The 56,276-nt window shown below is 66.5% G+C and carries 52 protein-coding genes and 1 tRNA gene (2 of these 53 only partly in view); 24 read left to right on the top strand and 29 right to left on the bottom strand.

Annotated elements, in window-relative coordinates:
- Positions 1-154 carry the start of a helix-turn-helix transcriptional regulator gene (locus ABRP34_RS10100; protein WP_003797893.1) on the bottom strand. Its footprint begins 1,109 nt before the window's first position, so the window shows 154 of its 1,263 coding nt (coding positions 1-154); it begins with the start codon at positions 152-154; the stop codon falls past the left edge of the window.
- 133 nt (positions 155-287) lie between these two features.
- Here ABRP34_RS10100 and ABRP34_RS10095 point away from each other — a divergent pair, with 133 nt between their 5' ends.
- Both ABRP34_RS10095 and ABRP34_RS10090 read left to right on the top strand, forming a co-directional pair.
- Positions 288-521, top strand: coding sequence for a hypothetical protein (locus ABRP34_RS10095; RefSeq protein WP_003797891.1), 234 nt, complete (start codon positions 288-290; stop codon positions 519-521).
- 100 nt (positions 522-621) lie between these two features.
- Complete coding sequence (locus tag ABRP34_RS10090) at positions 622-975, top strand: hypothetical protein (RefSeq protein WP_353713115.1); 354 nt, start codon at positions 622-624, stop codon at positions 973-975.
- A 141-nt stretch (positions 976-1,116) separates the two neighbouring features.
- On the opposite strand, the gene ABRP34_RS10085 is transcribed toward ABRP34_RS10090, so the two are convergent.
- The 5 genes from ABRP34_RS10085 to ABRP34_RS10065 all read right to left on the bottom strand — a co-directional run bounded on the left by ABRP34_RS10085 (position 1,117) and on the right by ABRP34_RS10065 (position 8,419).
- Positions 1,117-1,193, bottom strand: a tRNA-Pro gene (locus ABRP34_RS10085).
- Positions 1,194-1,274: 81 nt separating this feature from the next.
- Entirely contained in the window at positions 1,275-3,164 is a 1,890-nt protein-coding gene (locus ABRP34_RS10080; RefSeq protein WP_353713114.1) for an ABC transporter ATP-binding protein, read from the bottom strand.
- Complete coding sequence (locus ABRP34_RS10075) at positions 3,161-4,978, bottom strand: ABC transporter ATP-binding protein (RefSeq protein WP_353713113.1); 1,818 nt, start codon at positions 4,976-4,978, stop codon at positions 3,161-3,163. The genes ABRP34_RS10080 and ABRP34_RS10075 overlap by 4 nt, the downstream gene beginning before the upstream one ends.
- A 142-nt stretch (positions 4,979-5,120) precedes the next feature.
- Positions 5,121-6,068 carry a metallophosphoesterase gene (locus ABRP34_RS10070; protein WP_353713112.1) on the bottom strand — a complete coding sequence of 316 codons (948 nt, stop codon included), beginning with the start codon at positions 6,066-6,068 and terminating at the stop codon, positions 5,121-5,123.
- Between the two features lie 2 nt (positions 6,069-6,070).
- Positions 6,071-8,419 carry a transglycosylase domain-containing protein gene (locus tag ABRP34_RS10065; protein WP_353713111.1) on the bottom strand — a complete coding sequence of 783 codons (2,349 nt, stop codon included), beginning with the start codon at positions 8,417-8,419 and terminating at the stop codon, positions 6,071-6,073.
- Between the two features lie 37 nt (positions 8,420-8,456).
- Between ABRP34_RS10065 and ABRP34_RS10060 the strand changes: the two genes are divergently transcribed.
- The 3 genes from ABRP34_RS10060 to ABRP34_RS10050 are packed head-to-tail and all read left to right on the top strand — an operon-like array spanning position 8,457 to position 10,075.
- Positions 8,457-8,612 carry a DUF4177 domain-containing protein gene (locus tag ABRP34_RS10060; RefSeq protein WP_003797879.1) on the top strand — a complete coding sequence of 52 codons (156 nt, stop codon included), beginning with the start codon at positions 8,457-8,459 and terminating at the stop codon, positions 8,610-8,612.
- A gap of 1 nt (position 8,613) precedes the next feature.
- The gene (locus tag ABRP34_RS10055) at positions 8,614-9,147 is read left to right on the top strand and encodes a RidA family protein (protein WP_353713110.1); all 534 of its coding nucleotides are present in this window, start codon (positions 8,614-8,616) and stop codon (positions 9,145-9,147) included.
- 16 nt (positions 9,148-9,163) lie between these two features.
- Positions 9,164-10,075, top strand: coding sequence for an NUDIX hydrolase (locus ABRP34_RS10050; RefSeq protein WP_314194172.1), 912 nt, complete (start codon positions 9,164-9,166; stop codon positions 10,073-10,075).
- A gap of 231 nt (positions 10,076-10,306) precedes the next feature.
- Here ABRP34_RS10050 and ABRP34_RS10045 read toward each other — a convergent pair whose 3' ends face one another.
- The gene (locus ABRP34_RS10045; protein WP_003797871.1) at positions 10,307-10,984 is read right to left on the bottom strand and encodes a cyclic nucleotide-binding domain-containing protein; all 678 of its coding nucleotides are present in this window, start codon (positions 10,982-10,984) and stop codon (positions 10,307-10,309) included.
- Between the two features lie 191 nt (positions 10,985-11,175).
- Here ABRP34_RS10045 and ABRP34_RS10040 point away from each other — a divergent pair, with 191 nt between their 5' ends.
- The gene (locus ABRP34_RS10040; RefSeq protein ID WP_353713109.1) at positions 11,176-12,360 is read left to right on the top strand and encodes a MarP family serine protease; all 1,185 of its coding nucleotides are present in this window, start codon (positions 11,176-11,178) and stop codon (positions 12,358-12,360) included.
- Positions 12,361-12,429: 69 nt separating this feature from the next.
- Here ABRP34_RS10040 and ABRP34_RS10035 read toward each other — a convergent pair whose 3' ends face one another.
- From ABRP34_RS10035 to ABRP34_RS09980, 12 genes are all read right to left on the bottom strand, one after another.
- The gene (locus tag ABRP34_RS10035) at positions 12,430-12,921 is read right to left on the bottom strand and encodes a DUF2332 family protein (protein ID WP_353713108.1); all 492 of its coding nucleotides are present in this window, start codon (positions 12,919-12,921) and stop codon (positions 12,430-12,432) included.
- The gene (locus tag ABRP34_RS10030; protein WP_353713107.1) at positions 12,914-13,456 is read right to left on the bottom strand and encodes a DUF2332 family protein; all 543 of its coding nucleotides are present in this window, start codon (positions 13,454-13,456) and stop codon (positions 12,914-12,916) included. The genes ABRP34_RS10035 and ABRP34_RS10030 overlap by 8 nt, the downstream gene beginning before the upstream one ends.
- Positions 13,457-13,458: 2 nt before the next feature.
- The gene (gene aroQ / locus ABRP34_RS10025; RefSeq protein ID WP_353713106.1) at positions 13,459-13,935 is read right to left on the bottom strand and encodes a type II 3-dehydroquinate dehydratase; all 477 of its coding nucleotides are present in this window, start codon (positions 13,933-13,935) and stop codon (positions 13,459-13,461) included.
- A 75-nt stretch (positions 13,936-14,010) separates the two neighbouring features.
- Positions 14,011-14,904, bottom strand: coding sequence for a carbohydrate ABC transporter permease (locus ABRP34_RS10020; protein WP_353713105.1), 894 nt, complete (start codon positions 14,902-14,904; stop codon positions 14,011-14,013).
- Positions 14,904-15,767: a sugar ABC transporter permease gene (locus tag ABRP34_RS10015; RefSeq protein ID WP_003797862.1), complete on the bottom strand. Its 864-nt coding sequence runs from the start codon at positions 15,765-15,767 to the stop codon at positions 14,904-14,906. Before ABRP34_RS10015 ends, ABRP34_RS10020 begins: the two co-directional genes overlap by 1 nt.
- Positions 15,764-17,047: an extracellular solute-binding protein gene (locus ABRP34_RS10010; RefSeq protein WP_353713104.1), complete on the bottom strand. Its 1,284-nt coding sequence runs from the start codon at positions 17,045-17,047 to the stop codon at positions 15,764-15,766. The genes ABRP34_RS10015 and ABRP34_RS10010 overlap by 4 nt, the downstream gene beginning before the upstream one ends.
- Before the next feature lie 2 nt (positions 17,048-17,049).
- Positions 17,050-19,221 (bottom strand): alpha-galactosidase, encoded by a 2,172-nt coding sequence (locus tag ABRP34_RS10005; RefSeq protein WP_353713103.1) that lies wholly within the window; start codon positions 19,219-19,221, stop codon positions 17,050-17,052.
- A 135-nt stretch (positions 19,222-19,356) separates the two neighbouring features.
- Positions 19,357-20,370: a UDP-glucose 4-epimerase GalE gene (gene galE, locus ABRP34_RS10000; protein WP_353713102.1), complete on the bottom strand. Its 1,014-nt coding sequence runs from the start codon at positions 20,368-20,370 to the stop codon at positions 19,357-19,359.
- Positions 20,371-20,468: 98 nt separating this feature from the next.
- Positions 20,469-22,670 carry an alpha-galactosidase gene (locus tag ABRP34_RS09995; RefSeq protein ID WP_353713101.1) on the bottom strand — a complete coding sequence of 734 codons (2,202 nt, stop codon included), beginning with the start codon at positions 22,668-22,670 and terminating at the stop codon, positions 20,469-20,471.
- Between the two features lie 133 nt (positions 22,671-22,803).
- Positions 22,804-24,150, bottom strand: coding sequence for a sugar ABC transporter substrate-binding protein (locus ABRP34_RS09990; RefSeq protein ID WP_353713100.1), 1,347 nt, complete (start codon positions 24,148-24,150; stop codon positions 22,804-22,806).
- Positions 24,151-24,214: 64 nt separating this feature from the next.
- Positions 24,215-25,120: a carbohydrate ABC transporter permease gene (locus ABRP34_RS09985; RefSeq protein ID WP_353713099.1), complete on the bottom strand. Its 906-nt coding sequence runs from the start codon at positions 25,118-25,120 to the stop codon at positions 24,215-24,217.
- A 12-nt stretch (positions 25,121-25,132) separates the two neighbouring features.
- On the bottom strand, positions 25,133-26,083 hold the full coding sequence (locus ABRP34_RS09980; protein ID WP_353713343.1) for a sugar ABC transporter permease: 951 nt from the start codon (positions 26,081-26,083) through the stop codon (positions 25,133-25,135).
- Positions 26,084-26,298: 215 nt separating this feature from the next.
- Here ABRP34_RS09980 and ABRP34_RS09975 point away from each other — a divergent pair, with 215 nt between their 5' ends.
- On the top strand, positions 26,299-27,513 hold the full coding sequence (locus ABRP34_RS09975; protein ID WP_353713098.1) for a Gfo/Idh/MocA family oxidoreductase: 1,215 nt from the start codon (positions 26,299-26,301) through the stop codon (positions 27,511-27,513).
- Between the two features lie 5 nt (positions 27,514-27,518).
- Positions 27,519-28,547 (top strand): LacI family DNA-binding transcriptional regulator, encoded by a 1,029-nt coding sequence (locus ABRP34_RS09970; RefSeq protein ID WP_003797846.1) that lies wholly within the window; start codon positions 27,519-27,521, stop codon positions 28,545-28,547.
- Positions 28,548-28,578: 31 nt separating this feature from the next.
- Here ABRP34_RS09970 and ABRP34_RS09965 read toward each other — a convergent pair whose 3' ends face one another.
- Both ABRP34_RS09965 and acs read right to left on the bottom strand, forming a co-directional pair.
- The gene (locus tag ABRP34_RS09965) at positions 28,579-29,361 is read right to left on the bottom strand and encodes a DeoR/GlpR family DNA-binding transcription regulator (RefSeq protein ID WP_353713097.1); all 783 of its coding nucleotides are present in this window, start codon (positions 29,359-29,361) and stop codon (positions 28,579-28,581) included.
- 171 nt (positions 29,362-29,532) lie between these two features.
- Entirely contained in the window at positions 29,533-31,530 is a 1,998-nt protein-coding gene (gene acs, locus ABRP34_RS09960; RefSeq protein WP_353713342.1) for an acetate--CoA ligase, read from the bottom strand.
- Between the two features lie 399 nt (positions 31,531-31,929).
- Here acs and ABRP34_RS09955 point away from each other — a divergent pair, with 399 nt between their 5' ends.
- The 3 genes from ABRP34_RS09955 (at position 31,930) to ABRP34_RS09945 (ending at position 35,135) form a co-directional block, all read left to right on the top strand.
- Entirely contained in the window at positions 31,930-33,531 is a 1,602-nt protein-coding gene (locus ABRP34_RS09955) for a hypothetical protein (RefSeq protein WP_353713096.1), read from the top strand.
- Positions 33,532-33,693: 162 nt separating this feature from the next.
- Positions 33,694-34,461 (top strand): endonuclease III, encoded by a 768-nt coding sequence (gene nth, locus ABRP34_RS09950; protein ID WP_353713341.1) that lies wholly within the window; start codon positions 33,694-33,696, stop codon positions 34,459-34,461.
- Entirely contained in the window at positions 34,458-35,135 is a 678-nt protein-coding gene (locus tag ABRP34_RS09945) for a CoA pyrophosphatase (RefSeq protein WP_003797835.1), read from the top strand. The genes nth and ABRP34_RS09945 overlap by 4 nt, the downstream gene beginning before the upstream one ends.
- Before the next feature lie 31 nt (positions 35,136-35,166).
- Here the strand turns inward: ABRP34_RS09945 and ABRP34_RS09940 are convergent, their stop codons facing one another.
- Both ABRP34_RS09940 and ABRP34_RS09935 read right to left on the bottom strand, forming a co-directional pair.
- Positions 35,167-35,358: a DUF1508 domain-containing protein gene (locus ABRP34_RS09940; RefSeq protein ID WP_043417572.1), complete on the bottom strand. Its 192-nt coding sequence runs from the start codon at positions 35,356-35,358 to the stop codon at positions 35,167-35,169.
- 332 nt (positions 35,359-35,690) lie between these two features.
- Entirely contained in the window at positions 35,691-37,487 is a 1,797-nt protein-coding gene (locus ABRP34_RS09935) for a bifunctional 3'-5' exonuclease/DNA polymerase (protein WP_353713095.1), read from the bottom strand.
- A gap of 321 nt (positions 37,488-37,808) precedes the next feature.
- On the opposite strand from ABRP34_RS09935, the gene ssd reads away from it, so the two are divergent.
- From ssd to ABRP34_RS09900, 7 genes are all read left to right on the top strand, one after another.
- The gene (ssd, locus tag ABRP34_RS09930) at positions 37,809-38,903 is read left to right on the top strand and encodes a septum site-determining protein Ssd (RefSeq protein ID WP_353713094.1); all 1,095 of its coding nucleotides are present in this window, start codon (positions 37,809-37,811) and stop codon (positions 38,901-38,903) included.
- Positions 38,900-40,300 carry a TadA family conjugal transfer-associated ATPase gene (locus ABRP34_RS09925; RefSeq protein ID WP_353713093.1) on the top strand — a complete coding sequence of 467 codons (1,401 nt, stop codon included), beginning with the start codon at positions 38,900-38,902 and terminating at the stop codon, positions 40,298-40,300. The genes ssd and ABRP34_RS09925 overlap by 4 nt, the downstream gene beginning before the upstream one ends.
- A complete protein-coding gene (locus ABRP34_RS09920; protein WP_353713092.1) occupies positions 40,297-41,100 on the top strand; it encodes a hypothetical protein in 804 nt (267 codons plus the stop codon). Before ABRP34_RS09925 ends, ABRP34_RS09920 begins: the two co-directional genes overlap by 4 nt.
- Before the next feature lie 43 nt (positions 41,101-41,143).
- Positions 41,144-41,758 carry a type II secretion system F family protein gene (locus ABRP34_RS09915; RefSeq protein WP_353713091.1) on the top strand — a complete coding sequence of 205 codons (615 nt, stop codon included), beginning with the start codon at positions 41,144-41,146 and terminating at the stop codon, positions 41,756-41,758.
- Between the two features lie 328 nt (positions 41,759-42,086).
- Positions 42,087-42,374 (top strand): DUF4244 domain-containing protein, encoded by a 288-nt coding sequence (locus tag ABRP34_RS09910; protein ID WP_353713090.1) that lies wholly within the window; start codon positions 42,087-42,089, stop codon positions 42,372-42,374.
- Positions 42,375-42,514: 140 nt separating this feature from the next.
- Entirely contained in the window at positions 42,515-42,913 is a 399-nt protein-coding gene (locus tag ABRP34_RS09905; protein WP_306302309.1) for a TadE family type IV pilus minor pilin, read from the top strand.
- Complete coding sequence (locus tag ABRP34_RS09900; protein ID WP_003797819.1) at positions 42,910-43,305, top strand: Rv3654c family TadE-like protein; 396 nt, start codon at positions 42,910-42,912, stop codon at positions 43,303-43,305. The genes ABRP34_RS09905 and ABRP34_RS09900 overlap by 4 nt, the downstream gene beginning before the upstream one ends.
- Positions 43,306-43,329: 24 nt before the next feature.
- Here ABRP34_RS09900 and ABRP34_RS09895 read toward each other — a convergent pair whose 3' ends face one another.
- Together ABRP34_RS09895 and ABRP34_RS09890 are read right to left on the bottom strand one after the other, a co-directional pair.
- On the bottom strand, positions 43,330-45,726 hold the full coding sequence (locus ABRP34_RS09895; protein ID WP_353713089.1) for a DEAD/DEAH box helicase: 2,397 nt from the start codon (positions 45,724-45,726) through the stop codon (positions 43,330-43,332).
- Between the two features lie 157 nt (positions 45,727-45,883).
- Entirely contained in the window at positions 45,884-46,576 is a 693-nt protein-coding gene (locus ABRP34_RS09890) for a GNAT family N-acetyltransferase (RefSeq protein ID WP_043417569.1), read from the bottom strand.
- A gap of 124 nt (positions 46,577-46,700) precedes the next feature.
- On the opposite strand from ABRP34_RS09890, the gene ABRP34_RS09885 reads away from it, so the two are divergent.
- Positions 46,701-47,597 carry a rhodanese-related sulfurtransferase gene (locus ABRP34_RS09885; RefSeq protein WP_043417567.1) on the top strand — a complete coding sequence of 299 codons (897 nt, stop codon included), beginning with the start codon at positions 46,701-46,703 and terminating at the stop codon, positions 47,595-47,597.
- Positions 47,598-47,652: 55 nt separating this feature from the next.
- On the opposite strand, the gene ABRP34_RS09880 is transcribed toward ABRP34_RS09885, so the two are convergent.
- The 3 genes from ABRP34_RS09880 to ABRP34_RS09870 form a co-directional block, all read right to left on the bottom strand.
- Positions 47,653-48,213, bottom strand: coding sequence for a hypothetical protein (locus ABRP34_RS09880; protein ID WP_353713088.1), 561 nt, complete (start codon positions 48,211-48,213; stop codon positions 47,653-47,655).
- Positions 48,214-48,315: 102 nt separating this feature from the next.
- Positions 48,316-48,759 (bottom strand): hypothetical protein, encoded by a 444-nt coding sequence (locus tag ABRP34_RS09875; RefSeq protein WP_003797814.1) that lies wholly within the window; start codon positions 48,757-48,759, stop codon positions 48,316-48,318.
- Between the two features lie 10 nt (positions 48,760-48,769).
- Positions 48,770-49,378 (bottom strand): hypothetical protein, encoded by a 609-nt coding sequence (locus ABRP34_RS09870; RefSeq protein WP_353713087.1) that lies wholly within the window; start codon positions 49,376-49,378, stop codon positions 48,770-48,772.
- 72 nt (positions 49,379-49,450) lie between these two features.
- Here ABRP34_RS09870 and ABRP34_RS09865 point away from each other — a divergent pair, with 72 nt between their 5' ends.
- A complete protein-coding gene (locus ABRP34_RS09865) occupies positions 49,451-51,076 on the top strand; it encodes a methyltransferase (protein ID WP_353713086.1) in 1,626 nt (541 codons plus the stop codon).
- 114 nt (positions 51,077-51,190) lie between these two features.
- Here the strand turns inward: ABRP34_RS09865 and ABRP34_RS09860 are convergent, their stop codons facing one another.
- Complete coding sequence (locus tag ABRP34_RS09860; protein WP_353713085.1) at positions 51,191-51,511, bottom strand: hypothetical protein; 321 nt, start codon at positions 51,509-51,511, stop codon at positions 51,191-51,193.
- Positions 51,512-51,690: 179 nt separating this feature from the next.
- Between ABRP34_RS09860 and ABRP34_RS09855 the strand changes: the two genes are divergently transcribed.
- The 4 genes from ABRP34_RS09855 to ABRP34_RS09840 all read left to right on the top strand — a co-directional run.
- Positions 51,691-52,398 (top strand): winged helix-turn-helix domain-containing protein, encoded by a 708-nt coding sequence (locus tag ABRP34_RS09855; RefSeq protein WP_353713084.1) that lies wholly within the window; start codon positions 51,691-51,693, stop codon positions 52,396-52,398.
- Between the two features lie 174 nt (positions 52,399-52,572).
- A complete protein-coding gene (gene topA / locus ABRP34_RS09850) occupies positions 52,573-55,296 on the top strand; it encodes a type I DNA topoisomerase (protein ID WP_353713083.1) in 2,724 nt (907 codons plus the stop codon).
- Between the two features lie 96 nt (positions 55,297-55,392).
- A complete protein-coding gene (locus ABRP34_RS09845; RefSeq protein WP_003797808.1) occupies positions 55,393-55,842 on the top strand; it encodes an SseB family protein in 450 nt (149 codons plus the stop codon).
- 82 nt (positions 55,843-55,924) lie between these two features.
- Positions 55,925-56,276, top strand: partial view of a Ppx/GppA phosphatase family protein gene (locus ABRP34_RS09840; protein WP_003797807.1) — the 5' portion only. The gene runs 641 nt beyond the window's last position; 352 of the gene's 993 nt are visible here — the first part of the coding sequence; the start codon lies at positions 55,925-55,927; the stop codon falls past the right edge of the window.

Genomic DNA, 56,276 nt, shown 5'->3' with positions numbered 1-56,276 from the left:
CGAGTTCTTCGATGACGTCGGCTGTGGGTTCCCGCCGGCCCGTCTCCAGCAAAGAAATGTAGCTGGGGGAGTACAGGTCCTTGCCCAGTTCGGCCTGAGTCAGTCCGCGCTCCAGCCGCTCAGCGCGGAGCTTCTCCCCGAATCCGTTACCCACTGGGGTTCCTCCTATTCCGGACAGCCTTTGTACAGAATGCTTGACACCCTCTGTGGAAAACATTTTACAATGTATGTCAACAAGGACTGTGCTGACTTGGTAACGAATCCGACTCGTATTGAGGAACTCTCACATGTTGAAGAAGATAGCAGCCGCCGCCGTTCTGGCGGGGGCCCTCGCATTTTCTGCTGCGGCTCCCGCCGTTCTGTCTGCAGGCTCGATTGCGGACAACGCGGGCACCTCGGTTGCCATTGGCAACTGGCCGGATCCGATGCGCGTCCAGGACGTGAACAAGACCACTATCGGCAATTGGCCCGACCCCATGGTGTCTGAAACCACCATCGGCAACTGGCCTGATCCCATGTAAACAGCTTCCATGAGGAGAACGGTCCCGGAACATGCGCACATCATGTTCCGGGGCCGTTTTTCTTTCCGCACACAGCGGCCGTAACCAAGGAGTGGGGACCATGACACGGAGAGTGACCGACGGCCTGCAGCGGGCCTTTTTCCTCTGGACCATTGCCGGCACGTCTCTGATTGTGGCGGCCGCTGCCGGTGCCGCAATCGTTGAGGTGTTCAGGGGAACGGCCGACGCCGGGACTTTTGTCTGGGGGATGATCGGCATCGCGGCGCTGCTGGAGTCGGTGGTGCTTTTCGCCGTCGGCCTCCGTGTGCGCCACGGCTACCTGAACCAGGTCCAAAGCTACGACAGCCGGGGCGACTACCTGGCCGACGACGGATCCGGAAAGCCCAGGGTGCCCCTGCTCGGCGACGGGCAGGCGACGCAGAACATCCACAACCAGAGCCTCGGCGGAAACTGAGCCCGCACGGACCCAGCCAGGTAGCACTTCTGGGGGTTCCCAGCGCTGAGAAGGCCCTGTGCTGCTACCTAGTTGGGCGGGGCCGGACATAATTGCAGAAACAGGAAGAGGGTCTCCCCATGGGGGAGACCCTCTTCCTTTTGGTCGGGATGACAGGATTTGAACCTGCGACCTCTTCGTCCCGAACGAAGCGCGCTACCAAGCTGCGCTACATCCCGATCCGTTGCTGCGAAAGCAACTAAACAAGGATATCCGATACCGGGGCTACATGCGAAATCGAGGTCGGGACGGGCCCCGGTTCAGACCAGCGAGTCCTTCCAGGCGCTGTGCAGCCGGGCGAAACGGCCGTTCCCGCCGATCAGCTCGTCCGGGGTTCCGTCCTCCACCACCCGGCCGTCGTGGACCACGAGCACCCTGTCCGCCGTCTCCACTGTAGACAGCCGGTGGGCGATGATCAGTGCCGTACGGGCGGTTCCCCCGGACGGCCCGTCGCCAGTAGGCCCGTCGCCGACTGGCCTGTCACCTGCCGGTCCGGTGCCGTCCATTCCGCGCAGCAGCCCGGCGAGGCCGCTCTGCACGAGCCGCTCGGAGGGGATGTCCAGCGAGGACGTGGCCTCGTCCAGGATCAGCACCGCCGGCCGGGCGAGGAAGGCACGCGCGAAGCTGATGAGCTGGCGCTGGCCGGCGGATACGCGGCCGCCCCGTTTGTTGACGTCGGTGTCGTATCCCTCGGGGAGTTCCATGATGAACTCGTGTGCGCCCACGGCCTTCGCCGCCGCCTCGATCTCCTCGCGCGATGCGTCCGGCCTGCCCAGGGCGATGTTGTCCGCCACAGAGCCACTGAACAGGAAGGCCTCCTGGGTGACCATCACGATGTTCCGCCGCAGGTCCGCGGTGGCCAGTTGGCGGACGTCCACGCCGTCGAGCATCACCGAACCGGCGGACACGTCATAGAAACGCGCAATCAGCTTGGCCAGCGTGGACTTGCCTGCCCCGGTCTGGCCCACCAGCGCTACGGTCTGGCCGGCCGGAATGCTGACGTTCAGCTTGGGGATGATGAGCGGCCCGTTGCGGTAGCGGAACTCAACGTCCCGGAATTCGACGGCGCCCCGTGCGTCTCGGAGCTCCACCGCGTTCCGCGGCGGGCGCACCGTGGGCACCTCCTCAAGCAGCCCCGAGACCTTCTCCAGCGCGGCCTGCGCGCTTTGGAAGGAGTTGTAGAACATGGCCATCTGGTCCACGGGCTGGAAGAAACGCTTCGTGGAAAGCATGAGGGCCAGCAGCACGCCCACGGCGAGGTCACCGGTCAGTACCCGGAAGCCGCCGAACAGCAGCACGGCAGCCACGCAGACGTTGCCGATCAGCACGAGGCCGGGCTGGAAGACGCCGTTCAGATTGATGGACCGGACGGTCGCCTGCCGGTAGTCCTCGGCGAGTTCGCCGTAGCGTGCGGCGTTTTCGCGCTCCTTACGGAAGGCTTTGACCGCGCGGATGCCGGTCATTGTCTCGATAAAGTGCACGATGAGCCGGGCCGAGACCACCCGGGACTGGCGGAACGCTATCTGCGAATGCTTCTGGTACCAGCGGGCCAGTAAGAACATTGGCACGGCCGCGGCCAGCACCACCAGTCCGCTGGGCCAGTCGAGGGCGAAGACGGTGACGGCGGTGAACACCATGAACAGCGCACCCGAGGCGAGCGAGCTGACTCCCGAGTCCAGCAGTTCGCGCAGCGACTCAAGGTCGGAGGTCTGCCGGGCGATGATCCGTCCCGAGGTGTACCTTTCGTGGAATTCAAGGCTGAGCCGCTGCGTGTGGCGGAACACCCACAGCCGCAGGTCCAGCAGCATGGCCTGGCTGAGTCTCGCCGTCGACGTCACATACAGGGCCGTGAGCCCGGCCGCCGCGAGTGCTGTAGCCAGGTAGGCGACGCCGGTCAGCACGAGCGGGATGTTGTTGCCGGCGCGGAGGGAAGGCAGCGCGTGGTCGATGCCGAAGGCGATAAGCGCGGGGCCGGCCGCCCGGGCTGCCTGGGACAGGACCACTGTGGCAATGGTGAGCCAGAACCTCAGCCGCACGGGACGGATCAGCGACCCCAGCAAGGCGAGCGACCGGCGTCGTACGGCTTTGCTGTCGCTCCTGCTCAGGTTGGCATTGTCCTCGTTGGCAGTTCCGAAGGCTGCGGCGCTCATTGGCTGACCTCCTCTGTGTCGTCGAGGGCCGACAGTTCGGAGTCCAGATCGCGGGGCTCCGTCTCCAGGCTCGCGATGACGTACCGGTAATGGCTGTTCCCGGCCAGCAGTTCGGTATGGGTTCCGACGGCGGCGATGCGGCCGTCCTCCAGCAGCGCCACCCGGTCGGCCAGCGCCACGGTGGATGGGCGGTGGGCGACGATGAGCGTGGTGGTGCCGGCCAGCACCTCCCGCAGCCGGTTTTCCACGAGCTCCTCGGTGTTCACATCCAGTGCGGAGAGGGGATCGTCCAGGACCAGCACGGAGGGCCGTGCCGCAATGGCCCGCGCCAGGGCGAGGCGCTGTCGCTGGCCGCCGGACAGGCTGAGGCCCTCCTCGCCGATGAGGGTGTCCAGCCCCTCGGGCAGCGAATAGGCGAAGTGCGCCTGTGCGGTGTCCAGGGCCTCCGCGAGAATTTTCTCCCGGGTGTCGGCGTCCCCGGCCCTGACGCCGAGCAGCACATTGTCGCGCACCGAGCTGGAGAACAGGGTGGTGTCCTCGAAGGCGACGGCCACAAGGGCACGGAGCTCCTGAACGCTGAATTCCCGCAGGTCGACGCCGTCGAGCGTGATGGAACCCGCGGTGACATCGTAGAGCCGGGGTACGAGCTGCAGCAGGGCACTCTTGCCGCTGCCGGTGATGCCCACCAGGGCCATGGTCTCGCCCGGACAGATGTCCAGCCGGACGTCCTTCAGGACCGGTTTGTCCGGGGTGTCGTCGAACGCGAACGTCACGTTGTGGAAGCTCAGCGCGCCCTTGACGTCGGCCGGGCGGCGGGGCTCCGCCGGACTGGTGATGGTGTTTTGGGAATCCATAACCTCGAAGTGCCGGTCCAGCGCCGTTTTCGCCGTCAGCGCCATGGCCAGCAGCATGCCGGAGAACTCCACGGGCGCCGCGATAACGGCGGCGGTGGCGAAGAAGGCCACAAGGGAGCCGATGCTGAGCTGGCCGCCGGCTGCGAGCAGTATGCCCGTGACCAAGCCTGTGCCCAGCGCCAGCTCGGGCAGGAGCGTCACCACCATGCTGAAGACGGCCTGGTGCCTGGCCTTGGCGATCTCCGTCTGGCGCAGTTCCTCGGCCTGGCCGTTGAATGTCTCCAATGCCTCGCGGCTGCGGCCGAAGGCCTTCAGCACGCGGATGCCGTGGACGGATTCCTCAACGGTGGTGGCGAGGTCGCCCGCCTGGTCCTGGCTGCGACGGGTGACCTTGCTGAAACGGGTGCGGAAACGGAAGCCATAGACCATCACCGGGCCCGCGGCGGCGAGGAAGATCAGGGCCAGCTGCCAGCTCATGGTGAACATGACGACGACGCCGATCACCACGGTCAGGGTGGTCACCACGAGCATGATGGCCCCGAACGCCATCCAGCGCCGGATGAAGTTGAGGTCGGTCATGGCGCGGGAGAGCAGCTGGCCGGAGCCCCAGCGGTCATGGAAGGCGACGGGGAGGTCCTGCAGGTGGCCGTAAAGCGAGACCCTCATCCGGGTCTCCACGGTGGTTGCCGGGTTGATCACGAAGGTGCGGCGCAGGGCAACCAGTACCGCTTCGGCGACGCCCAGCGCCAGGATGAGGCCGGCCGAGCCCCACACGGCCCCGGCGGTGGCCCCGGGTCGGAGGGAGTCGTTGATGAGCACCCGCAGTACCTGCGGGATGGTCAGGGCAACCACACTGGCCAGGAGTGCCGACAGCAGGCCCATGATCAGCCGCGGCAGGACCGGCTTAATATGCGGATAGAGACGGCTGACGGATCGAAAAAATGAACTCTGCTTGGCCATGCCCGCTTCTTGAACTCAGCTGTTTAAATCAACTGTGATGTAGTTTCCCGTAGCAACTACCCTATGCCATGGATGGCACGCTTCACAGGTGATCAGTCACCGGAGGGCCAACAACTCACCCGGCGGAAGACAGGGTGAGCGGTCAGGCGCGCGGGGTGAGCGTCAGCAGGACGGCCTCGGGCTTGCAGGCGATGCGGACCGGCGCAAAGCGCGAGGTGCCGATCCCGCCCGAGACGTTGACCGGCGTCGTACTTCCGTTGCTGGTCCAGTCGTTGAGGCCCTTGGCCCGCCAGGTGGGGATGTCGCAATTGGCGACGACTGCGCCGTACCCCGGGATGCACAGCTGGCCGCCGTGCGTGTGGCCAGCCAGGAGCAGGTCCGCGCCGTCCTCGGTGAAGTGGTCCAGGACCCGCTGGTACGGGGCGTGGATGACGGCGACCCGCAGGTGGTCCTTGGCGTTCTGGCCCCTGGTGCCGCGCGGCCAGCCGGCATACCGTTCGCGGTTGAGGTGCGGATCATCCACGCCTGAGAAATCGAACCGCATGCCGTTCAGGACGATGGACTGGTGCCGGTTGGTGAGGTCGATCCAGCCGCCCATGCCGAAGCCGGACCTGAGGCGCGGCCAGTCGAGTTCCTGCCGGTTTGGCGCGGCCTTCGAAGGGCCCATGAGGTAGGCGGCGGGGTTCTTCAGCTTGGGCGCGTAGTAGTCATTGGAACCCGGGACGAACACGCCCGGGAACTCCATGAGCGGTGCCAGCGCGTTGAGAAGGGGGTCTACGGCTTTGGGGTGGCTGAGGTTGTCGCCAGTGTTCACCACAAGGTCCGGCCTGAGCGCCGCCAGCGACCGCAGCCAGTCCGCCTTGGCCTTCTGGCCCGGAACGAAGTGGATGTCGCTCAGGTGCAGGATCCGGAACGGTGCCCGGCCCGCAGGAAGGATCGGGACGGTCTCCTCGCGAAGGACGAACTGGTTCTTTTCCCACAATCCGTAGGCTGTGGCGGCCAAGGCGGCCGCGGTTCCGGCACCGGCGGTGACGGCAAAGCCGCGCCCGATGCTACGGACGCGGCTTGCCACGCGTGAAAGGTCAGCCACGGTCAGCCGTTCCCCTTGATGCTGTTGCCGTTTCCATTGCTGCTGTTGTCGCCGTTGTCGCTGTTGCCCCCGGTGCCGCCGGTGTTGCCACCCGTGTTCCCGCCGGTGTTGCCGGTGTCATTGTTTTCACCGGTGGAGGGATTATTCGGAACCGTGGGCTCATACTGCGGCGTGCCGTAAAGCAGGTTCGACGGCGGTTCCGGGAAGGGGTCCGTGCCGTAGCCGGGCGCGATCTGGGACATGAAATTGGAGAACATCGGGCCGGCGATCATGTAGCCGTCGATGCCCGTGTAGAACTTGCCGTTGACCGTTACGTTCTGGCCGGCCCGGTCCTGGGCGCCGAGCGCGTCACCGAACCAGGCAGCCGTTGCCAGGCCCATGGTGTGTCCGACAACCCAGGTGGAGCCATTGTTGTTGGACGTACCGGTCTTGGCCGCGATCGGGAAGTTGGTCTCGGTGGATATCCTGGGCTGGATGAGTGAACCGGATCCCTCGTTAAGCACCTTCTGAAGCGCATAGTTCACGCCGCGCGCCACCTCGGGCTTGAGGGCGTCCCGGCAGGCAGGGGACTGTGCCGGCAGCTGCGCGCCGGTCTGGTCGGTCACCGAGGTGATCGCGATCGGGGCACAGTACTTGCCGTCGTTCGCGAACGTGGCAAAGGCGCTGGCCATGGTCAGCGGCGCAGTCTGGGTGGAGCCCAGAAGGTTGCCCAGCGTGGTCATGGTGATGCTCGGATTCGCATCGACTATCGCGTTGGTGTCCTTGTCGCGGGTCGGCAGGCCGCCGTGCAGCCCGACGGCGTCCACCACTTTCTGGATGCCGCACAGGTCAACCTGTGAAGCCGAGGCGAACGTTGCCGTGTTGATGGAGTTCTTCAGGCCGTCCAGCACGCTCATGGGCCGGTAGTAGCCCTCCTCCGCGTTCTGGAGGTCCGTGGTGCCGTTCGTGCTGTCATACCAGCCCACAGTCGGCGTGGGGCAGGTGTTCTGCCACGGGAAATTCTGCGGGTACCGTCGCTGGGCGGCATTGACGATGGTGTTCATCGACTTGCCCTCATTCAGCCACTCGGCAAACGTGAACGGCTTCATGGTGGAGCCGGGCTGCGCACCGCCGAGGCCGTTCAGGTCATTGCCTTGGTCGTCGTACTGGTCAACGCTGAAGTTGATCTGGGAGTCGAATTTGCCCTTGCCCGCAAACCATGAGGTGTTCTGGGCCATGTTGGTGATCTTGCCGGTGCCCGGTTCAACGGACACCAGGGCAGCGCCCCACTTGTCCGGATTTGCGCCCGCAGCGGCGTTCACTTGGTCCTGCGCGGTCTTCTGCGCCTTCGGGTCCAGGGTGGTCTTGATGGTCAGGCCGCCACGGAATACCTTCTTCTCGCGTTCGGTGGCGTCCGCTCCGTAGGCCGGGTTGTTCAGCAGGAGGTGCAGGACGTAGTCACAGAAGTACGGGGCGGTGGGCGAGTAGGCACAGCCCTGCCGTGCCGGCGTCACCTTCGGCGTCACAGGGGTTGCCACTGCGGCGGTGTACTGGGCCTTGGTGATCTTGCCGTGGGTGAGCATCGCACTCAGAACCAGGTCCCGGCGCTTCTTCGCGTTGTCCGGGTTGGTGATCGGGTCAAAGGCCGACGGGCTGTTCACGAGGCCGGCAAGCAGCGCAGCCTGGGGGAGTGTGAGGCTCTTCGCGGTGGTGCTGAAGAAGAACTTGGAGGCGGCCTCAATGCCGTATGCATCACGGTTGAAGAAGACGATGTTCAGGTAGCCCTCAAGGATCTGCTCCTTGGTGAACTTCTTCTCCAGGGCGATCGCTAGCTTCATTTCGCGGAGCTTGTCGCCGACACCCTTGTTGACACCGTTGAGCTTGATTTCGTCGGAATTGCCTTCCGCTTCAAGGTTGGCGTTGAGGACGTTGTTGACGTACTGCTGCGTGATGGTGGAGGCACCCTGCTTGTTGCCGCGCGCCGTGGCGACCAGGGCGCGGAGGATGCCGGTGGTGTCCACACCGCCGTGCTCGTAGAACCGGCTGTCTTCAATGGCGATCACCGCGTCCTTCATGAACGGGGAGATCTGGTCCAGCGGAACGCGGGTGCGGTTCTCCGCGTACAGGTTGGCGATCACGCTCCCGTCCGCGGCCAGGACCTTGGTGGACTGGCTGGGCGGGTCCACCTGGAGTTCAGCGGGCAGGGTGTCAAAGAATTCGATCGAGCCGCTGGCTGTGCTGCCCGAAACGGCGGCTGCAGGAACCAGCAGACCGGCCACGAGGACACCACAAATAGCGCTCACGCCAAGGAAACCAAAAATTTTGCCGAGGGTGGTGGCCGTGTCGAATATGGGGTTCTTACGAGTCGCCATGTTCTCCAGTTTACCGGCAACGATTAGGCTTTATTTCATGACCAAATGGGAGTACGCCACGATTCCGCTCATCATCCACGCCACGAAGCAGATTCTGGACCAGTGGGGAGACGACGGCTGGGAGCTTGTCCAGGTAGTCCCCGGACCCGACGGCAACGGCCTTGTCGCCTACCTTAAGAGGGAGAAGCAGTAGTATGACCACCCCCCAGGAAACCGCATCCAGCGCTGATCTGACGCCATCGTCCGCCGTCGAGCAGCGTCTCGCCGAGCTGGGACTGACCCTCCCGGAAGTTGCCGCGCCTGTCGCCGCCTACGTGCCGGCCGTCGTCTCCGGCAACCACGTTTACACGTCCGGGCAGCTGCCGTTTATTAACGGCAAACTCGAAGCTACCGGCAAGGTGTCCGCCGGCACCGAGGGGACCGCGGACGAGCCGACTGTGTCGCCGGAAGACGCGAAGGCATACGCCGCCGTCTGTGCCGTGAACGCCCTGGCCGCCGTCAAGAGTGTCATTGGTGACCTCGATCGCATCACGCGCATTGTCAAGGTTGTGGGCTTCGTCTCCTCCGAGACTTCCTTTACCGGCCAGCCCGGCGTCATCAACGGCGCGTCCGAGCTCCTGGGCCGGGTCTTCGGTGACGCGGGCCAGCACGCCCGTTCCGCCGTCGGCGTTTCCGTCCTCCCGCTCGACTCTCCGGTGGAAGTCGAACTGATCGCCGAATTCAGCTAGGGAGCAGTAGGTTCCTTTGCCCCATCTAGCACGCCGGCTCTTCGTTCTTCCTCCCGATCTTGAAGGGGCGGCACGAAGCTGGCTCGAACACGGTGAGCGGACTCCCCGCAAACCCCGTTTCGCTTCCTCCGTGGTGCTCCTCCGGGATTCGCCCACCGGCCTGGAAACCTGGCTCGGCTACCGGCCGGGGGAATCGCCGCTGGGTGTCGTCGCGTTCCCGGGCGGTTCCCTGGATGCGTCCGACGACGACGCCGTCGGCTGGCTGGGGCCCTCGCCCCAGCACTGGGCCGAGCAGATGGGAACGGACGACGTCGGCCTGGCCCGCCGCCACGTGGTGGGAGCCGTCCGTGAACTGTTCGAGGAAACCGGCGTGCTGCTGGCCGGCCCGGACCTGTCCTCCACCGTGGAAGCGACGTCCACTGCCGAGTGGATGAAGGCCCGGGAAGCCGTGGCGTCACAGGAAAAGTCGTTCACCGAGGAGCTGGCCAAGCGCGGCCTGTCCCTGCGCACGGACCTGCTCAAGCCGCTCGTGAACTGGCTCAGCCCGGACTTCGCGCACCGGCGCTTCAACACGCGGTACTTCGCCGCCACCGTCCCCATGAACCAGCAGCCCTCCATCCTGGAGAGCAAGGGCGTCTGGGGGCGGTGGGTGTGCGCCACCAAGGCGATCGCCGAACGCGACACTACTGTCCTGGGCGACGAGGTGGGCCAGGAGAACACTGTTGGCCTCACGCTCGGGCAGCTCATGGTCCCCGGCACCGAGATCATGCTGGAGAAGATGGCGAAAGCCAACGGCTGCATCGCGTACCTCAGCTACAAGCGCACCCCCCACGTCTACCAGCCCAGGCTGGTCGACGAGAACGGGACGCTCATGCTCGAAGTCGAGGCGGCAAAGACGGTTGCCGGAGAGCCCCAGCGCGAACGCTAAGCCTCCGCTTCTGGCTCCGCCCGCGGATCGAGCTCCTACCCGCTGATCGAGCCTAAGGAACCAACGCGTCCTCAGGTTTCGTCGCCTTTTTCCTGACGCTTCCTCAGGTCCCGTCGCTTTAGGGTCCGAACACTTGGTTTCCACAGGCGCAACCAGAGGGGTTTCCCGTCCGCCCGTGGTGAGTTAGACAGCAAAAGGCCGCCCCGATCGGGGCGGCCTTTGCTCGTTTAGCTAGCGGGAGCGCTGGCGGAGGCGCTGCATGTCCAAGATCACGACGGCGCGTGCCTCGAGGCGCAGCCAGCCGCGCTGGACGAACTCGGCCAGTGCCTTGTTGACGGTTTCGCGGGAGGCGCCCACGAGCTGGGCCAGCTCTTCCTGGGTGAGCTCGTGTGCCACGAGAACGCCGTCGGTGGCCGGACGGCCGAAGCGGTCGGCGAGGTCCAGGAGGGCCTTGGCCACACGGCCGGGCACGTCGGAGAAGACCAGGTCCGAGAGGGAGTCATTGGTGCGGCGGAGGCGGCGGGCCAGTGCCTGCAGCAGCTGGGCCGAGACCTCCGGACGGGTCCGGAGCAGGGAGTTCAGGCTCTCGTTCTTGAGGCCGGCCAGGCGGGTCTCCGAGACGGCGGTGGCCGTGGCGGTGCGCGGGCTCGGGTCGAACAGGGCCATCTCGCCGAAGAGCTCACCCGGGCCGAGGATGGCCAGGAGGGATTCGCGGCCGTCGGGGGAGGTGCGGCCGAGCTTCACCTTGCCGGAGACAATGAAGTAGAGCTGGTCACCCTGGTCGCCCTCGCGGAAAACGGATGCACCGCGGGACAGATCGACCTCGGTCAGTTCGTCCGTCAGCAGGCGGAACGCGTCGTCGTCCAGCGTGGCGAAAAGGGGTGCGCGGCGCAATACCTCGATGTCCATAAATTCTCCTGAGTAAAAGTGTCGTCTGGGGCGCTTGTGCCATTGTTTCAGAATTTTCAACGTTCTGTGACGTACTTGGCAGCTGAAACGCCCTAAAAGACGCCGCAAGACCAGCGCAGGCTCCGCGCATCCACGGCAAATTGTCAGACTTCGCCAGTAGAATCGGGGCTTAGCTGCTTTGAGGAGACCTGGTGTTTGGCCTGACCGTTCTGGACCTTGCGTTGATTCTCACGCTTTTGTCCTATCTGATCTACGGCCTGCGCAACGGCTTCCTGGTGACCGTCGGCGGCCTTGCCGGCTTTGCGGCCGGCGCTGTGGCCGCTTTCCTCTCCGTTCCGCTGGTCAGCGACTTCGTGGAGGACAGCGGGTGGCGCCTGACCGCCATCATTGGAACTGCCGTCCTGCTGGTGGTCCTGGGCAATGCGCTCGGCACCATGATCGGGCGCAGCATCCGCAGCGCCGTCCGCATGCAGCCGCTCCGGGCTGTGGACAGAGTCATCGGCGGGGCACTGAACCTGATCGTGTCCGCGCTGGTCATGTCCATGCTGGCCTTCAGCATCAGCGCCCTTGGCGTTCCCTTCGTCTCGCAGCAGCTGGCCGAGTCAAAGGTGATCCGTTTCATAGACGGACTGACGCCCAACCCGGTCAAATCCGCCATGGCTCAGCTGCGCTCTGCGGTCATCGGCGACGGCATCCCCACGCTCATCGAGGGCATAGGCCAGGACCAGCAGGTCCCGGTTCCAAACGCCAGCACGGATACTCCGGCGCTGAACAGGGCAGCCGGTTCGGTGCTGAAGATCGCAGGGACCGCGTTCCAGTGCGGGCAGAACCAGACAGGCACAGGCTTTGTTGTATCGCCCGGACGCGTGGTGACCAACGCACACGTCGTGGCGGGTGTGTCGCAACCCGTGGTGGAAATCCCCGGCGGAGGAGCCATGCCCGGCAGGGTGGTGTATTTCGACAGCAAACGCGACCTCGCCGTCCTGGCCGTGGACGGCCTGACCACCGCGGCACTGCCACTGAGCCCCGACCTGCCTGCGGGAACCGCTGCCGCCTTCGCCGGCTACCCGCACGGCGGCCCGTACACGTCCAAGCCGGCCACTGTGCAGGGCATTTCCACGGTGCTGGTGCCGGACATCTACGGAAACAACCCCGTTCCCGACGAGGTGTACAAGCTTGCCGGCGACGTCCAGCCCGGCAATTCCGGCGGCCCGTTGCTCACCACCAACGGGGCGGTGGCAGGCGTTATCTTCGCGAAGACAACCACCGACGCGGCCATGGGCTTCGCGATCCCGATGATCGACCTTCGGCCGGTGGCGGCAGAGGCGCCGAGCCTGTCCAGCCCCGTGTCGTCCGGACAGTGCATCCAGCAGTAGGGGCATCCAGCAGCAGTGCAGCCAGCAGTAGGCGTCCGCTATTGGCATTCCGGCAGCAGGTTCAGCGGGTTACAGCCAGTCCAGGCTCTGGCCGTGCGGGCCAGTGATGGCGACGGGACGGCCGTTGTGCTGCAGCAGGAAGTTTCCCCCGATCCGGCTGGGCTCCATGTCCGGGAGAACCGCCGAGCCGTCCTCCTGGATGATCACTGTCTCGCCCTCGTTGGACAGCCAGTGGCAACCACGGTCATGTGCCAGGCCCTGCATGGTGGCCCGGAACCTGGCGCGCCCGTCAGCGCCGAGATAACCCATGACGGCGCTGTGGAACACCACCAGTGCGGCATCGGCGGGCACTTGGCCGGCCAGTGACAGCAGTTGGTCGTTCAGGTCGCCGGCCACGAGCAAAGGCGGTTGTTCGCGCGCAATGGCTATGGCCCGGCGCAGCCGCTCGCGCCGGAACTCCTGCTCCGGCCAGATCAGCGCCTCAAGCCAGGCGACGTCGTCGGGATTCCGCACGTCCAGCGGGTTCAGGTCGATCCCGGCCCGCCACACCACCTCAGGCAAGGCGTCGGGCAGGGGAACCGGGCCCGCTGTCCGGCAGGGCAGGAGCGGGGGGCTCCGGCAGCCCGCCGGACCCGCCGGGACCCAGCCGCGTAACGGTCACGCCGTCGTCGAACTCGTAGCTGTAGCGGTCCGGAAACAGGGCGAGCCCAGCGGAGGCCCCCACCTCGATCAGGGCAAGGGGCCTGCCCTCGGTAGCGGCGATGGCCCCGAAGGAGGGCAGCAGGGTGGCGCAGCGGCCCACCTCGTTGGTCTGCGTGGCGCGGGACATGACGGTGCGCGAGACCTCGGCCCAGTGCTCGTCCAGGAATCTCCGGAACTCGGGGTACGGGGAGACGTTGGCGCCGAGGAAGCGGGTGGCGGCGAGCATGAGCAGGGGCTGGCGCTTCTTGTACGGCCACTGGTCGATCCGGGCAATGAGCTCGGGATCGTCGGCGATGTGCAGCGACCAGTCGGCGTAGCAGGGTGAGGAACCGGGGGCATCAACCGTGCCGAAGTGCCGGTACCACTCTGCGGTGCCGAGGGCCGCCGCCGGCATGGTCAGGCCTTGCCGGCATTCAGGTCGGCGAGGTACTCCACGGCGAAGCGGTAGCCCAGAATCCCGGCACCGGCGATCACGGCCTTGCTGATGTCGGAGAGGTAGGAGTGGTGGCGGAATTCCTCGCGGGCGTGCACGTTGGTGATGTGGACTTCCACCGCGGGGACCTGAACCGCGGAGATGGCGTCGCGGATGGCCACCGAGGTGTGGGTGTACGCCCCGGCGTTCAGCACGATGCCGATTGCCTTGCCCCTGGCGGCGTGGATGGCGTCCACCAGGGCGCCCTCATGGTTCGACTGGAAGCACTCGACGTCGAGCCCGCGGGCGGCGGCGGCGTCCTTGGCGAGCTGCTCGACGTCGGCCAGTGTGGCCGTTCCGTACTTTTCCGGCTCGCGGGTGCCGAGGAGGTTCAGGTTGGGGCCGTTCAGGACAAGGATGGTGCCGCGGCCGGCTTCGGTGGCGGAGGGGGCTTCAGTCATGACTGCAAATCTATCGCGTCGGCTTGCCGGTCTTACGCGGGCTGGGCTTTCGTTACGGAACGCCAGAGCGCTGACTCACTTGATGGAGCCGCGCATGACGCCAGAGATCACCCAGCGCTGTGCGAACAGGTAGACCAGCAGCAGGGGCGCCAGGGCCATCAGGTACGAGGCAAAAGCCACCGTGTAGTTGGTGTTGAACTGGCTCTGGAACACATACTGCGCAAGTGGCAGTGTGCGCGTCGCGGGGTCCGACAGGATGACGAGAGGCAGCAGGAAGTCGTTCCAGGCCCAGAGGCACGTCAGGATGCCCACGGTTGCATTCATCGGAGTGAGCAACGGGAAGATGATGCGGCGGAATATGCCCCAGGTGGAGGCGCCATCCATGGTTGCCGCTTCCTCCAGTTCACGCGGGATGGAGCGGATGAAAGCGGTGTAGACGAAGACGTTGAAACTGAGCCCGTAGACCGTGTAGAGCAGGAACAGTCCCACCGGGTTGTCCAGCCCCAACAAAGCGGTCTCCTTGGTGGCCGGCAGCATGATGATCGGAAACGGCACGAAGAGCGCAGCGACGAAGAAATAGTAAAGGAATTTGAAGAAGCGCTTGTGCAGGTTCCGTGCGATGGCGTAGGCCACCAGGGAATTGGACAGGATGGTGAGAACCACCGCCCCCACCGTGACGATGGCTGAGTTCAGCAGGGCCCGGGGGAAGTTGGTCAGGGACCAGGCGTCGGAAAAGTTTTCCAGCCGGACCCGGCTCGGCCATTCGAACCCGGAACCGCCAAGCTGGTCCGGTGTCTTGAGGGCGGTGATGACCGTTAGGTACAGCGGGATGAGCACGGTCAGTGCCAGGACCGCCGCCAGGGCTGTGAGCGGCCAGTTCACGCGGTCGCTCAGCCGGCCGCGCCGCCGCAGGCCGCGGGCCGGCGTTACGCTCCGGGCTGATGACGCCGTCTCGGTTGTGGTGGTCACTAGAAGTCCGCCTCTTTGCGCTGGAGTGTCCGGAGCTGGATCACGGACACCGCCACGATCACCAGCAGATAAACAACAGAGTTGGCCATCTGGTAGCCGAATTCCCCGCCCTGGAAGCCGCCGCGGAAGATCACCATGGCGACGGACTCGGTGGAGGTGCCGGGACCGCCGTTGGTCAGGGCAACAATCTGGTCGAAGGCCTGCAGGAAGCCCTTAAGCGCCAGCACCATGTTGATGGTAAAGAACGCGCCGATCATCGGAAAGGTGATGGAACTGAACTGCCGCCAGTAGCTGGCCCCGTCCAGGCCAGCCGCCTCGTACAGCTCCGCGGGGATGGTCTGCAGCCCGGCGAGGTACAGGATGACGCTGAACGCGATGGACTGCCATGCCGACACGGCCACGATGCCGAGCCAGGCGAGGTCTTTGTTGGCCAGGATCGAGGTCGAGAGCCAGTCGAGCCCCAGCGATTGGCCCAGCAGCGGAAGCGAGTTGGAAAAGATGAAGTTGAAGACATAGCCGATGATGAGGACGGCCAGTACGTTCGGGATGAAGAAGATGCCGCGGAACGCGGTGCGGAATTTGATCCTCGCGTTGAGCAGCATGGCGATTCCGAGCGCCAACACGTTGACGATCACCGTCGCCGTGATGGCGAAAAGGAAAGTGAAACCGTAGGAGGCCAGGACCCGGTCGTCCTTGAAAAGGCTGACGTAGTTCTGAAGACCAACGAAGTTCCATTTTCCGTAGCCGGCGTAATCCGTGAGGCTGAAGAACATGCCCGTGACCACCGGAATGGTGTGCAGGACAACGAAGAGCAGCAGCGCGGGAACGGCCATCCAGTAGAAGGCTTTGGTGGAATGCGTCATTGCTGGTCACCTCGGTTGGGCATGCGGGCTGCGACCTTAAACCATTCGTTGTCCAGGGTGTTCAGGTAGCGGGACTTGTCGCCGTCCAGGACGAACTGCTGTGTGATGTTGACCAGCGGGATGCTGGGCGGCAGCCGGTGGTCCATGTAGCCATCGACCTTGCCGGAGGTGAAGTAGGAGGCCAGGCCCCGCAGGGCCGTGTCCTGTTGCGGTGCAGCTGACCTGATGGGGGCGAGGGCGCTCTGGTTTTTGGCGTACTTGTCGATCACGTCCTTGGACATGAGGAAGTTGATGAATTTTTGCGCTTCAGCCCGGTGGGGAGTGTCACGCCCCATAGCGAGTACCACGTCGACGCCGGACACCACCGTGACATTGCCGGGATTGTTCGTGACCGGGTAGGGAAATGAGGCGATTCTGGCGTCAGGGTTAGCGGCTCTGATGGCCGGCACCGCGAAGCTGCCATTGAGGTACATCGCGGACTTGCCGTCAGCAAAGGCCTTATTTCCGGTCGCGTAGTCGACGCCGGCAGCGCCCGGCTGGGCGTAGTGAAAGAGCTGGAGCAACTTGTCGGCTACTTCCTGGTAATCCTTGCTGAACGATACCGGGCTGTTGTTCCGGTCCGCACCGGCCGCGGTCAGCCGGTCAAAGAAGCCTTCCGGCTGCAGCTGTGCAGCGAGATTCACCAGGGCCGGGGACGTGGTCCACGCGTCCTTGAGGGTCATGTAAAACGGTGCAACCCCATTGGCCTTGAAGGTCTCGGCCGCCGCAATCAGCTCGTCCCAGGTTCGTGGAACGGAGACACCGTACTTTGCGAAGAGCTCCGGGTTGTACAGGACGCCGCTGGCATTGTTCGCCATGGGAAGCCCGTTGATCTCCGAGCCGCTGCACCGCCCGTTGGCGTTGAGGATGTCCTGCACAGCGGGAAGAACATCTCTTGCTGCGGGTTCCTGGCTCAGGTCGGCGAACACGCAGGCCCTCGCTAGGAGGCCGAAGCTGGCGTTTCCGTTCAGGGTCAGCACATCCGGTGTCTTGTTTTTGACAAGAAGTGTCCGGATGGCGGTGTCCGGGTCCGGAACGTTGTTCTGTAGCACCCTAATGCCGGGGTTCGCGGCTTCGAACTCGTCGATAAGACCGGCAAATTCCTTTACGGCCTCCGGCTTGAACTGGAAGAAGCTCAGCGTGACTTCATCCTCTGCCGGTGGGGCGGCACAGCTGGTCAGCAGCGCGGCGGCAAGTGCGGCGCTGAGGGCCTTTGCCCGAACCTGCTTGAGGTGGAACATGACTATTCCTTGAGGCTGACGGATGCTGGGGGGAGCGGCGCTGACGGACCGCCCACGGATTCGGCCATGATCACGATGGCCGTTTCCGGGAAGAGCACGGGTGCCTGCAGCCCAACGGTCTCGAGTATGCGGCCGCTGAGGAGCACCGGTTTCTGGGCCCATTCAAGGGCCGATTGCCCCGGGCTTGCCGCGTCGGTCAGCGGGGCGGCCAGGGCAACTGAGTAGGCGCTGTCCGGATCGAGGCCCGGCAGCGTGAATGGGCCTGGCGGGTAGGTGGTGCTGGCAGTGCGTTGCGTGTAGATGAAGATGGCCCGCTGCCGGTCTTTGGCCACCACGCCGCGGACGTCCATGGAGGTGTCCGGATGGTCGGAATGCACGCTGCTGCCGGTGTGGAAGAGGGACCGGTTGGCCTTGTGGAAATCCACCCAGCCGCGCAGCGCCCCCAGTTCCGCCTGAGGGAGGTCTGAAATGTCCCATTCGATGCCGTAATGGCCGAAGAGGGCGGTCGCCGCGCGGAAGTCGAGACTGTGGCTGCGCCGGGTGGAATGGGAGCTGGGCCCGCCGACGTGGGCTCCCATCAGCTCGTAGGGGACCAGAAGTCCGGTATAGGCCTGGTTGTCCAGCCGTTCCAGCGGATCAATGCAGTCGCTCGTCCAGATCCTGTCGGTCCGGTCCAGCACAGCAAGGTCCACGCGTGCCCCGCCGGACGCGCAGGACTCGATTTCCAGGCCGGGATGGTGTTCCTTGAGGGCTTCCATGAGCCGGTAAACGGCTTTCGTGTTTGCGTGCACCGCGGCCTGGCCTGAGGCCGCGCTACCCGGGTCAAGCAGGTCGCGGTTGTGATCCCACTTGATGTAGCTGATCGGGTATTCATCCAAAATGCTGTGCACGGCATTGAAAATGTACTCCCAGGCGGCGGGAAGGGCCAGGTTAAGGACCTGCTGTTGGCGAGCCGAGACCGGCATCCGGCCATTCACCTGCAGCATCCATTCGGGGTGACTCCGGGCCAGTTCGCTGTCCGGATTGACCATTTCCGGCTCGAACCAGAGCCCGAACTCCATTCCGAGGCCTCGGACGTGGTCAATGATCGGGCCGAGGCCATCGGGCCAGACGGATTTGTCCACTATCCAGTCGCCAAGGCCGGCGGTGTCGTCGCGGCGCCCGAGGAACCAACCGTCGTCGAGGACGAAGCGTTCGACTCCCGCCGCAGCCGCGGCGCTGGCGATCGCTTTCAGCCGGGGAAGGTCGTGGTCGAAGTACACGGCTTCCCAGCTATTCATGGTGACGGGACGCGGGGACCGCGGGTGGTGGGGGCGTGCGCGAAGGTGCTCGTGGAAGCGCCCGGCCAGTTCATCCAGCCCGTTTCCCCAGGAGCCGATCGCCCAGGGGGTGCTGTAGCTGTCACCTGGCTGCAGGCGAACCTCACCCGGCAGCAGGAGTTCGGAAGCTGTGAGGAAGTTCTGTGCATTGATGCTTCGCTCGGCGCTGAGGCGGTGATTTCCGCTCCAGGCCAGATGCACAGCGTGGACCCTGCCCGAGCGGAAGCCGAAGCCTCTGCGGCCAGCCGCCATGAGCAGCGATGCGTCGGCACCAGGGCGCCCGCGCCGGCTTTCCCGCACGTGCGCGCCGACCGTGAGATCGCGCCGTTGCGGCGAGCGTTCCTTAAGGTGCCGGCCTGTGGTGTCCAGCACTTCGGTAGCGTCGGCGGGCAGCGGGAAAAACAGTTGGAGGGAAGTGAGGTCGTAAGCGCTGTCTCCGGTGTTGGTCACCATGTGTTGCTGTTTGAAAAGTCCGGAGCCTGTCAGTTCGAGGCGGCTGGTCAGGTGCAGAGAGGTATGGGGATCCTCAGCCGTAACGGTGAGGCTGGTGCCTGTGCCGGAGATGTCTGTCACCTGGAAGTCGGGCGAGAACCCTGTGCCGGAGCGGTGGCCGGAGATTCCGGGGGCCAGCTGCCAGCCCTGGGCTTCCTGCGGGAGAAGCGTGAGCCGGGCCGGGCGATCGATTCCGCCGGAGACTCTCTGTGGTTTAGCGGCAGTGCTTAGCGCGCCCAGTTCGTCCTGGCCGAGCAGGCCCAGTTCCGGGCCCCAGTGAAGGATGGCAGGCATTCCGGCAAGGGAAGCATCGACGACGACGGCGGTTCCGCCTGCTTGGAGCTGGAAAAGGTGGGGAGACATGTCTTATTTTACGGTCGGGCGTCCTTTTCGGCTTCTTGATATGCGGCAGGAACGGCTGCCGGCAGAGACTGGCCCGCACGCGGTTCCCATGCCCCCGCCGTGTGGCCGCCTGGGTTGGCCCTGAGGGTCTCTGTCCTATCCGGCATAGCCGTTCGGGTTATTCTTCTGCCAGCGCCAGTGGTCCTCGCACATCTGGTCCAAGGTCTTTGTGGTGGACCAGCTGAGGTCGGCGAGGGCGGCGGAAGCGTCAGCCCAGAAGGCCGGAAGGTCACCCGCGCGGCGCGCTGCGATTTCGTGGGGAATTGGCCGGCCGACGGCCGTCTCGAAGGACCGCAGAACCTCCAGCACCGAGGAGCCTTTGCCTGAGCCGAGGTTCCACCGGAACACCCCGGTGCGGCCGGCCACGTGATTTAGGGCGGCCGAATGGCCTTCGGCCAGGTCCACCACATGGATGTAATCGCGTAAACAGGTGCCGTCCGGCGTGTTGTAGTCGCCGCCGAAAACCATCAGCTTGTCCCGGCGCCCCACGGCGACCTGGGCGATGAACGGCACCAGGTTGTTGGGAATGCCCAGGGGGTCCTCGCCGATCCGGCCGGACTGGTGGGCGCCCACAGGATTGAAGTACCGCAGCAGCGCGATGTGCCAGCGGTGATCGGAGCCGCCGAGGTCCGTGAGGATGTCCTCAATCTGTTCCTTGGTCCTGCCGTACGGGTTGTTGGCGCCGATTTCCATTTTTTCGACATACGGGACGGGGCTGTGTTCCCCGTAAACGGTGGCCGACGAGCTGAAGACGAGCGAGCGTACGTCGTGGCGGTCCATCACCCGAAGGAGGATGAGGGTGCCTACGAGGTTGTTGTGGTAATACTTCAACGGTTCCCGGACCGACTCACCCACAGCCTTCAGACCGGCGAAGTGGATGACGGCGTCGATTGCGTGACGGGCAAACACCGCGTCGACGGCGGCCTCGTCCAACAGGTCTACAGCGTGGAAGACGGCTTTCTGGCCCGTGAGTTCGGCAACGCGGCGCAGCGATTCCACACTGGAGTTCACCAGGCTGTCGATCACCACCACGTCATGGCCGGCTTCCTGCAGGGCTAGAACAGTATGCGAGCCGATGTATCCGGTGCCGCCTGGGACCAGTATTCTCATGTGCTTTCCTCTGCCTGGGCGAAGACTGCCCCGACGTCCCGTTCACTCCTGAGAGCCGGGGAACGGCGGGGCAGTCTCGGATTTGTTTGTGTCGACTGCTAGAGGGCTGTGACCTTCAGCACCAGTGCGTGCTCCGGGTTGAGGCTGGGCATCGGGAGTCCCACCTCGGCCAGGAAGCGGCCGCTGGCCTCCGCCCCGGAAGCCAGCCACGCCGGCGGCTGGATCTGGGTGAAGGTGTGGCCATAGTCGGCGTCCACCGGGGCCGGGAAGATGGCCTCTACCCGGTAGCGGCGTGCCGCCTCGAGCCCGGGCAGGGCGACCCGTCCCAGCTGCTCGGCGAACGAGGTGCGCGTGCTCACCAGGGCGAACAGCGCAGCCGTCGAGCCGGGTTCCAAGGCAGCACCCGCAACGGAACCAGCAGTGCCCGCCACAACACCGTGCAGCATCAGCGAATCGTCGGGAACGTCGGCGCGGACCATCCGGCCGCTGTGGATCAGGCCGCGGTGCTCCTTGTAGAGCGCAATGAATCGCCTGAGTTCCACGCGCTGCTCACCCTGGACCTCCCGCACATCCCACTCCATCCCGAAGTGGCCGAACAGCGCCGTGATGGCTCGGAAGGAGAGGTCGTGGGTGCGCGCGGTGGTGTGCGACGTGGTGGGGCCGATGTGCCCGCCCACCAGTTCGGGCGGAACCACGACGCCGGTCCACCGCTGGATGGTCTGCCGTTCCAGGGCATCATTGCAGTCCGAACCCCAGATACGGTCTGTGCGCTCCAGGATGCCCAAGTCCACGCGCGCCCCGCCGGAGGAGCAGCTCTCAATCTCGACGCCGGGATGGGCCTTGCGCAGTTCGTCGAACAGGCGATAGGCGGCCAGGGTCTGCTCGTGGACGGAGGCGCGTCCGGCGTGCCCGTGCTCGGTGAGGTCCCGGTTCTGGTCCCACTTCAGGTAGCTGATGTTGTTTTCGCGCAGGAGGGTGTCGATCCGGTCAAAGATGTACTGCCATGCCTCCGGGTTCACCAGGTCGATGATGTGCTGGTTCCGCCAGGCGAGCGGCAGGCGGCCGCCATCCTTGTGGGAGGCGGCGGCCGGTCCCACGATCCAGTCGGGGTGCGCGCGTGCCGTGTCCGAGTTGAGGTTGATCATCTCGGGTTCCACCCACAGGCCGAACTCCATGCCCCGGGACGTGACGGCGTCGATGAGCGGTGTCAGTCCTTCCGGCCAGAGCGTCTCGTCCACGAACCAGTCGCCCAGGCCAGCGGTGTCGTCGCGGCGGCCGCGGAACCAGCCGTCGTCCAGGACGAAGCGCTCCACGCCGAGGTCGGCGGCCGAGTCCGCAAGCTCAATCAGGGTGTCCAGGTTGTGGTCGAAGTAGACGGCCTCCCAGGTGTTGAGCACCACGGGGCGGGCCTTTCCGCCGCCCGCTGCCGGAAGCACATGGTGCGGGCGGGAACGGAACCAGCTGTAGAACACCTCGCTGATCCCGTCCAGGCCGCGGTCGGAGTAGGCAGCGAAGAGCGCCGGCGTGGTGTAGCTTCCATCCGGTTGGAGGATCACTTCGGCAGATCCCAGCAGCTCCGAACCGCCGATCATGGTGCGACCGTCGCCGATGGTGTCGGCGAACTGTTCGTGGTTGCCGCTCCAGGCCAGGTGGGTGACCCAGACCTTTCCGTGGCGGTTGCCGAAGCCGGCGGTGCCGGCGGCGAAGAGCAGCGAGGAATCGTGGCCGGTGCGGCCATGCCGCCCTGTGCGCACCCAGGTGCCCTGATGAATGGGCCGGCGCTGGGGGTGCCGTTCCCGGCACCAGCGCCCGGTCAGGTCCAGAAGTTCGACGGCGTCCGGGGCCACCGGGAGGACGGCGGCCAGTTCGTCGAGCTGGAAAGGCGTGGTTCCGGTGTTCGTGACGGTGTGGCGCAGTTCCAGCAGCCCGCCGTCGTGGAGGGCGAGCGTGGATTCCACGGTGATGCCGGCGTCGGTATCCTGCTGGACGACGGCGGCGGAGTTGCCATTGGTTGCGGCGTGCACGGCACGTAGGCGAACGGAGAAGTCCAGGCCGGAGACGCCGTCGGCAATCCGGTGGCCGCGGAGGGCCGGACGACCCCGCCAGCTGGAGGACGCCTGGGGAAGCAGTCCCGCCGGGACGGTGGCGTCGATGGCGGAGTTGGGAATGGCCTCGGTGAGGATGGACAGGTCAGGGAGGTCACTGCCAAGATCGGCACCCCAGTGGATGACCTCGGCCTCCCCGCTGTTGAAGCTGATCACCAGGCTGGTGCCGGCGGAACGGAGGTGCAGGGGATCCATAGGTAGTTCTCTTTCATAATGAGCAGACAGGTATAAGGGGTGTTGCGGGGCCGGGCGCGGTGTGCGCGGTTCCGGCCCCGCAGGCGTGGTGCTGTGTGGATGCCTGGACTTTGGTTTTCGCCCAGTTGACTTCCTACTTGAAGAGCGAGTTCACCTTCTCGTTGGCCTCGCCCAGGGTGCTGGCGTCCTTCTTGCCGGAGAGCACAGCGTCCATGGCTGGCGCCATGAGGCCGTCCACCTTCGCCGCGTTCTCGGTGATGGGGAAGAGGAAGGTGGTGCCGTCCTTGACGTGCGTGGTGAACGCGCTGACGTCGATGCCCTTGGCCTTGAAGGCCGCGGCTGCCTTCTCCGAGGAGCTCTTGATGGCAGGGAAGACAACGGCCTTGGAGGCCACGACGTCCTGGCAGTCACTGGAGGCCAGATACTCGACCCACTTGGCGGCAGCCGCCGGGTTCTTCGTGCCGGCCCAGATGGAGTCCGCCAGACCGTTGAACATGCTGGCGCGCTTGCCGTCGGGTCCCTTGGGGGTGGGAGCGATACCGGTCTCGATGCCCTTGTAGCTGGTGTACTGGCCGATCATCCAGGAGCCGTTGGTGTTGATGGCGGCCTTCCCGGCGCCGAAGGCGTCCGACACGCTCGCGCCCACGGTTGTCTCAAGCTTGGGCATGTAACCCTTTTCTGCCAGGCCCGCCCACCACTTGATAGTTTCCTGGAACTTGGGATCGTCGTAGTTGAACTTGGTGCCCCACGGATTCTTGTCCGTGTGCGTCCAGCCGGTGGTCCCGGTAAGGAAGCTCCACTGGGTCTGCCCCTGGCCGTTGCCGGAATTTTCCAGGCCCAGTCCGTAGACGGCAACGTTGTTCTTGTCGAAGCCCGGCTCGTCGCCGCGCTTGCCGCTCTTGTCCACGGTGAGGTGCGCAATGGCCTTCTCGTAAGTACCGCCGTCCTGCGGGTTCCAGGCGAGATTCGTCAACTGTTCCTCGGTGTACCCGGCATCCTTGACGAGCTTCTTGTTGTAGAACATGGCGACGGTGTCCCAGTCCTTGGGCAGGCCGTAGCGCTTGCCGTCCTGGCCCACCCACAGGTCAGCGAGGCCCTCGTTGTAGACGTCCAGCTTGACCCCGTCCTTCTCAACCGCTTCGTCCAAGCTGAGCAGCTGCTTCTTTGAGGCGTATTCGGGGTACTTGGAGAGGTGGTTGGTGAAGACGTCCGGCGCGTTACCGGCAACAAAGCCGTTGGTCAGGGTGGTCCAGTAGTCGCCCCAGCCGCGCTGGGTGATCTTGACCTTGATGTCAGGGTTGGCCTTGGTGAAGTCAGCAGCGCACTGCTTATAGGCCGGGAGCTGGTTGGCATCCCACAGCCAGTAGTTGATGTCGCCCTTCGCCTCGCCGGAGGTGGTGGAGGGGGACCCGCCGCCGCAGGCGGTGAGGGACATGGCGATAGCTGCGGCGGCAGCGACGGCGCCGAGGGTTTTCTTCATGATGAACCTTTCGAAGGGGGCATGGGGTAGCCCGGAGTGGAGTGGGTGTGATGAGGGTTAGCGGTTATTTGATGCCGGAGAAGCCGATGGAGTTGACCACCTTCTTGCCGAAGGCGATGAACAGGATGAGGACGGGCACAGCTGCGACGATGGTGGCGGCCATAAGTCCTGACCAGTCCGGGGCACCCTGCGGAGACTGGGACTTGAAGACGCTCAGGCCCACAGTGAGGACGCGGACGTTTTCTTCCTGGCCCACCAGCAGTGGCCAGAAGTATTCGTTCCACTGGCCGATGAACGTGAGCAGGGCCAGTGTGGCCATCGGTGCGGCGGCGTTCGGCAGCACGATCTGGAAGAAGATGCGCAGGTGCTTGGCACCGTCGAGCATGGCGGCCTCTTCGACTTCCCGGGACATGCTCATGAAGAACTGGCGGAGGAAGAAAATGCCGAACGCGGACATGAACACGAAGGGCAGCGTTAGTCCGGCGAAGGTGTTCAGCAGTCCCAGGTTCTTGATGAGCAGGAAGTTGGGCAGCGCGGTGAAGATCGGCGGAATCATCATGGTGGCCAGGAACAGGGCGAAGACCTTGTCCCGTCCGGGCCAGCGGAGCCGGGCGAAGGCGTAGGCGGCGAGTGCGCTGAAAAAGACCTGGCCTGCTGTTGTCACGGTCGAGAAGAGAACCGAGTTGCGCAGGTATAGCCAGAAGTCGATGTTGGCACCGGAGCCGCCCTCGGCGATGGCCTCTTCTGCAGACTGCATTCCGAAGACGCGCTTGAAAGCGCCCCAGGAGAAGTCAGCAGGGAGGAGGTTCGTGGAATTGGAGGCGAGCGAATGGTTGCTGGAGAGTGCCGTGCGGAGCATCCAGAGGAACGGGAGGATGGTGACGGCCAGCGCAACGGCGACGAGGGCCCAGGCGCCGATGAGTCGCCAGTTCATGGATTTGCGGACGCGGGTGATTGTCTGAGTGGTCATGGCGGGGTTTCCTTAGTCCAGATCCGATTCGTTGCCCTTGAGGAACTTCATCTGGATGAAGGCCACCAGGGCGAGGATCACGAAGAGGATGACGGACAGGGCTGAGGCGTACCCGAAGTCGGATTCGCCGAAGGCTTTTTGGTAGATGTACATCTGGATGACGCGTGAGGCATTGACGGGCCCACCGCCGGTGGTGACCGCTACCGTGTCGAAGACCTGAAAGGATCCGATGACGGTGACGACCAGGACCAGCGCCAGGACGGGGCGCAGCAGCGGCATGGTGATGGACCAGAACGTCCTGGCGGGCGAGGCGCCGTCCAGGGAAGCCACTTCATATACATGGTTGGGGATGGCCTGCAGCCCGGCGAAGATGAGCAGTGCTGTGTAGCCCATGTGGCGCCACACGTTGACGAAAGCAATCGTGGGGATGGCCCACTGCTCACTGCCGAAGAAGGCGATGCGGGGGAGCCCCAGCCAGCTGATGACTTCGTTGACGATGCCCAGTTGATAGTCGAGCATCCAGAACCAGAGCAGGGCGACGATCACGTTGGCCACCAGGAACGGGAGCAGCAGCGCGCCGCGGATGAGCGTGGACTTGGCCACCCGGTGCATTAACAGCGCCAGGCCGAGGGCGATGAGGGTCTGCAGGCCGATGTTGATGCCGACGTACTGCACGGTCACGGCCATCGCGTTCCAGAAGAGCTCGTCGGCAAAAATCGCGGTGTAGTTCTTGACGCCGATCCACTCCGGTTCGCCCAGCACGCTGTACTCGGTGAAGCTCAGGTAGACGCCACGGATGGTGGGGACCAGGCAAAACGCAATGAAGCCGATCAGCGCCGGGACGATGAACAGCAGCGCGATCCTGAGGTCGCCCAGGCGGGCGGCGCCGCGGCGGAGCCCGCCGGACCGTGCCGGCCGCCGTGGGTCACTCCTGGTTGGGGGGTTCTTGGTAAGGGTGGTCATCATCGACCCTTCCTGGGTGTGTGATGGAACTAACAATCGAGAACGAATCTACACGAGTAGATATCGGACCGCAAGGATTATTCCCGGGCAAATCAGGCCCATAGCTTCTCCAACGTTGCAGGCGTTGACTCGAGTAGATTGGGCTGAAAGACTGTGGCTCAAACACGTATGCGGTCCGGATATCGGTGCCGCCTGGGCCTAGGAAGGCAGGAACAATGGCGTTTTCAATCGGAGTAGTCGGCGTGGGACAGTTTGGCGGCCAGTTCGCGCACCTCTTCAACCTCCACCCCGGAGTCAGCGAGGTCTTCGCCGTGGACGAGCTTGCGGACCGTGCGGCCGGGGCGGTCGCGCAATATGGCCTTGCAGGTTCCATGGGCACCTTTGACGAGCTGCTGGCATCCGACGTCGATGCCGTCGCCATCTTCACGCAGCGGTGGACCCACGGACCGCTGGTGGAACGGGCGCTCCGGGCCGGAAAGCATGTCTACTCGGCGGTGCCCATGGCCGTCACCGAGGACGAGATCGCGAAGATCATCGACGCCGTCCGCGAAACCGGCAACGTCTACATGATGGGCGAAACCAGTTACTACAACCCGGCCACGGTCTATGCCCGCGAGCAGCACGCGGCCGGCCGGTTCGGCCGGGTGTTCTACGCGGAAGGCGATTACGTCCATGACATGGATCTGGGCTTCTACGACGCCTACCGGTACAGCGGCGGGGAGCACTGGAAGGAAACCGCCAGCTACCCGCCCATGCTGTACCCGACGCACGCGATTGGCGGCGTTCTCGGTGCCCTGCCGGCGCACGCCGTGAGCGTCAGCTGCGTCGGTGTGAAGGACGAACGCGGGGACGGGGTGTTCGACAAGGACATCAGCATGTTCGGGAACGACTTCTCCAACGCCACGGCCCTCTTCGAGCTGAACGACGGCGGTGCCATGCGGACCAACGAGATGCGCCGCGTAGGCTACCCCTCGCATATCCGTGAGTCCCGGTTCCGGTTCTTCGGCACCGAGGCCAGCTTTGAGCAGCTGGCCAAGGTGACGGTGTGGCAGGACAAGACCAACGTCCACGACATCTCCGAGCAGATGGAGTCACGGCCCAGTGTGCCGCTGGACGATCCGTCGCTCGCCAATGTGGCGCCGGAACTTCGGGACGCCTTCGTGTCCGGTCTGGCGCCGGTGCATGACAGCGGCAGGCTGCCGGAGGAGTTCCGCGGGGCGCCCAACGGCCACGAAGGCAGCCACCAGTTCCTCGTGGACGACTTTGTCACGGCCGTGAACACGGGGTCGCTGCCGCCGGTCAACGCATGGACGGCCGCGCGGTTCACCCTGCCCGGCATTGTGGCCCATGAATCCGCCCGGCGGAACGGCGAACGCCTCCCCATCCGCGACTTTGGCGATGCTCCGGCGAAGCTTAGGGACACGCTGTAGCTAGCATGGACACTATGACCATTCCGGCAGCGCCCGCCCCGCGGACCCAGGTGACCCGCAAGGATGTGGCCCGGTACGCCGGGGTGAGCACCGCCGTCGTCAGCTACGTGGTGAACGGCGGGCCGAAGAAGGTGGCGCCCGCCACCGAAGCGAAGGTCCAGGAAGCCATCCGGCAGCTGGGCTACCGCCCCAACGCGGCTGCACGGGCCCTGAAGCTGGGGTCCAGCGAAACGATCGGTTTGGTCATTCCGGACAACAGCAACCCGTTCTTCTCAATGCTGGCCCACGCCGTGGAGGACGCGGCGGGCGCACTCGGGTACGCCCTGGTGCTGACGAACTCGGACGGCAACCTGGCCAAGGAGCGCCGGAATATCCGGAACCTGGCCGCCCGGCAGGTGGACGGCGTGGTGCTGGCCAGCGTCCTGTTCGAACCGGAGCTGGATGACCTGGAGGCAGCGGAGATCCCGTCCGTGCTCCTGAGCCACAGCGGCAGCTCAGCCGGGGTCACCACGGTGGGTGTGGACCTGGCGAAAGGTGCGCGCACCGCCGTCGAGCATTTGATCGGTCATGGCCACACCAACATCGGCCTGGCCATGGGTACCACCACCGGCAACGAAGCGGACGCCCGCGAAGAGGGCTGGGTGCAGGCGCTCAGGGACGCCGGGTTGCCGGAAGGCCCTATTGCCCGCAGCGCCTTCACCCGGGTTGGCGGCTACGCCGCAGGGAAGCGGTTCCTGGCGTCCGGGCACCGGCCCACTGCCATCTTCGCCAGCTCCGACATGCAGGCCATCGGCATCCTCCGCGCACTCCACGAGGCCGGTTTGTCCGTCCCGGAAGACATAGCGCTGGTCTCGTTCGACGGTTCGGAGGACGCGGAATACTCCTGGCCGACGCTGACCACCGTGGAGCAGCCCGTGCGGGACATGGCGGAAGCAGCCGTCCGGGCGCTCGTCGGGGCGGACCGCGGCGAGCCCGCACAGCACCGCGTCTTCCCGACGAAACTCCTGGTCAGGCAGTCCTGCGGGTGCCCGTGATGCCGCGCCATGTACTAAACCGTCCGGAGTCTTAGACGAGCCGCAGCCGGCCCACCCGGTCGCGGAGGATCCGCTGGGCGTCCGGGGACAGGCCGGAATCGCAGATCACTTCGTCGGCTTCTTCAAGTTTGGCGATGGTGCTGATTCCCTGGGTGCCCCACTTGGTATGGTCCGCCAGGACCACCACCTTGCGGGAGGCGGCGATGAATGCCCGGTTGGTTTCGGCCTCCAGGAGGTTGGGCGTGGTGTAGCCGGCGTCCGCATCCATGCCGTGCACGCCCAGGAACAGCAGGTCCAGGTGCAGTTGGCGGAGCGCCGCGGTCGCGATGGGGCCCACCAGGGCGTCCGACGGCGTGCGCTCCCCGCCGATGAGGATCACCGTTGAGGCGTGGCGCCCGGACCCCGATGCAGAGGCATGATGGAAGAGGTCGGCGATCTTCACTGAGTTGGTCACCGCGGTGATCCGGGGGCCGTTCGCGAGTTCCTTGGCCAGCGCCCAGGTGGTGGTGCCCGCGCTCAGGGCAACCGCCATGCCCTCGTGGACCAGAGTGGCGGCCTCCAATGCTATGGCGCGTTTCTGCGCGGTCAGCTGGGTGGACTTCTGTTCGAATCCGGGCTCGTGTGTGCTGGCATCCCCGGGCAGCTTGGCGCCGCCGTGGATCCGCTCCACCTGGCCGCTTTCCTCCAGCATCTCGATGTCGCGGCGCACCGTCATCAGGGACACTCCCAGCTGCTGCGCGAGGTCCGACACGCGGACCACCCGATCGCGCCGGACGGCGTCCACTATGGATTGGTGACGGGCCGCGGGAAGCATCGGGATCCTTTCAGTGGATGAAACCTCGTACTGCCCATCATCGCCTATTCCTCGCAAAAGAGAACATGAAGGATCGAAAAGTAACATTTGCCGGCCGGAGGCGGGACTTCCAGGGCATAACGCAGGGCCCGCCCGGTGTCCCGGGCGGGCCCTGACTTGGCGGTGTTGTGCCTACCTCTTCAGTGACGCGGCGATCTGCTGCATGACGGTGTTGTCGGCGAGGGTGGTGGCGTCGCCGACGTCGCGTCCTTCGGCGACGTCCTTGAGGAGGCGGCGCATGATTTTGCCGGAGCGGGTCTTGGGCAGTTCGGGCACCACGAGGATGGTTTTCGGTTTGGCGATCGGGCCGATTTCCTTGCCGACGTGGTTGCGGAGGTCCTGGACGATCTCGTCGCCGGAGTCCACGGCGTCGCCGCGGAGGATCACGAATGCGACGACGGCCTGCCCGGTGGTTTCGTCGGTGGCGCCGACGACGGCGGCCTCGGCCACCGCGGGGTGGGACACCAGGGCGGACTCGATTTCGGTGGTGGAGAGCCGGTGCCCGGAGACGTTCATGACGTCATCCACCCGGCCCAGGAGCCAGATGTCGCCGTCCTCGTCCTTCTTGGCGCCGTCCCCGGCGAAGTACATGGTCTCGAACCGGGACCAGTAGGTGTCCTTGAACCGTTCCGGGTCGCCCCAGATGCCGCGGAGCATGGCCGGCCACGGTTCGCGGATCACCAGGAAGCCGCCGTGCCCGTCCGGGACGGAGGCGCCGTTCTCGTCCACGACGTCCACGGCGATGCCGGGCAGCGGCACCTGGGCGGAGCCGGGCTTGGTGGCGGTCACGCCGGGCAGCGGGGCGATCATCTGCGCGCCGGTCTCGGTCTGCCACCAGGTGTCCACGATCGGGGCCTTGTTCCCGCCGATGACGTCGCGGTACCACATCCAGGCCTCGGGGTTGATGGGTTCGCCCACCGAGCCCAGGACCCGGATGGAGGAGAGGTCGTACTTGTCCGGGATGTCCCGGCCCCACTTCATGAACGTGCGGATCGCGGTGGGGGCGGTGTAGAGGATGGAAACCTTGTACTTTTCCACGATCTCCCACCAGCGGCCCTGGTGCGGGGAGTCCGGGGTGCCCTCGTACATGACCTGGGTGGCGCCGTTGATGAGCGGGGCGTAGGCGACGTACGAGTGCCCGGTGACCCAGCCGACGTCGGCCGTGCACCAGTACACGTCCGTTTCCGGGTGCAGGTCGAAGACCGCCTTGTGGGTGTAGGCGGTCTGGGTGAGGTAGCCGCCGGTGGTGTGCAGGATGCCCTTGGGCTTTCCGGTGGTGCCGGAGGTGTAGAGGATGAACAGCGGGTGCTCGGAGTCATGCCCGACGGCGGTGTGCTCGGCTGACGCCGCCCCGACGGTGTCCTCCCACCAGTGGTCGCGGCCCTCGTGCCAGTCGACGTCCTGGCCGTTGCGCTTGACCACCACGACGTTCTGCACGGTGTGGCCGTCCTGTTCGAGGGCGGCGTCCACGGCGGTCTTCAGGGCGCTGGGCTTGCCGCGCCGGTAGGTGCCGTCCGCGGTGACCACGAGCTTGGCTTCGGCGTCCTCGATCCGGGAACGCAGCGCGTCCGCTGAGAACCCGCCGAACACCACCGAATGCACAGCCCCGATCCGGGCGCAGGCCAACAGCGTGATGACGGCCTCGGGGATCATCGGCAGGTACACGGCCACCCGGTCGCCCTTGGCCACACCTAGGGACTCGAACGCGTTCGCGGCCCTTTTCACCTCGTCGGTGAGCTCGGCGTAGGTATAGGAGCGGGAATCTCCCGGCTCACCCTCGAAGTAGATCGCCACCCGGTCGCCCAGGCCGTTCTCCACGTGCCGGTCCAGGGCGTTGTACGCGGCGTTGACCTCGCCGCCGACGAACCACTTGGCGAACGGCGGGTTGGACCAGTCCAGGGCCTCGGTGAAGTCCTTGTTCCAGGTCAGCAGTTCGCGGGCCTGCTTGGCCCAGAACGCGGGCCGGTCAGCTGCCGCCTCGGCATAGACCTCGGCGCCCACCACGGCGTTGGCGGCGAAGTCCTCGGAAGGGGCAAACTTGCGGTTCTCATGCAGCAGGTTTTCAAGAGCATCGCCCTGCTGGCTGGGGGTGGCAGCGGTGGCCGTCGAGCCGGGGGTGTCCTGGGACATGGTGAACCTCATCATTCATCGATCTTTGCTGCGCGGCGCGCCGGTCCCGGCCGTTGCCCGGCGCACGGCGTCGGGCAACGGCCCGTCGCGGACAAACCGCAAAGAGCTGTTCCGAAACCAGACTAGCGCCTCAGGCTTCGGCGCGTGGGCCGCGTCACACGACTGGCCGTGAGCGGTGCCCATTTAGCGGTGAACGGTTCTTTGGGAGAGCTGTGCGGCTTCTGTGAGCACCGCGCTCCGCGGCCAGTCAGCTAGTGAAGCACCCTGCACTTGGCTAGGCTGAGATGGACTCGTGACAGTGGCCGGAGGCAGCCAGACCGCTTGTGGTCAGGCTCCGGCCGTAGGGCGGAATCACGCAGCGGACGCCAGTCCGGGCGCCGCCACGCTAAGGAGAACAGAATGAATCAGCAAAGCCAGGGCCAGCCGGGCCAGCAGGGCACGGCCCAGCAGGGCGCCGGCCAGGCACCGCACGGCACAGGACCGTCAGGGCGGCCGGAAGCGCACAGTGCTGCGCCGACTTTCATGAAGCAGCAAGGCGTGCGGAATGAGGCCGTTGCCGGACCTTTCACCGTCCGTGACCTGACTGTTTTCGCAGCCACCCTGGTTCTCTTTGTCGCGTCCCTGATTCCAATGTTCGCTGTGCGCTACAACCTGTGGAACCTCGGAAGCCTCTTCTTCCTGGGGCTCGGTGTGGTGCTGCCGCTCATCGTTGCCGCACTGTTTGCCGCCCGCCGGCTCGCCCCTGACACGAAGGTTCGGATCGGATCCCTTTCTGTGGACCAGTTCGGTTCGGTGGTTGCCTCGTTTGCGGTCGGCTTCTTCTTCCTCTCCGTCGCCGGAGCGTACACGCCCAGCCTGCTCGTGGCGCTGATCGGCTCCCTTGTCCTGCTGGCGGCCACGGTGCTGGCCCGTTACATCCCGTTCTTCGCCGGGGACTTCCTGGACCGCGCCGAGGTGCCGGCCCACATCATGGCGCGCGAGTCGGCAGTTCCCGTGCGCAAACCCAAGGCACCCAAGGAGCCGAAGCCTGCCTCCGCCGCGACGGGTGCTGCCGCCGTGCCGGGTGCTGCCGCCGTGCCGGGTGCTGCTTCGGCGGGTGTTTCCGCTTCCCATGGTGCCGCCTCCCACGCTTCCCCTTCCCATGGTGCGACGGCGGTTGGCCAGCCGGGGCGCGGTGGAACCCCGACCGTAACCGCAGGTGCCGGTGGTGTTGCTGGCGCCGGTGCTGCAGGTGCTGCAGGTGCCGCTGGCGCCGGTGCTGCAGGTGCCGCTGGCGCCGGTGCAGCGCCGGCGACCGGAGGATGGCCTGCCGCCAACGCGGCCAGCAGCGCCGCCGCCTCGCCGGAAACGGGACAGGCCGCCGTCGTGCCGTCCCCGCAGACCGGTGGTGCCGCTGCGCAGACGGGCACGCTGCCGTCCGCCAAGGCCGCCGGCGCCGGCGCGCAGCCGGCCACCTCGGCGGCCAAACAGACCCAGGTGGACGAATCCACAGCCCCGGCGGCCAGCGCAGGAGCAGCCGGTGCAAAGGCTCCGGCAGCTGAAGCCCCCGCTGTAGGAGTTCCCGCAGCTGAAGCTCCCGCCGTCGGACCGGCAGGCGAGGCGCCCGCTGCGGAAGCCCCCGTAACCGAAGACAGGTCCAACGCTGCTGCACGTCAAGCCGCGGAAGAGGCAGCCCGGGCGGCCTCGGCCACGCCTGCTACCGCGGTTCACCCGAGGGTGGACATGCCCGAGCAGACGAGGTCGCAGGAACCGATCGGTGCCACCGTTGACCCTGCGAGCCGGCCGGAGGAGTCCGAGCAGGAACCGGTCCACGAGGCCTTCTGGTTTGCCGTGGCACAGCACCGCACTGCCGTTGACGAGCGCACGGGGGCACCATTGTTCGGGATCGAGCCCGGCGGCTGGGTCCTGGCGCTCGAGGACCGCGGCGATGAGTTCCTGGTCCAGCACACGGACGGCCGGGTGGGCGTCCTGCGCGACCTCAGCAACATCGAGCGCGGCTAGCCGGCCACCGTGGCCGATTCCGCTTCCCGCCGGCGCGGCACCCCGGTCGGCGCCCCTGTTGCCCCTGCCCCGGCAGAGGTATCCGCGGAGGTTCCCGCCGCTGCCGCCCCCGCCGAAACTGGGCCGGCGGCTAGCCCGCCGGCCCGCTCCGGCGAGTCAGCCCTGGCGCTGAAGCGCCGAGCGCGCAGGATCAACCGTGCCCTCGCCGAGCAGTACCCGTACGCCCACGCCGAGCTCGACTTCCGGAATCCCTTTGAGCTCCTCGTGGCCACGGTGCTCTCCGCGCAGACCACGGATGTGACAGTCAACCTGATCACTCCGCTCCTTTTCTCCCGCTACCCGGACGCCCGGGCCATGGCGGAAGCCGACACGGCGGAGCTTGAAGCCATCATCAAGCCGACGGGGTTTTTCCGCGCCAAGACGCGGAACCTCCTCGCGCTGGCGAACCGGGTGGTGGACGAGTTCGACGGCGTTGTGCCGGGCCGGCTGGAAGACCTGGTGACGTTTCCCGGCGTCGGGCGGAAAACCGCGAACGTGGTGCTGGGCAACGCGTTCGGCATCCCCGGCATTACGGTGGACACCCACTTCGGGCGGCTGGCGCGGCGGTTCGGCTGGACGGAGTCGGACGACCCCGTCCGGATCGAGTCCGACGTGGCGGAGCTGTTTGAGCCCAGGGACTGGACCATGCTGTCCCACCGGGTGGTCTTTCACGGCAGGCGGGTGTGCCATTCCCGCAAGCCGGCCTGCGGGGCCTGCGCCGTGGCCAACTGGTGCCCCAGCTTCGGCTCGGGCGAGACGAACCCCGCCAAGGCCGCCAAACTGCTGAAGTACGAGCTGGCGCCCGGAAACGAGGAGCTCCTGGCCAAGCTGCTGGCCGAAACGCACCGCGCCGCCGAGATTCGGATGGAATCGCAGCGGAGGACTCAATGACAGCGCGCCAGGACCTGGTGGACCTCGTCGATTCAATCAGGGCGGGAACCGGTCCTGCCCGGAATCCTTACTGGCGCAAGCTCACTGTTGACGAGTCCGTGGCCCGCAAAGCGGCCGTTCTGATCCTCTTCGGAGCCCTGGACGATGTGCCCGCAGCCTCCGGCAAACCGCTCGTTGCTGCCGACCTGGACGTCCTGCTCCTGGAACGGGCCCACACCCTCGATGACCATCCCGGCCAGGTGGCCTTTCCCGGCGGCGGTATCCACGCGGGTGAGACTCCGGTGGAGGCCGCGCTGCGGGAAGCGGAGGAGGAGACCGGTCTGGACCCTTCCGGCGTCGAAGTGCTGGGTGCGCTGCCGGAACTGGCCCTTCCGCGCGGAAACTTCCTGGTGACCCCTGTCCTGGCCTGGTGGGCGTCGCCGTCGCCCGTCCGGGTGGTGGACTACGGCGAGTCCGCCCAGGTCTTCCGGGTCCCGGTCCGTGACCTGCTGGACCCCGAGAACCGCACCATGGCGGCCGTGACCCGCATGAACCAGACGTTCCAGAGCCCGGCGTTCACCGTGAACAGCCTGGTGGTCTGGGGCTTTACGGGAATGATCCTGAACGAACTGTTCGACCAGCTGGCCTGGGCCGTCCCTTGGGACAGGACCAGGCTTCACCCGCTGGACCTCTGACGAGGCGGAACTGCCGGCTGTCCCGCCAGTGTCAGTGCTGCGATTTCCGCAGATCCACCACCAGGCCGGTGGCGGCGTTTTCGCGCAATGCGTTGATGCCCGCCACTACTCCCGAAACACTCTTGAATCGCGGCGACTCTGCCACGATGTTTCCGTCCCCATCCATGAGCCGGAACTTGTAGGACTGATCGCTGTCCTGGTGAACTTCAAACTTGCCCGCCATTGGCGTGGAAACCCCCTGCTGATGCTTCGTCGCACGTGCCGGGCCAACTTGTTGCCACTGCCCGGCCACCATCGAGCTTAGTGTCCCACGCCACATGATGCGAGCTACCCGCCGGTACATTACTCGGTACAACCGCTTATTCCGGAAGTGGCGAATGTGACTTTTATTTGCCGTGGACAGGGGCTATTGTCCGGCCCCACGGGGCGGCAGGTGAGCCAGGCAGGTGCCGTCGTGGGGCACTTTGGAGGTGCCGACGTCGTGAATTACGACGGCGGCCGGCGCGGCGCGCGTCAAAGTGCCCCGTTTCGGTTTGGCCGGCTCCGGAGGCCGGATTACTTTGCGTTGTCGTAGGAGTCGACGACGGCGACGCTCACCGGGAACTCGACTGGAATGGGGCCGAAGAGCAGCTCCTTGGCGGCGGTGGCCGCTTCCTCGATGGCGCGGACGCAGGCATCCACAGCGGCGTCCGGGGCGTGGACCATGACCTCGTCGTGCAGGAAAAACACGAGTTCCCCGGTTGCTGAACCCTCGGCACGCATGGTGCGCAGCCGCCGTCGAAGCTCCGCAAGCCAGCAGGCCGCCCAGTCCGCAGCCGAACCCTGGACCACGAAGTTCCGCGTGAAACGTCCGCGCGAACGCGCGATGGCGTCGGCGCGGCGCTGCTCCTCCGCCGAAGTGGACCGCTGGCTGAGGAACCACCGTTCCGACGGCGGCGGGCTGCTGCGTCCCAGGCGCGAGGTGACGGTCCGGCCCGCTTCGCCGTCGCGGGCGGCGCGTTCGACGAAGCCCACCGCACGCGGGTAGGTCTTGGCCAGCTGCGGCATCAGGCGGCCCGCTTCGCCGGAGGTGGCGCCGTACATGGCTCCCAGCAGCGCCATTTTTGCCTTGCTCCGGTCACCGCCGAACCCCTTGGCCGCGATCCCCGCGTAGAGATCCTGGTCCCGGGCGGCCTCAGCCATGGTCGAGTCCTGGGCGAGGGCGGCGAGGACACGGGGTTCCAGCTGGGACGCGTCCGCCACGATGAGCTTGTGCCCCGGGTCTGCATGCACGGCGCCGCGGACCTGGCGGGGGATCTGCAGCGCCCCGCCGCCGCGTGACGCCCAGCGGCCCGACACCACTCCGCCCACTACATATTCAGGCCGGAACCTTCCGTTCCGCACCCAGGCGTCCAGCCACGCCCAACCGTTGGCGGTGTGGAGCCGCGACAGTTTCTTATAGGCCAGCAGGGGCGCGATCGCCGGATGGCTGGACCCCTTCAGTTCCCATTGCCGCGTGGACTTCACCTCGATGCCGTTGCGGTGCAGGGCGCGCATCAGCTCCTGTGGCGAGTCCGGGTTCAGCGCCGGTGCGTTCAGCAGGCCCCGGAGTTCGGTGTTGAGGGCCTCGAGCTTGGCCGGGCGGTGCCCCACCGGAGGCCGCGGGCCCAGGTGCTCCGCCAGGATGTGCTCGTGCAGCTCCTCGCGCCACGGCACGCCGGCATGCTGCATCTCGGCAGCGACCAGGGCGCTGGCGGATTCGGCGGCGAGGAGGAGTTGAAGACGCTGCCGGCGGTTACCGTCCCCAGCGGTGGCTGCTCCCGCCGTGGTGGCTGCTCCCGCCGCTGCGAGGGCCTCCTGCTGGGCGGCGTATTCGGCACGCAACTCGGCCAAGGTCTGGCGCGGTTCGGTGGCCGCGCCCGGGTCATCGAAGAGCGCCCCCTGGTCCGCGGGAGGAGGAGGCGGCTGGAGCAGCCGAGGCGGCTGCAGGTCATCGTCCTGGGTAAGCTTCTCGGCGTTCCGGGAGTACAGGGTGTGGGCCGTGAACTCGGAATGGGCCAGGATGGCGCCGCACAAGGAGAGGTCGTAGCAACGCTCCACGTCGACGCCCGCCGCCAGCAGTGACGGGTACCAGTCCTGGGTGCGGTGCCAGATCCAGCGCGGGCGCCGCTTCTCGAGTTCACGGACGACGGCGGCGAGCCCGGTTCCGCCGCCGGGTGCGGTTTGGGGTGCGGCCTGGTGGGCTCCCACGTCCGCTCGCTGCGGGGCAACGCTGACAATCCGGGGTTCCGGGTTGTCAGGGTGGGGGAGGCCTGCCGCCGTGAGTTCCTGTACGGCTGCGCCGTCAGGGTGGGCGGCGAGCAACAGGTACATATGTCCAATTCTGCCCTGCCCCCGCGCTGTTCGGCGCCGCGTCTGGCGCCTTGGATGCCAGTGGCCGGTCTGGGCCCACCTGCGGCCCTTGCCGCTCTTGTCCTCCACAGCCAGTCAGGCTTTCCTTTTCAGCAGCCGGCCGGCCGGTTTTCCACATACGGCCACCCGGCTCTGCCGGGCGGCTGTGCCGTTGGGCACAGTTGCTGCATGAGCAGGCGCCACGCCCGGAACGGGCGACTCCCATCAGACCCGGACAGCGCACAGCCTGATGCTGCCGTGCCCAGTGCTGCTGTGCCGGATGCACGGCGCAGGCCGGCTCCGGTGGGGCTATCGCCCGGTTCTGAAACCGGAACCTGGCCCCCCGGCGACGGCGGCGACGTCCTGCTCGTCACGGGCTTTGAATTCCTGCGGGGAGAAGTGGAACGGATTGTCGCTGCCGCGGGCGGACGGCTCCGGGCGGTGGACGATGTGGCGGAGGCTGCGCCATTCTGGGATTCCGCGGCCGACGTCCTGGTGGGCAGCGATGTCCGTGAACTGCCGCCCCGGCGCCGTGCCCCGGCCGTGCTCGTCGGTCTCAGCGGCGAAGGGGACACGCTCTGGCACCTGGGCGCTGCCCTGGGTGCACAACGCGTCGCCGTCCTTCCGGACGCCGCCGCCTGGCTGGCGGAGTATCTCAGCCGGTCCCGTTCACCCGAGGCCGGAGGCCTGGTGCTCGGTGTCACCGGCGGCTGCGGTGGGGCGGGTGCCACCACCGCGGCGGCGTGGCTCGCGCAGGCAGCAGCCGAACTCGGTGCGCGGGTCCTGCTCGTCGACGCCGATCCCTGGGGCGGTGGCCTCGAACTGGCCCTGGCCGCGGAGGAATCCCCGGGTCTCCGCTGGCCGGATCTGGCCGATGCCAGTGGCAGCATTGACCCCCAGCAGCTCTCGGACGCGTTGCCTGTCGCCGGCGGGTTCTCGTTTCTGTCGTGGCCCGGAAGCAGGGAACGGCCGCCCCTGGTGGACCCGGTCACCGTGGGAGGCGTCCTCGACGCCGCACGCAGGGGCTATGAAGTGGTGATTGTCGATATCGGCCGCAACGCCGAGCCGCTGCGCACGTTCGCATGGGATTGTGACCGCCTCCTGGTGGTCGTCCCCGCCCAGCTGAAGGCTGCAGTCGCCGCCGCGCGGCTGCTGCAGGAGCTTCCGCCTGTCGAATCCGCCCTGGTCATCAGGGGAAAGGCCGGGGTTGCGCTGGACGCCGCGCTGGTCGCCGAGTCCGTGGGGCTGCCCCTGCACGGCGTGATGCCCGAGGTGCGGGGCACAGCCTCGGCCACCGAGCTGGGCCGCCTGCTCGACCAAGGCAGGCGAAAGAGCGTGCGGCGCTTCGCCTCCTCAGTGCTTGGCCTCCTCGCCGGCGAGACCGGAGACCTCCGGTGAGTGCTCATCTGGGAGTGCCCGCGGCCGGTGCGGATGCTGGCCTCAGTGGCGGACCCGGGTTTCCCGGGGCACCTGCCTCCCGCGCCGCGCTCGCCGAGACTGCCGGGCGGCGGCGCGCGGCACGGGTCCTGGACGCGGGGCTTCTCGAGACCGTCCGCGAGTCGGTCATGGCCGACGCCGGGCCGGTTACCCCGTCCCGGGTGGCGGCTGCGGTGCAGGCTACCGGGAAGCTGCTGGGCACAGCAGGAACCCTCGCCGCCGCTGAGCGCATCAGCGCTGAGCTCAACGGCCTTGGGCCGCTGCAGCACCTGGTCCGGGACCCGCTGGTCACGGACATCTTCGTGAACGCCCCGGACTCCGTCTGGCTGGACAGGGGCCGCGGCATCGAACGGACATCGGTGACCTTCGCAGGGGAGGCGCAGCTCAGGGCCCTTGCCGCCAGGCTGGTGGCATCAGGCGGCAGGCGGCTGGATGACGGATCGCCGTGTGTGGATGTGCGGCTCGAGGGAGGGTACCGGGTCCATGCCGTTCTGCCGCCCATCTCGGCGGCCGGCACGCTGCTCAGTGTCAGGATCCGGCGGGAACAGGTTTTCACCATGGACGAGCTCCGGGACGGGGGCATGTTTGGGCCACTTGTTCAATGCGTTCTGGAGCGCATGGTGGAGCAGAGGCTGAGTTTCCTGGTCAGCGGGGCCACCGGGTCCGGAAAGACCACCCTCTTGTCCACCCTGCTGGGGCTCTGCCACCCGGGAGAGAGGCTGGTCCTGATCGAGGACGCCTCCGAGCTGAATCCCGTGCACCCGCATGTGGTCTCGCTGGAATCACGACACGGGAATCTCGAAGGAGGCGGGGCAGTGGACCTCGGTGAACTCGTCCGCCAGGCCCTGAGGATGCGGCCGGACCGGCTGATTGTGGGGGAATGCCGGGGCTCAGAGGTGCGCGAACTCCTGACGGCCATGAATACGGGCCACACTGGAGGCGGCGGGACCATCCACGCCAACGCCGCAGGCTCGGTTCCAGCCCGGCTTACCGCTCTGGGGGCCCTGGCCGGGCTTGGCCAGGATGCGGTCCGCCTGCAGGTTGCCAGCGCCCTTGATGTGGTGGTGCACGTGGCCCGGTCGAGGCACGGACGCTATGTCGCGTGCATCGGCATTCTTACCGAGCGGCACGGTGGCCTCGACGTCGCCGTGGCTCTTGACGTTTCAGCCGGCCGGCCGGTTCCCGGGCCGGCGTGGGAGATCCTTGCCCAGCGACTGGCCCTCGATCCGGGCCTGGCAACGGAGGCAGGCACTGTCCCCGGGGCCGGCGACGGACGCGGCTCCATCCCTGCCCGCGATTCCGGCCCCGGTCCGGGGAACCTGCGTGAAAAGCGCGGAGCCCGCAGGGCAGCAGCATGACCGCGGCCCTTGTTGGTGCACTGGCGCTCGCCGCGTGGCTGATCCTCAGCCCTGCGCGTGGGCCGGTTCGGCGCGCACGCATCGCCTTCGGCCTCAGCGGTTTGGCCGGTGGACGTGTCCGCCGTAACGGACGGCGTGCCACGATGGACCGAGTCGAGTTTGGTCTCACCCGTGGCCGCCGCCGGGAGGCGTTCGTGTCCCTGACGGTGGTGGTTCAGCAATTGGCTGCCCTGTTGAAGGGTGGCCGGTCCCCTTCGCGGCTGTGGGAGGAACTGTGGCAGCTCTACGTGGAGCAGGGCTCTGCGGATGACAGGTCCTGCCGGCCACGGCTCAGCCCCGGATCGGCGGCTGTCTTGTCAGCCGCCCGGGGAGCGGCCCTGCGGGGAGCGCCGGTAGCCGAGGCAATACGGTCGGCCTGTTCACCCTCGCGTCCGGGCGCGGGCGGCCGTGAGCCGCGGATCTGGGCTGAGCTGGCAGCCTGCTTCGAGATAGCGGCCGCCAGCGGCTGTCCGCTGGCCGACGTCCTGACCCGCTTTGCCGCCCAGCTCGAGGTTGAAGACGACGCCGAAGCCGCCCGCCAGACGGCGCTCGCCGGACCGAAGGCAACGGTCGCGCTACTCACCTGGCTGCCCCTGCTGGGGCTGGGACTGGGTGTCTGCCTCGGCGTGGACCCGCTGGCCGTGCTGCTGGGCACGCCGTTCGGTGTGGCTGCGCTGGTCGCAGGCATCGGACTGACCGTTGCCGGCCGCATATGGTCCGCGAGGCTCGTGCGGGCAGCCGCCGGCGCGGCCGCGCCATGAACACGCGTCAGCCGGACTGCCTCGGTTTGAGCGGATCGGGCCGATGAACGGGTCAGTGCTGGCCGCTTCCCTCATCTTCCTGGCGCTCGCGGCCGCTGCAGGCCTCGCCTTTAGCGGATCCGCCCCTGCGAGATCCGGTCTCCTTCGCCGGAGCGGCCTGGCGGCGGGTAGCGGCAAGGCGGACAAGGACGAACACTCTCAGAGGCGCGCCGAGCAGTCACCGGGATTGCGCGATACCGCCATGATGCTTGAGCTGATTGCCGCCATGCTCCACGCGGGTGCCGGTATCGGACGAGCACTGGAACTGGTGGCCGCTGCGGCCTCACCCGAGTACCGCCGCGCCCTTCGGCCTGTCGTGGGAGCCATGGCCATTGGCGCCGACTGGGAGACGGCCTGGCGGAGTTCAGACCTGCCCTCGCCGGAGATACTCGCCCTCAGGGACGCCTTGGGCTTCGCCGCGCTGACCGGTGCACCGTCGTCATCCATCCTTTATGCCCAGGCCGCCAGAATGAGGCGGGAGCGTTTCCGTGCCGCGGAGAAGCGTGCGGCCTCCTTGGGAGTCAAGCTGGTGGTTCCGCTGGGGCTGTGTTCACTTCCGGCCTTCATCTGCCTGGGAGTCGTTCCTGTGCTGCTTGCCCTGCTTCCGTCGAGCAGCTGAGTTCCCTCCGGCGGATACCCGTCGGGCCGCCGAGTTTCGTCGGCAGCTGAGCCCCTCGGGGAGCCGGGGGCTGGTGTTTCGCGCCGCCCAAAACTGATCCCCGCCGCAGGGCTTTTCGTGCTGCCATGCAAGTGCCGATGTCGCTTCATTCACCCTGAGGTGCGGCGCATGCCCGCACGGGCGCCGCGGATGTTCCGGCACTTTCCCTCCACATGCGGCCGGTCCGGCTGCTTTTCCACTTAGGGAAGTTCAGGCCTTACCGGTCCGGGCGGCGGACGGGAGAGTCGAATGCACCGGCAACTCGCCGGAACTCCAGAAAGGAAAATTCATGTCCCTCAACCATCACACCCCGGGTGAAGCCGTCCAGCCCGTGCGCCAGGCATCCGAAGAAGCCGATGTGCTGGAGATCTACCCGGGCGCCAGCATGGCGCCACGGGTGAAGCCACGGCCACGCAGGCGGCTCACTGGCTCGGATGCCGGCATGGCGACCGCCGAATATGCCATCGCCACGCTGGCCGCCGTGGGTTTCGCCGGGCTCCTGGTGTTCATCCTGCGAAGCGACGAAGTCCGTGGCTTCCTGCTCAACCTGATCCGTACGGCGCTGGCTCTGCCGTGAAACCCGCTCCGCGGACCCCTGCAGCGGCCGGACTTGAGTCCTGCCGGCAGCACAGGAACCCATCCGCAGATCAGGCCGGCAGCCGCGGGCAGGGGAAGGCCCGCGGTTCCGAGAACGGTCACGGGATCAGCCGCGGCGCGGTGACCGCGGAATTCGCGGTGGCCCTTCCGGCGGTCCTGCTGCTTCTGGCCATGCTGCTGGCGGGGTCTGCGGCGGGAATCACCCAACTGCGGTTGGAGGATGCTGCCCGGGCTGGCGCCAGGGCACTCGCGAGAGGTGAAGACCCCGCCGCCGTCAACGGCATCGTCCGGAAACTGGCAGGCCCTTCCGCCTCGTCGGCCGTTGTTCCCGGCGGCGAATGGATGAGCGTCACCGTGTCGGACAGGGCGTCGGGACCCCTGGGACGCATGGTGCCGTGGACGCTGACAGCCAGGGCAGAGGCACGCAGCGAAACGGCATCTTCGGCACCGCCACCGGGAAAGCTCCAGACGGCGCCGGCCGGGCAGCGGTACGGGATTCCTGCCGGGCGGCTCCTGTGAGCCTTCGGCGGAAACAGCCCCCCGGCCAGGGCAGAAATCCGGTCTCCGGAATCGAATCCGAACGCGGATCGGGCACTGTGCTGGCCGCGGGGCTCGGCATGGTGGTTGTCATGGTCATGTCCCTGCTCCTCCTGCTGGCGCAGGCATCGGCGGCGGCGTCCAAAGCCGCCGCCGCGGCCGACCTCGCGGCCTTGGCAGCGGCTGACGCGCTCCGTGGTGTTTCAGCGGGGGAGCCCTGCCTTGTGGCTGCCGCGGTGGCTGCCCGCCACAAAGCAACGCTTGTCAGCTGCACCGCCCGAGGTGACCAGTCCGTCGAGGTCAGTACCGAGCTGCCTGCCGGGCCACTCCTAGGCGTCGCCACCGGCCGGGCCAGGGCGGGACCGCCGCCCTGAACTTGGCAGCGCTCCTAAAGGCCCCTAGACCGCGTTCGGCGCCGGTACGCCCGCCTCGGAATCCTGTGCCGCCGCCGCGTCCCGCGCATCCTTCAGCAGGACATCGATCAGGATGACTGCCGCGTCCTTGTCCAACGGGTTGTTCTTGTTGCCGCATTTTGGCGACTGGACACAGGAGGGGCATCCGGATTCGCACTCGCAGGCCTCGATCGCGTCTCTCGTGGCCGAGAGCCACACCTTGGCCTTCTCGAAGCCCCGTTCGGCAAAACCGGCACCGCCGGGATGCCCGTCGTACACGAAAATCGTCGGCACACCGGTGTCGGCATGGATTGCGGTGGAAACCCCGCCGATGTCCCAGCGGTCGCTCGAGGCAACCAGCGGCAGCAGGCCGATGGCGGCGTGCTCGGCCGCGTGGAGGGCGCCGGGGAACTGGGCTTCGATGAGTCCGGCGCCTGTGAGTGAACGGTTCTCCATGACAAACCACACGGCCTTCGTAAACAGGTCCCGGGCTCCCAGATCGAGCGGCTCCTCGCCCAGGACTTCATTGGAAATTAGGGCCTTCCGCTGAAAGGAGACCACTTGAGTCGTGACCTTGACGTCGCCGAAGTGGACGGCAACATCGCCCCACTGCGCAGTCCGCTCCGTCTCGAGGACCTCGATCTGCGTGACGTCCCGGGCTGTCGTGTAATAGTCGGGGTTGGCGCGGCGTACCACCACGCAGTGATCGTCCTCGTTCAGGTCCTCCACCACGTAGCTGTCACCCTGATGGACGTAGACGGCTCCGGTATGGGCCTGGTAGTGCGTCTGCGGCGAATCCATGGTTCCCAGCAGCGAACCGGTGTCGGCATCGACAATGCTGACTGGCCCGCCGCCGTCGGCGCGCAGGTTTACCATGGCCGCCGCGCTCTGCGCGTGGGTCCAGAACCAGCCGGCCGGGCGCCGCCGCAGGTACCCCTGTGCCACCAGCTGCCCGAGGAGTTTCTCCGCAGTGGCTCCGAACAGCGGCAGCTCGGCCACGCCGAGCGGGAGCTCGGCGGCGGCGGCGCAGAGGTGCGGGCCCAGCACATAGGGATTGGACGGATCAAAGACTGTGGCCTCGACGGACACGTCGAAGATGGCTTCCGGATGATTGACCAGGTACGTGTCCAGGGGATCATCGCTGGCCACGAAGGCAGCGATGGCGTCCTGTCCGGCGCGGCCGGCGCGGCCGATCTGCTGGAAGAGGGACGCCCGGGTGCCGGGCCAGCCAGCCACCAGCACGGCGTCCAGCCCGGAGATGTCGATCCCCAGTTCCAGGGCCGAGGTGCTGGAAATACCCAGCAGCTGGCCGGTCCGCAGGGCCCTTTCCAAGGCGCGGCGTTCCTCCGGGAGGTACCCGGAGCGGTAGGCGGCCACGCGTTGGGGCAGGCTGGGGTCGACTTCGTCAAGGAGCCGTTTGGTGATGGAAGAGATGGTTTCGGCGCCACGTCTGGACTTGATGAACGCGATGGTCCGGACCCGTGACGAGACAAGGTTCGCGAGCAGGTCCGCGGTCTCGGCCACCGCCGTCCTGCGTTCCTTGGCGCCGTTCTCGCCGCGCACCTCGCTGAGCGCTGGTTCCCAGAATGCCACTGTCGTGGATCCGTGCGGCGAGGAGTCTTCCGAGACTCCCTGGACCGCGGCGCCTATGAGCCGGCCAAAGGACTTCTCCGGCTCGGAAGCGGTGGCGGACGCCGCGATGAAGACCGGTCCGGCAGCGTTTCCATCGGCCGCGTAGTAAGCGCAAATGCGCCGCAGCCGGCGCATCAGGTTGGCCACGTGGGAGCCGAAGACGCCGCGGTAGCTGTGCGCCTCGTCAACGATCACGTAGCGCAGGCGCCGGAAGAACCCGGCCCACCAGGCGTGGTTGGGCAGGATGCCGAAGTGCAGCATGTCTGGGTTGGCAAGAATGAAATTCGCGTGGTCGCGGATCCAGCGGCGGGAGGCCTGGTCGGTGTCGCCGTCGTAGGTTTCGGCCCGGACTGTCGGGAGGTTCAGGGACCTAATTGCCGCGAGCTGGTCTGCCGCCAGCGCCTTGGTGGGCGAGAGGTACAGCGTCACCGCGCCGTCGTCGTGGATTTTTCCGGGGTCCGACAGGACGCGGAGCTCGGACCGGTGAATCGCGTCGAGCGCCGGCAGCTGGTAGGCCAGGGATTTTCCGGACGCAGTGCCGGTGGCGATCACCACGTGCCTGCCGCCGTGGGCAATGTCTGCTGCCCGAATCTGGTGCCGGTAGGGCTGGTGGATGCCGAGCTTGCCGTAGGCCGCGACCAGGTCCGGGTGGGCCCAGTCCGGCCATGGCTCGTGCACGGCGGCGCGCGCCGGAATGGTCCGCACATGCCGGAGCTGCTCCGGGTCCGGGCCACGGCCCAGCAACGGAATCAGCGAGTCATGGGGGTTCACCCCAACATTCTTTCATCCGGGCAAAAATCGCAGGCACGGAACAGCGAACAGGCACGGACCAGCGGACAGGCACAGAGCAAGAAGGGAAGGAAAAGCAACCCGGCACAGAACAGCCGACCCGCTACGGAAACCCGGAAGGACGGAACGGCCGGAAGGGTCAGACGACGGAGAGGTCGGACCCCTCATCGGAGGCGGAGAGCATCAGCACGTGGCATACCGAGGACCAGCCCAGATGCGAATACAGCTTCTGTCCGTCCAGGGACGCCAACAGGAGTCCGTCCTCCACATCGTGGGAGAACGCCTGCGCCGCCAGCGCCTTCATGATGAAGCTGCCCAGCCCCCGGCGCTGGAAGGAGGGTTCGGTGACGATCTTGTCGAACACCGCGGTGCCGTTGATGACCACCACGCGGCCGCTCACCGCCAGAGTGTCGCCCGAGCGGACTTCGGCGAAGTGGACACCGTTGGACTCCCACGTTTTCAGGGACAGTTCGTCGTCCGAGAGCCACGGGTCCTCGGAGTCCTGGGTTTCCATGTCGACGACCATCATGGTCTGGGACGCTGATGTGGCGTTGAGGTTGTGTTGCTCAGCCAAGAGCTTGTAGCGCCCCACATTATTGGTCAGGATGGTCAGGACCCGTTTGGGGGCCTCGGCAGTCTTGGCCGCCAGCTCTGCGAATTCCGCGTCCGTAGGATCGGAGGCGAAGTATTCCCAGTCCCCGGTCGTGTCCGCACGCAAGGCCGCGGGGAACCGTCCCTCGGTGCGCGTCTCATAGCCCCGGCAACCAGCCCAACCGGCTACCCAGACTTCCAGCAGATGAGTGATGTCTCCAACCATGGCTTCTGGCGTCATGTGATGAGAGTATTCCAGCGCTGTCATAAGCAACAGAGCTTCGGCGCTTGCTTATGCAATTGTGATAGGAGGCTCTTCCCCGGTCCGAATCCGTCCCCGGCGGCCACCCAGTACCCTTAAATACGTGGCTTTGAACCGAATCGTACTCTTTTACGGCTTTACTCCCATCGCAGATCCGGACGCTGTCCGGCTCTGGCAGCGTGCCCTGTGCGAAAAGCTCGGCCTGACCGGGCGAATCCTTATCTCCAAGGACGGCATCAACGCCACCGTTGGCGGAGAGATCGGGGCTGTAAAGCAGTACGTAAAAACCACCCGTGAATACAAGGGCTTCCGTGGCATCGACGTCAAATGGTCCGACGGCGGTGCGGAGGACTTCCCCCGCCTGAGCGTCAAGGTCCGCGACGAGATCGTTTCGTTCGGTGCGCCCGGCGAGCTGAAGGTGGACGAAAAAGGCGTCGTGGGAGGCGGGACCCACCTGAAGCCCGAGGAAGTCCACGAACTCGTCGACGCGAGGAAGGCCAGCGGCCAGGACGTGGTGTTCTTTGACGGCCGCAACGCGTTCGAGGCACAGATCGGCAAGTTCAAGGACGCCATTGTCCCTGACGTCGCCACCACCCACGACTTCATCACCGAGCTCGACTCCGGCAAGTACGACCACCTGAAGGACCAGCCGGTCGTCACCTACTGCACCGGAGGCATCCGCTGCGAGGTGCTGTCCAGCCTCATGGTTAACCGCGGCTTCAAAGAGGTGTACCAGCTGGACGGCGGCATCGTGCGCTACGGGGAGAAGTTCAAGGACCAGGGCCTTTGGGAAGGCTCCCTCTACGTCTTCGACAAGCGCATGCACCTCGAATTCAGCGAGGACGCCAAAACCATCGGCGAATGCGTCCGGTGCCAGGCGCCCACGAGCAAGTTCGAGAACTGTTCGAACCCCAGCTGCCGCACGCTGACGCTGTACTGCGCGGAGTGCGCCGCCAGCCCTGAAACCCTGCGCTGCCCGGACGGTTGCGCCGCGGCCTGAGCAGGGGGACGGCTGCGCCCGCCAGCCCCTGCCTGGCCGGGTCCTGGCTGCAGCGTCAGATCCGGCTGATCCGGTAGGCGAAATTGGCGGCCGACCGCGCCTCCACTGTCACCCGGAGCACGGAGTCCTCGGACACGTGCACCACATTGACGCGCGAGGTGCCGCACCGGAGGCTCAGGTCCACCAGGGCGGATTCTGCGTCGCGGACTGTGAATGAGACCCGCCGCTCGCTCCGGCACACGAGGGTGAGGGAGTACGTGCCGCTCGGCAGCTGCTTGGTGGATTCTGTCTTGCTGCGGCCCCTGGACACGCTGCCGTAGCTTGTGTGGAAGACCTGTCCCTCGGCGTCGGGCAGGACGTCCTTCGCCCATTCGGTGAGCTCCTCACCCGACACCGGCACGTTTTCCAGCGGATCACGCGGCAACACGGGATCCGTTATCACGGGGGCGGCCGGAAGTTCGCCACGGCCGTCGTCGTAGCTGTATTCACAGCCGCCCAGGACGGCTGCCACCAGCACAAAGAAAAGCGCGACGACGGCTGCCGGCGCCCGCAGCCAGAGCCTGCGTTGCGCCCGCGCCGTGAAACGATGCGCGGAGGCCGTCCGCACCCTGGGCATATCCCGACTTTAAGCCTGCCGGGGACGCCGGTACAGATGGCAGTCCGCCGGAAGGAAAATTTCCCGGCGCCGCGGCCAAATGGCAGCGGAATAGGCCGCGGATTAGCGCCCTGGAACCAGCTGATAGGCGTACAGAAGGGGTGCATCCACGCTGGAGGCGCTGATTTCCATCCGCCCGGCCTTCGGTACGGTGATCGTCGCGGTTTCGCGGCTGCCGTTGCAGGCCGCTCCGGCTTCCGTCAGTTCCTTGCCGGCGAGCAGCACCGCGAAGAACGCCTTGCCGCCGCCGTCGCAGGTGATGGTCAGCGTGTAGTCACCCGCCGGGACGCTGGCTGCCGCCTGGATGATCCTGTCCCGGTTGAGGATCTTGCCGGAGTCCTCCAGCACCGCTCGGCTGTCGGAGGGCAGGGCGGTGGCCCGCCACTGCGGAACATCGGCATTTTCGATCGACACCACGGGGGAGCAGGCAGTCGCTGCCAGCAGGATGGCGGCGGACGCCGCCGCCCCGCCCAAGGCGCGGGAAATCAGAGGACAACGTTCAGGCATGCCTTCAAACTTACCCGTTTGAGGTGCCGCCGGATTCCGGCCGCCTCCCCCCGGTCCGCAGCGAGGCCACAAAGGAGACAAGTCTGTCTGCCTCGGTCAGCGCTTTGGCCATGCCTGCGGAGGTCGCCAGAACCTGCTCGCCCCGGGACTCCAATGCCACGGGAATGACGGTGGTCCGCGCCGCAGCGCCCGGCGGCGCCGCGGTTCCCTGCTCCCGGGCCCGCGCGGCCGCGGCTTCGTGATGTGCGGGCGGCGATTCCGTGGGCTGCGGTTTCGACGCCTCGCGCCTGGCGCTCTCCTCGGACAGGGTCAGGGCATCGATCTTGGCGCCTCCGATCTTGTCCAGCATTTCGTAGTCCTCGTCAGTGCACAGATCGCTGGCCGCAAGGTGCTTCAGCGCCACCAGGCCAACAATTGCCCTGCTGAAGTCGCGGTCCATGGCAAGGTCGATGGCCCACTGGGTCCGCTTCCACCACTGGTCCCGCCGGTCCGCCTGACGCCGTTGGGCGAGTGTGCGCCACGCGATCCAGGCAGCGATGACGGCGGCCAGCAGCGGTGCGAATGCCGCCGCGTACCGCAGCCAATCGGGATCGGCCGCCCCTGCCTGGGTTCCGAGCATGGCCCAACTGTAGCCTCAGGCGCGGACAATGATCAGGCCGACAATAATGCGGGCGGGAAATAGACTTGGCCGGTGACCGAACCAACGCACTTCACCGCCGGCAACACTCCCGACGCGCCCCGCAGCGACCTGCCCGACCTCCTGCAGGCCCTGGCCTCAGACCTCCGCGAGGTGGGCTACACCCTGGAGGGCGTCGCGGAACTGCTGGGGGAGTCCGCGTACGCGGCACTGAACCGGGACCAGCCCATCCCGGCGCTGATCGCGACTGAAGCATTGGCCGCCGGCGAGCCGCGCACCGCAGCATTGGCCGCCGTCGTGCGTTTTTGGCTTTTGGCCGTTCCGCAGGAAGCGGAGGTGCTCGACGGCGCGCTGCCGCGGACCCGCGCCGAAGGCCTGGCGGCGCTGGGGCTGGCGAAAATCATGGGGACCGAGGTTGCCGCCGAGGCGGACCTGCGTCCCTACGGCTGGGACGCGGGCAGGGACGGCGGCGTCGAGATCTGGGTGGCCAGCGACCTCGCTGCGCACCAGCGGCCCGGCGTCCTCAGGCACGACCACGTCCTGGGCATCGGGCAGGCGTCCACCACCCTTGTCCAGACCACCATCCGCCGCCATGCCGAACGGGCCCTGGACCTGGGCACCGGCTGCGGCATTCAGACCTTCCACCTTCTCCAGCACAGCGGCCACGTCACCGCCACGGACATCTCGGAGCGCGCCCTCGCATTCACGCGCTTCAATCTCCTGCTCAATGCCGGGGCACTGAATATTGATCCGGCGCGGCCCGCCGATCGCGTGAGCCTCCGGCTCGGATCGCTCCTGGAGCCTGTTGCCGGCGAGACTTTTGACCTCGTCGTGTCCAATCCGCCGTTCGTCATCACGCCGCGCACTGCGGGGGAGGCCGCAGCCGACCAGTTCACGTACCGCGACGGCGGCCTGCCGGGCGACGATATCGTGGCGTCGCTCATCCGCTCCCTGCCTGATGTGCTCGCCCCCGGCGGAACTGCCCAGCTTCTGGGCAACTGGGAGATCCCGGAGGGTTCTGCGTGGGATGAGCGGCCGCAAAGCTGGGCCGGTCCGGACACGGACGCGTGGTTCATCCAGCGCGAGCAGGTGGGGCCGGAGCAGTACGCCGAGACCTGGCTGCAGGATGCGTCGGAAACCCGGGACCGCCGGCACTATCAGGAGGCTTATGCCGCGTACCTGACGGATTTCGCGTCGCGGAACGTCGGCGGGATCGGCTTCGGCATGGTCTTCCTGCGCCGGCAGGCAGGTGAGCGGCGGATCCGCCGGTTCGAGGAGATCACCTACCCCATCGAACAGCCGGTCGGGCCGCATCTGGGGGCGGCGGTGGAACGGACAGACTGGCTTGCGGCCCACGACGTCTCCGCGGCCCACCTTCTGGTGGCCGAGGACGTCACCGAGGAGCGCCACCAGCGCCCCGGCGCCGAACACCCCGGCGTCATCCTGCTGCGCCAGGGAACCGGTCTGCGCCGCACCAACCTGCTGAGCACCGAACTGGCGGGCTTTGTCTCCGCGTGCGATGGCGACCTGACCGCCGGACAGATTATCGGCGCCCTTGAGGCGCTGCTGGGCGGGACGGAGGGGTTCGACGGCGGTGCCTTCCGCAGCGGCCTGCTCACCGAAGTGGCCAATCTGGTCCGGGACGGATTCCTGCTGCCCGTGGTCCCGGACCTGGACTGATAACGGGTCGGGACTGACAGCGGGTCCAGCGTACGAACGGACAGTTGTGGCCGCGAACGGCCCAGCGGATCTGGGACGCAACTGTTTGTTCGCGCCGGGAACGCGAACGGACAGTCAGTTAATCAGGGCGCGGCCCATTCCGGGAGCGGGGACGTCGATGGTGAAGCCGCACATGCAGCGGTAGGTCACGGCGTCGGCTGCACCCACGGTCTTCACGGAGCGGATCAGGCGCGGGCCGTCCACCCTGATGGCCATTTCCAGGGGGAACTCCTGATCGAGACGCTTCATGGGCCGCCGGCAGTGCCGCGGGGTGCCCGTTGCCGCCAGGAGGGAGCCGTCGGTGGCTGTCCCGGCATCCAGGCTTGAGCCTGTGAGTTCTCCGGCGGGCTGGGCTGCCGGGATCAAAGCGTCTTCGTGCAGGGTAATCATGGTCATCCTTTGGGCTTCTCACGGGGCCGCCAACGCTGGCGGCCCCGCCGCGAACTGCTTGCGGGAGGTCTGTTTACGGAAGTAAGCAAAGCATGCTTAGTAATTCCGGGGCAAGCTGGCTGGATCGAAACGGCGGATATCAAGCATTTCTTTCAGAGCTCCTTGGGCCTGCGTAGACTGATGAAGTGAGTACTGACATGCCGCCGTCGGAACCGGCGGGAACCACGCCGGACGCAGCCGCCGCGGGGCCGACGCCGGCCGCGGCCGGAACCCGGCGCAGGAACCGGCCGGAAAAGAAGGTGGAAATCACCGACCCCAAGGCGATCCGCGCCCTGGCTCATGCTGCCCGCCTGGAGGTCATTTCCGAGCTGTACTCCACGCAGTCCAGCCGCACGGCCACGGAACTCGCCCAGCAGACAGGGCTGACCCCCAGTGCGATGAGCTACCACTTGCGGGCGTTGCAGAAGTGGGGCATCGTGGTCCCGGCCGAGGCGTCGGCCGACGCCCGTGAACGCCGGTGGAAGGCGGCGGGCACGGACTTTGCCATCAATTCGGGCGGGGCAGTGGCCGGCCCGGACTTTGCGGTGATCGATCTGGAACTGGATGCGTTCCGCCGCCGCGCCAGGGCCTACGCCCATGCCCGGGACGAACAGCGGCAGAGCGGTGAGCCCGGGGAGCCGGCGTCGGCAGTGCTGCTCGCAAGCAACCTTCTCTACCTCACGGCCGAGCAGCGCAGCGAACTGACCGAACGGGTATTTGAGCTGCTCCGCGACTACGAGCTGGAGGATCCTAACCGTGTTCCGCCGGGTGCCGAACGGATCGCCACCATGTGGTCCATGATTCCGGACGACCGCACCCTGCCAGGGGCCTCAGGTGGCCACAACGGCACCTGACGGGCGTGGCGGACGGGTCTGTGCCGGCCCGCGGGGACCCGGCCGGGCGGCCGGCAGTCCCGGCCGTGATGGGGGCCACCGTTTTCCACATGACAGCGCAGAATTCTGCAAAATATGGTGAACTAGGCCAATATGGGCTGATCTGCCCGAGCAACCTTTTTCTGTAGGAGCACTGTGCCAAGCAAGGCCAAAACCGGCAAGAAACTCGTGATTGTGGAGTCTCCGGCCAAGAGCAAGACCATCGCCAAGTACCTGGGCGAGGGCTTCATTGTTGAGGCCTCCATCGGTCACATCCGCGACCTGCCGCAGCCGTCCGAGCTCCCCGCGGACCTGAAGAAGACCTCCCTGGGCAAGTTCGCCGTCGACGTCGAAAACGACTTCAAGCCCTACTACGTCGTCTCCCCGGACAAGAAGAAAAAGGTGGCCGAGCTCAAGGCCCAGCTTAAAGACGCTGACGCGCTCTATCTCGCAACTGATGGGGACCGCGAAGGCGAAGCCATCGCGTGGCACCTCCTGGAGGTCCTGAAGCCCAAGGTCCCCGTCTACCGGATGACCTTCGGCGAAATCACCAAGGAAGCCATCCACCGCGCCATGGACAACCTGCGCGACGTCGACGCCGCCCTCGTTGACGCGCAGGAAACCCGCCGCATCCTGGACCGCCTCTACGGCTACGAGATCTCCCCGGTACTGTGGCGCAAGGTGGCGCGCGGACTGTCGGCCGGCCGCGTGCAGTCCGTGGTCACGCGCATGGTGGTGGACCGCGAACGCGAGCGCATGGCGTTCAAGTCCGCGTCCTACTGGGACCTGACCGGGCAGTTCGGTGCCGATTCCGGCTCGTTCAAGGCCAAACTGGCCGCCGTTGACGGCGCCAAGGTGGCCACCGGACGGGACTTTAACGACGACGGCGAACTCACCTCGCGCAACGTTGCGCACCTCAACGAGGAACTCGCCACCTCCCTGGCCGCCGCCCTGCAGGACGCCGATTTCCGCGTCCGCTCAGTGGACACCAAGCCGTACACGCGCCGCCCCGCCGCGCCCTTCACCACCTCCACGCTGCAGCAGGAGGCCGGCCGCAAGCTGCGGTTCTCGTCCAAGAGCACCATGCAGATCGCCCAGCGGCTGTACGAGAACGGCTACATCACCTATATGCGTACGGACTCCTCGGCGCTGAGCGACGAGGCCGTCACGGCCGCGCGCCGCCAGGCTGCCGAGCTGTACGGCCCCGAATACGTTCCGCAGTCGCCGCGCGTCTACACCAGCAAGGCTGCCAACGCGCAGGAGGCCCACGAGGCCATCCGTCCCGCCGGCGACTCTTTCCGCACCCCCGCCCAGGTTGCCAAGCAGCTCAGCGGCGACGAGTTCCGGCTCTATGAGCTGATCTGGAAGCGCACCGTCGCCTCCCAGATGGGCGATGCCAAGGGCTCCACGGCCACCATCCGCCTGGGTGCGGTGGCCACTGACGGCCGCGACGCCGAATTCTCCGCCTCCGGCACCGTCATCACGTTCCCCGGCTTCCTGGCCGCCTATGAAGAGGGCAAGGACGAAAGCCGCGGCGACGACGACTCCGACGAGGCCCGCCGCCTGCCGAACGTCGCGAAGGGTGACGGGCTGACCGCCTCGGAGATCATCGCCGTCGGCCACGAGACCTCGCCGCCGCCGCGCTACACGGAAGCCTCCCTGACCGCCGAGCTGGAAAAGAAGGGCATCGGACGCCCGTCCACGTACGCCTCCACGATCTCTACCATCCAGGACCGCGGCTACGTGCGGAAGCAGGGCTCAGCCCTGGTGCCGAGCTGGATTGCGTTCTCCGTGGTGCGCCTCCTCGAACGGCACTTCACGGACTATGTGGATTACGAGTTCACGGCCGACATGGAAGGCGACCTGGACAAGATCGCCAACGGCCAGGCCGTGGGCGCCGCCTGGCTTAAGCACTTCTACTACGGTGAAGATGCCGATCCCGGCCTGCTGAGCATCGTGAACAACCTGGGTGAGATCGACGCCCGCGAGATCAACTCCGTGCCCATCGCGGACGGCATCACGCTGCGCGTCGGCAAGTTCGGCCCCTACCTGGAGAGCTCGCTTCCCACGGTGGACCCCAAGACCGGCGAAGTAGTGGAGTCCGCCCGCGCCAACGTCCCGGAGGACCTTGCCCCGGACGAGCTCACCGCCGCCAAGGCAGTGGAGCTCATGGAAACCGCGGCCCCGGAGGAACGGGTCCTGGGTACCGATCCCCACACCGGCCACACGGTGGTTGCCAAGAACGGCCGGTACGGCGCCTACGTCACCGAGATCATCCCGGAGATGACCGAGGAGCAGCTGGCCAACCTGCCGGTCGAGTACTACAAGAACGGCAAGCCCAAGCCGCCGAAGAAGCCCGTCAAGGCCAAGCCGCGCACCGGTTCCTTGTTCAAGTCAATGACCGTGGAATCAGTCACGCTGGACGAGGCGTTGCAGCTCATGAGCCTTCCGCGGGTCCTCGGTGAGGACGCCGAGGGCAACCCGATCACGGTGCAGAACGGCCGCTTCGGTCCGTACCTGAAGAAGGGCACGGACTCGCGGTCCATCGGCTCGGAAGAGGAAATCTTCACCATCACGCTGGAGCAGGCGCTGGAAATCTACTCCCAGCCCAAGCAGCGCGGTGCCCGCGCGGCCGTGCCGCCGCTGGCCGAGTTCGGTCCGGACCCCGTGTCGGAGAAGAACATTGTGGTGAAGGAGGGCCGCTTCGGTCCGTACATCACCGACGGCATCACCAACATCACCGTCCCCCGCAGCACCTCGCTGGAGGAACTGACCCGGGAACGCGCCGTCGAACTTCTCGCCGAAAAGCGGGCCAAGGGCCCGGTTAAGCGCACCACCACGCGCAAGGCCCCGGCAAAGAAGGCCGCTGTGAAAAAGTAGATCCCGCTGGTCGAGCCCGCCGAAACCAAGGTCTCGGCGGGCTTTACTGGTGCTGCCGGAATTGCGCCGTGGACTGCAACGTGGTCGAGTAGATGCATGACTGAACAGCCGGAACCCGCAGACATCACGCCGCTGAACGACCTTGAAGAGAAGCTGGCCCGGGGCGGCCAGCCGGACGCAGACCCGGTGGACGTGATCCTCTCGTTCCTCAACAACGAGGTCTACATCATCAGTTCCGACGCGCTCGAGGGCGAGGACTCGCAGGTTGAGCCGCTGGTGCTGGGCAACGCGGACGGCCAGCCGGTTCTTGCCGTGTTCTCGCACCCCAGCCGGGTGGACACGCAGTACCTGGAGGCCGCGCCGAACGTGCTGGGCACCCAGGGCGCTGCGATCATCGCCAACATCGGCGATGAGCTGGGCATGGTCATCAACCCGGGCGCGGCCTACGGCTTTGAGATCAACCCCGAGGGCATCGCCAACATCAAGCGCGATTTCAAGCGCGCCGATGAAGTGGACCCCAACCCCGCCGGACTCGAGGGCGAGTAACCCCGCGGCCGTCCGCAAACTAATGCCCGCAATGTAAGCGACGGGTTTCGTCCGCTGCGCCGGCGGGGGGAATAATGGCAGGATGCGGCTTGGCGTCCTCGACATCGGTTCAAACACTGTCCACCTCCTGCTGGTGGATGCCCACCCCGGCGCACGGCCTGTGCCCTTCGCCTCCCACAAGCGCCCCCTCTCACTGGTGCAGTACCTGGACGAGGACGGCAACATCACCGACGCCGGCCAGCACGAGCTCACGGAATTCGTGCTTGAGGCCTGGGAGTTCGCGGCGCGGCACAAGGCCGACGACCTGCTGGCCTTCTGTACGTCAGCCATTCGCGAGGCCACCAACGGTCCCGCGGTGCTCGCCCGGGTAAAGCACGAAACCACCGTCACGCTGCAGGAGCTCACGGGCAGCGAGGAAGCGTCCATGACGTTCT

The organism is Arthrobacter sp. K5, from assembly GCF_040448525.1.
In the GTDB taxonomy this organism is placed as follows: Bacteria; Actinomycetota; Actinomycetes; order Actinomycetales; family Micrococcaceae; genus Arthrobacter; species Arthrobacter globiformis.
The sequence above is the reverse complement of the archived record's forward strand: the minus strand, read 5'-3'. Positions and strand labels throughout refer to the sequence as shown.

Excerpts from the sequence above, each read along its gene's own strand:
- ABRP34_RS10010 (WP_353713104.1), bottom strand. The coding sequence starts at position 17,047 with ATGTTCCACCTCAAGCAGGTTCGGGCAAAGGCCCTCAGCGCCGCACTT.
- ABRP34_RS10030 (WP_353713107.1), bottom strand. The coding sequence starts at position 13,456 with ATGCCGGCGGCGGCCCTCGGCACCGCAGAGTGGTACCGGCACTTCGGC.
- ABRP34_RS09880 (WP_353713088.1), bottom strand. The coding sequence starts at position 48,213 with ATGCCCAGGGTGCGGACGGCCTCCGCGCATCGTTTCACGGCGCGGGCG.
- ABRP34_RS10075 (WP_353713113.1), bottom strand. The coding sequence starts at position 4,978 with ATGGCCAAGCAGAGTTCATTTTTTCGATCCGTCAGCCGTCTCTATCCG.
- ABRP34_RS09975 (WP_353713098.1), top strand. The coding sequence starts at position 26,299 with ATGGCGTTTTCAATCGGAGTAGTCGGCGTGGGACAGTTTGGCGGCCAG.
- ABRP34_RS09860 (WP_353713085.1), bottom strand. The coding sequence starts at position 51,511 with ATGACCATGATTACCCTGCACGAAGACGCTTTGATCCCGGCAGCCCAG.
- acs (WP_353713342.1), bottom strand. The coding sequence starts at position 31,530 with ATGTCCCAGGACACCCCCGGCTCGACGGCCACCGCTGCCACCCCCAGC.
- aroQ (WP_353713106.1), bottom strand. The coding sequence starts at position 13,935 with ATGACTGAAGCCCCCTCCGCCACCGAAGCCGGCCGCGGCACCATCCTT.
- ABRP34_RS09990 (WP_353713100.1), bottom strand. The coding sequence starts at position 24,150 with ATGAAGAAAACCCTCGGCGCCGTCGCTGCCGCCGCAGCTATCGCCATG.
- galE (WP_353713102.1), bottom strand. The coding sequence starts at position 20,370 with ATGAGAATACTGGTCCCAGGCGGCACCGGATACATCGGCTCGCATACT.
- ABRP34_RS09870 (WP_353713087.1), bottom strand. The coding sequence starts at position 49,378 with ATGCTCGGAACCCAGGCAGGGGCGGCCGATCCCGATTGGCTGCGGTAC.
- ABRP34_RS09955 (WP_353713096.1), top strand. The coding sequence starts at position 31,930 with ATGAATCAGCAAAGCCAGGGCCAGCCGGGCCAGCAGGGCACGGCCCAG.
- ABRP34_RS09920 (WP_353713092.1), top strand. The coding sequence starts at position 40,297 with ATGACCGCGGCCCTTGTTGGTGCACTGGCGCTCGCCGCGTGGCTGATC.
- ABRP34_RS09945 (WP_003797835.1), top strand. The coding sequence starts at position 34,458 with ATGACAGCGCGCCAGGACCTGGTGGACCTCGTCGATTCAATCAGGGCG.
- ABRP34_RS09965 (WP_353713097.1), bottom strand. The coding sequence starts at position 29,361 with ATGCTTCCCGCGGCCCGTCACCAATCCATAGTGGACGCCGTCCGGCGC.
- ABRP34_RS09845 (WP_003797808.1), top strand. The coding sequence starts at position 55,393 with ATGACTGAACAGCCGGAACCCGCAGACATCACGCCGCTGAACGACCTT.
- ABRP34_RS09890 (WP_043417569.1), bottom strand. The coding sequence starts at position 46,576 with ATGACGCCAGAAGCCATGGTTGGAGACATCACTCATCTGCTGGAAGTC.
- ABRP34_RS10090 (WP_353713115.1), top strand. The coding sequence starts at position 622 with ATGACACGGAGAGTGACCGACGGCCTGCAGCGGGCCTTTTTCCTCTGG.
- ABRP34_RS09985 (WP_353713099.1), bottom strand. The coding sequence starts at position 25,120 with ATGACCACTCAGACAATCACCCGCGTCCGCAAATCCATGAACTGGCGA.
- ABRP34_RS10060 (WP_003797879.1), top strand. The coding sequence starts at position 8,457 with ATGACCAAATGGGAGTACGCCACGATTCCGCTCATCATCCACGCCACG.
- ABRP34_RS09940 (WP_043417572.1), bottom strand. The coding sequence starts at position 35,358 with ATGGCGGGCAAGTTTGAAGTTCACCAGGACAGCGATCAGTCCTACAAG.
- ABRP34_RS10015 (WP_003797862.1), bottom strand. The coding sequence starts at position 15,767 with ATGACGCATTCCACCAAAGCCTTCTACTGGATGGCCGTTCCCGCGCTG.
- ABRP34_RS10095 (WP_003797891.1), top strand. The coding sequence starts at position 288 with ATGTTGAAGAAGATAGCAGCCGCCGCCGTTCTGGCGGGGGCCCTCGCA.
- ABRP34_RS09935 (WP_353713095.1), bottom strand. The coding sequence starts at position 37,487 with ATGTACCTGTTGCTCGCCGCCCACCCTGACGGCGCAGCCGTACAGGAA.
- ABRP34_RS10065 (WP_353713111.1), bottom strand. The coding sequence starts at position 8,419 with ATGGCGACTCGTAAGAACCCCATATTCGACACGGCCACCACCCTCGGC.
- ABRP34_RS09970 (WP_003797846.1), top strand. The coding sequence starts at position 27,519 with ATGGACACTATGACCATTCCGGCAGCGCCCGCCCCGCGGACCCAGGTG.
- ABRP34_RS09980 (WP_353713343.1), bottom strand. The coding sequence starts at position 26,083 with ATGACCACCCTTACCAAGAACCCCCCAACCAGGAGTGACCCACGGCGG.
- ABRP34_RS10080 (WP_353713114.1), bottom strand. The coding sequence starts at position 3,164 with ATGAGCGCCGCAGCCTTCGGAACTGCCAACGAGGACAATGCCAACCTG.
- ABRP34_RS09910 (WP_353713090.1), top strand. The coding sequence starts at position 42,087 with ATGTCCCTCAACCATCACACCCCGGGTGAAGCCGTCCAGCCCGTGCGC.
- ABRP34_RS09875 (WP_003797814.1), bottom strand. The coding sequence starts at position 48,759 with ATGCCTGAACGTTGTCCTCTGATTTCCCGCGCCTTGGGCGGGGCGGCG.
- ABRP34_RS09995 (WP_353713101.1), bottom strand. The coding sequence starts at position 22,670 with ATGGATCCCCTGCACCTCCGTTCCGCCGGCACCAGCCTGGTGATCAGC.
- ABRP34_RS10045 (WP_003797871.1), bottom strand. The coding sequence starts at position 10,984 with ATGGACATCGAGGTATTGCGCCGCGCACCCCTTTTCGCCACGCTGGAC.
- ABRP34_RS10005 (WP_353713103.1), bottom strand. The coding sequence starts at position 19,221 with ATGTCTCCCCACCTTTTCCAGCTCCAAGCAGGCGGAACCGCCGTCGTC.
- ABRP34_RS09915 (WP_353713091.1), top strand. The coding sequence starts at position 41,144 with ATGAACGGGTCAGTGCTGGCCGCTTCCCTCATCTTCCTGGCGCTCGCG.
- ABRP34_RS10055 (WP_353713110.1), top strand. The coding sequence starts at position 8,614 with ATGACCACCCCCCAGGAAACCGCATCCAGCGCTGATCTGACGCCATCG.